The 46,937-nt window shown below is 41.6% G+C and carries 41 protein-coding genes and 2 riboswitches (1 of these 43 only partly in view); of the genes, 35 read left to right on the plus strand and 6 right to left on the minus strand.

Going from position 1 to position 46,937, the window contains the following annotated elements; translation table 11 throughout:
* The 8 genes from D4T97_RS16045 to glsA form a co-directional block, all read left to right on the plus strand.
* Positions 1-742 carry the 3' portion of a 6-hydroxymethylpterin diphosphokinase MptE-like protein gene (locus D4T97_RS16045; protein WP_126051776.1) on the plus strand. 116 nt of this gene lie to the left of the window's left edge, so the window shows 742 of its 858 coding nt (coding positions 117-858); its start codon lies beyond the left edge, outside the window; it ends in the stop codon at positions 740-742.
* A gap of 232 nt (positions 743-974) precedes the next feature.
* Entirely contained in the window at positions 975-1,640 is a 666-nt protein-coding gene (locus D4T97_RS16050) for an acylneuraminate cytidylyltransferase family protein (protein ID WP_126051777.1), read from the plus strand.
* 23 nt (positions 1,641-1,663) lie between these two features.
* Complete coding sequence (gene kdsA / locus D4T97_RS16055) at positions 1,664-2,509, plus strand: 3-deoxy-8-phosphooctulonate synthase (RefSeq protein ID WP_126051778.1); 846 nt, start codon at positions 1,664-1,666, stop codon at positions 2,507-2,509.
* Positions 2,510-2,512: 3 nt separating this feature from the next.
* Positions 2,513-3,493 (plus strand): KpsF/GutQ family sugar-phosphate isomerase, encoded by a 981-nt coding sequence (locus D4T97_RS16060; protein WP_235872283.1) that lies wholly within the window; start codon positions 2,513-2,515, stop codon positions 3,491-3,493.
* 3 nt (positions 3,494-3,496) lie between these two features.
* On the plus strand, positions 3,497-4,027 hold the full coding sequence (locus tag D4T97_RS16065) for a KdsC family phosphatase (protein WP_126051779.1): 531 nt from the start codon (positions 3,497-3,499) through the stop codon (positions 4,025-4,027).
* A gap of 1 nt (position 4,028) precedes the next feature.
* Positions 4,029-6,197, plus strand: coding sequence for a right-handed parallel beta-helix repeat-containing protein (locus D4T97_RS16070; RefSeq protein WP_126051780.1), 2,169 nt, complete (start codon positions 4,029-4,031; stop codon positions 6,195-6,197).
* A gap of 47 nt (positions 6,198-6,244) precedes the next feature.
* Complete coding sequence (locus tag D4T97_RS16075; protein WP_126051818.1) at positions 6,245-6,706, plus strand: VanZ family protein; 462 nt, start codon at positions 6,245-6,247, stop codon at positions 6,704-6,706.
* Between the two features lie 56 nt (positions 6,707-6,762).
* The gene (glsA, locus tag D4T97_RS16080; RefSeq protein WP_126051819.1) at positions 6,763-7,692 is read left to right on the plus strand and encodes a glutaminase A; all 930 of its coding nucleotides are present in this window, start codon (positions 6,763-6,765) and stop codon (positions 7,690-7,692) included.
* 18 nt (positions 7,693-7,710) lie between these two features.
* Here the strand turns inward: glsA and D4T97_RS16085 are convergent, their stop codons facing one another.
* Positions 7,711-8,685, minus strand: coding sequence for an MBL fold metallo-hydrolase (locus D4T97_RS16085; protein ID WP_126051781.1), 975 nt, complete (start codon positions 8,683-8,685; stop codon positions 7,711-7,713).
* Between the two features lie 553 nt (positions 8,686-9,238).
* Between D4T97_RS16085 and D4T97_RS16095 the strand changes: the two genes are divergently transcribed.
* The 3 genes from D4T97_RS16095 (at position 9,239) to D4T97_RS16105 (ending at position 12,938) form a co-directional block, all read left to right on the plus strand.
* Positions 9,239-11,122 carry a glycosyltransferase gene (locus D4T97_RS16095; protein WP_126051782.1) on the plus strand — a complete coding sequence of 628 codons (1,884 nt, stop codon included), beginning with the start codon at positions 9,239-9,241 and terminating at the stop codon, positions 11,120-11,122.
* Between the two features lie 93 nt (positions 11,123-11,215).
* Positions 11,216-11,590, plus strand: coding sequence for a cytochrome-c oxidase (locus D4T97_RS16100; protein WP_126051783.1), 375 nt, complete (start codon positions 11,216-11,218; stop codon positions 11,588-11,590).
* A gap of 307 nt (positions 11,591-11,897) precedes the next feature.
* Complete coding sequence (locus D4T97_RS16105) at positions 11,898-12,938, plus strand: NAD-dependent epimerase/dehydratase family protein (RefSeq protein ID WP_126051784.1); 1,041 nt, start codon at positions 11,898-11,900, stop codon at positions 12,936-12,938.
* A 290-nt stretch (positions 12,939-13,228) separates the two neighbouring features.
* Here D4T97_RS16105 and D4T97_RS16110 read toward each other — a convergent pair whose 3' ends face one another.
* Positions 13,229-13,933 (minus strand): YjjG family noncanonical pyrimidine nucleotidase, encoded by a 705-nt coding sequence (locus D4T97_RS16110; RefSeq protein WP_126051785.1) that lies wholly within the window; start codon positions 13,931-13,933, stop codon positions 13,229-13,231.
* Between the two features lie 259 nt (positions 13,934-14,192).
* Between D4T97_RS16110 and D4T97_RS16115 the strand changes: the two genes are divergently transcribed.
* From D4T97_RS16115 to D4T97_RS16130, 4 genes are all read left to right on the plus strand, one after another.
* Complete coding sequence (locus D4T97_RS16115) at positions 14,193-15,251, plus strand: YeeE/YedE family protein (RefSeq protein WP_126051821.1); 1,059 nt, start codon at positions 14,193-14,195, stop codon at positions 15,249-15,251.
* 12 nt (positions 15,252-15,263) lie between these two features.
* Positions 15,264-15,488 (plus strand): sulfurtransferase TusA family protein, encoded by a 225-nt coding sequence (locus D4T97_RS16120; protein WP_126051786.1) that lies wholly within the window; start codon positions 15,264-15,266, stop codon positions 15,486-15,488.
* A 568-nt stretch (positions 15,489-16,056) separates the two neighbouring features.
* Positions 16,057-18,009 carry an LTA synthase family protein gene (locus D4T97_RS16125; RefSeq protein ID WP_126051787.1) on the plus strand — a complete coding sequence of 651 codons (1,953 nt, stop codon included), beginning with the start codon at positions 16,057-16,059 and terminating at the stop codon, positions 18,007-18,009.
* Between the two features lie 96 nt (positions 18,010-18,105).
* Positions 18,106-18,519, plus strand: a complete 414-nt coding sequence (locus D4T97_RS16130; RefSeq protein WP_126051788.1) for a VOC family protein — start codon at positions 18,106-18,108, stop codon at positions 18,517-18,519.
* A gap of 387 nt (positions 18,520-18,906) precedes the next feature.
* Here D4T97_RS16130 and D4T97_RS16135 read toward each other — a convergent pair whose 3' ends face one another.
* Positions 18,907-20,988, minus strand: coding sequence for a molybdopterin-containing oxidoreductase family protein (locus D4T97_RS16135; protein WP_126051789.1), 2,082 nt, complete (start codon positions 20,986-20,988; stop codon positions 18,907-18,909).
* Between the two features lie 174 nt (positions 20,989-21,162).
* Between D4T97_RS16135 and efeO the strand changes: the two genes are divergently transcribed.
* From efeO to D4T97_RS16190, 11 genes are all read left to right on the plus strand, one after another.
* Positions 21,163-22,017 carry an iron uptake system protein EfeO gene (gene efeO, locus D4T97_RS16140; RefSeq protein WP_126051790.1) on the plus strand — a complete coding sequence of 285 codons (855 nt, stop codon included), beginning with the start codon at positions 21,163-21,165 and terminating at the stop codon, positions 22,015-22,017.
* A 5-nt stretch (positions 22,018-22,022) separates the two neighbouring features.
* The gene (gene efeB / locus D4T97_RS16145) at positions 22,023-23,294 is read left to right on the plus strand and encodes an iron uptake transporter deferrochelatase/peroxidase subunit (protein WP_126051791.1); all 1,272 of its coding nucleotides are present in this window, start codon (positions 22,023-22,025) and stop codon (positions 23,292-23,294) included.
* Positions 23,291-25,024, plus strand: coding sequence for an FTR1 family iron permease (locus tag D4T97_RS16150; RefSeq protein WP_126051792.1), 1,734 nt, complete (start codon positions 23,291-23,293; stop codon positions 25,022-25,024). The genes efeB and D4T97_RS16150 overlap by 4 nt, the downstream gene beginning before the upstream one ends.
* 466 nt (positions 25,025-25,490) lie before the next feature.
* Positions 25,491-25,877: a DUF4870 domain-containing protein gene (locus tag D4T97_RS16155; RefSeq protein ID WP_235872285.1), complete on the plus strand. Its 387-nt coding sequence runs from the start codon at positions 25,491-25,493 to the stop codon at positions 25,875-25,877.
* Positions 25,878-25,988: 111 nt separating this feature from the next.
* Positions 25,989-26,103, plus strand: a riboswitch (SAM riboswitch).
* Positions 26,104-26,204: 101 nt separating this feature from the next.
* On the plus strand, positions 26,205-26,354 hold the full coding sequence (locus D4T97_RS16160; protein ID WP_126051793.1) for a YezD family protein: 150 nt from the start codon (positions 26,205-26,207) through the stop codon (positions 26,352-26,354).
* A gap of 486 nt (positions 26,355-26,840) precedes the next feature.
* Positions 26,841-27,671 carry a MetQ/NlpA family ABC transporter substrate-binding protein gene (locus D4T97_RS16165; RefSeq protein ID WP_126051794.1) on the plus strand — a complete coding sequence of 277 codons (831 nt, stop codon included), beginning with the start codon at positions 26,841-26,843 and terminating at the stop codon, positions 27,669-27,671.
* A complete protein-coding gene (locus D4T97_RS16170; RefSeq protein WP_126051795.1) occupies positions 27,668-28,669 on the plus strand; it encodes a methionine ABC transporter ATP-binding protein in 1,002 nt (333 codons plus the stop codon). Before D4T97_RS16165 ends, D4T97_RS16170 begins: the two co-directional genes overlap by 4 nt.
* 1 nt (position 28,670) lies before the next feature.
* Positions 28,671-29,312 (plus strand): methionine ABC transporter permease, encoded by a 642-nt coding sequence (locus D4T97_RS16175; RefSeq protein ID WP_126051823.1) that lies wholly within the window; start codon positions 28,671-28,673, stop codon positions 29,310-29,312.
* 204 nt (positions 29,313-29,516) lie between these two features.
* Positions 29,517-29,972, plus strand: coding sequence for an OsmC family protein (locus tag D4T97_RS16180; RefSeq protein ID WP_126051796.1), 456 nt, complete (start codon positions 29,517-29,519; stop codon positions 29,970-29,972).
* Positions 29,973-30,422: 450 nt separating this feature from the next.
* Positions 30,423-30,794 carry a DsrE family protein gene (locus D4T97_RS16185; protein WP_126051797.1) on the plus strand — a complete coding sequence of 124 codons (372 nt, stop codon included), beginning with the start codon at positions 30,423-30,425 and terminating at the stop codon, positions 30,792-30,794.
* Positions 30,795-30,821: 27 nt separating this feature from the next.
* Positions 30,822-32,171, plus strand: coding sequence for a flavin monoamine oxidase family protein (locus tag D4T97_RS16190; RefSeq protein ID WP_126051798.1), 1,350 nt, complete (start codon positions 30,822-30,824; stop codon positions 32,169-32,171).
* A gap of 348 nt (positions 32,172-32,519) precedes the next feature.
* On the opposite strand, the gene D4T97_RS16195 is transcribed toward D4T97_RS16190, so the two are convergent.
* The gene (locus tag D4T97_RS16195) at positions 32,520-33,911 is read right to left on the minus strand and encodes an NAD-dependent succinate-semialdehyde dehydrogenase (RefSeq protein WP_126051799.1); all 1,392 of its coding nucleotides are present in this window, start codon (positions 33,909-33,911) and stop codon (positions 32,520-32,522) included.
* 235 nt (positions 33,912-34,146) lie between these two features.
* Here D4T97_RS16195 and D4T97_RS16200 point away from each other — a divergent pair, with 235 nt between their 5' ends.
* From D4T97_RS16200 to D4T97_RS16230, 7 genes are all read left to right on the plus strand, one after another.
* On the plus strand, positions 34,147-35,016 hold the full coding sequence (locus tag D4T97_RS16200) for a M23 family metallopeptidase (protein WP_126051800.1): 870 nt from the start codon (positions 34,147-34,149) through the stop codon (positions 35,014-35,016).
* Positions 35,017-35,075: 59 nt separating this feature from the next.
* Positions 35,076-35,678: a GGDEF domain-containing protein gene (locus D4T97_RS16205; RefSeq protein ID WP_126051801.1), complete on the plus strand. Its 603-nt coding sequence runs from the start codon at positions 35,076-35,078 to the stop codon at positions 35,676-35,678.
* 128 nt (positions 35,679-35,806) lie between these two features.
* The gene (locus D4T97_RS16210) at positions 35,807-37,135 is read left to right on the plus strand and encodes a flavin monoamine oxidase family protein (protein WP_126051802.1); all 1,329 of its coding nucleotides are present in this window, start codon (positions 35,807-35,809) and stop codon (positions 37,133-37,135) included.
* A gap of 714 nt (positions 37,136-37,849) precedes the next feature.
* Positions 37,850-38,308 (plus strand): DUF2935 domain-containing protein, encoded by a 459-nt coding sequence (locus D4T97_RS16215; RefSeq protein WP_126051803.1) that lies wholly within the window; start codon positions 37,850-37,852, stop codon positions 38,306-38,308.
* 86 nt (positions 38,309-38,394) lie between these two features.
* Positions 38,395-39,312, plus strand: a complete 918-nt coding sequence (locus D4T97_RS16220; protein ID WP_126051804.1) for a DMT family transporter — start codon at positions 38,395-38,397, stop codon at positions 39,310-39,312.
* Between the two features lie 871 nt (positions 39,313-40,183).
* Positions 40,184-41,710 carry a solute carrier family 23 protein gene (locus D4T97_RS16225; RefSeq protein ID WP_408021620.1) on the plus strand — a complete coding sequence of 509 codons (1,527 nt, stop codon included), beginning with the start codon at positions 40,184-40,186 and terminating at the stop codon, positions 41,708-41,710.
* Positions 41,711-42,105: 395 nt separating this feature from the next.
* Complete coding sequence (locus D4T97_RS16230) at positions 42,106-43,068, plus strand: 2-hydroxyacid dehydrogenase (protein ID WP_126051805.1); 963 nt, start codon at positions 42,106-42,108, stop codon at positions 43,066-43,068.
* Positions 43,069-43,130: 62 nt separating this feature from the next.
* Here the strand turns inward: D4T97_RS16230 and D4T97_RS21145 are convergent, their stop codons facing one another.
* Positions 43,131-43,640 carry a TM2 domain-containing protein gene (locus D4T97_RS21145; RefSeq protein ID WP_235872286.1) on the minus strand — a complete coding sequence of 170 codons (510 nt, stop codon included), beginning with the start codon at positions 43,638-43,640 and terminating at the stop codon, positions 43,131-43,133.
* Between the two features lie 285 nt (positions 43,641-43,925).
* Here D4T97_RS21145 and D4T97_RS16240 point away from each other — a divergent pair, with 285 nt between their 5' ends.
* Both D4T97_RS16240 and D4T97_RS16245 read left to right on the plus strand, forming a co-directional pair.
* Positions 43,926-44,891: an asparaginase gene (locus D4T97_RS16240; protein ID WP_164525607.1), complete on the plus strand. Its 966-nt coding sequence runs from the start codon at positions 43,926-43,928 to the stop codon at positions 44,889-44,891.
* A gap of 186 nt (positions 44,892-45,077) precedes the next feature.
* Positions 45,078-45,902 (plus strand): STAS domain-containing protein, encoded by an 825-nt coding sequence (locus D4T97_RS16245; RefSeq protein ID WP_126051807.1) that lies wholly within the window; start codon positions 45,078-45,080, stop codon positions 45,900-45,902.
* A 102-nt stretch (positions 45,903-46,004) separates the two neighbouring features.
* Here D4T97_RS16245 and D4T97_RS16250 read toward each other — a convergent pair whose 3' ends face one another.
* Positions 46,005-46,493 carry a QueT transporter family protein gene (locus D4T97_RS16250; protein ID WP_126051808.1) on the minus strand — a complete coding sequence of 163 codons (489 nt, stop codon included), beginning with the start codon at positions 46,491-46,493 and terminating at the stop codon, positions 46,005-46,007.
* A 7-nt stretch (positions 46,494-46,500) separates the two neighbouring features.
* A riboswitch (PreQ1 riboswitch) is annotated at positions 46,501-46,545 on the minus strand.
* Between the last annotated feature and the right edge of the window lie 392 nt (positions 46,546-46,937).

Below are 46,937 nucleotides of genomic sequence, written 5' to 3' on the forward strand. Positions count from 1 at the left end.
AAAAAAAATCCTAAGAGTTACCCGTATTGATAAAAAAAGTCGTTACGAAAAGTTAAGAGAAATTAAAAATAAGCATAAAGGAGAAAGGTGTTTTATTGTAGCTACGGGCCCAAGTTTAACAATTGAAGATCTGGAAAAGCTAAAAAATGAAATAACCTTTAGTATGAATTCAATTTGTTTGGCTTTCGATGAAACTGATTGGAGACCAACTTATTTTGGTATTCAGGGGGTATATGTATTTAATAAACTTCAAAAATATATAGAAAAATTAGATGTCCAATGTAAATTCATAGGTGATACAATTCCAAAACAAAAAGTTTATTCGGATGATTATTATGTTTATCCAATTAATATGCTTAAACATAATATGGTACACCATAGGTATAAGACTAAATTTAGTGATGATGCCTTTGCAGTAGTATATGATGGATATTCCATCACCTATTCTCTCATTCAAATAGCTGTATATATGGGATTTAATGAAATTTATTTACTTGGGGCGGATTGTAACTACTCAAGTAATATGAACCATCACTTTAAAGAATACGATTACGTAGATCCAACATTTTTATTAGCAGGTGATAAAATGATTAGCGCCTACAAAGTAGCGAAGAAATATGCCGACCGTAATAATATAAAAATTTATAATGCAACTAGAGGAGGAATGCTTGAAGTATTTGAAAGGGTAGATCTCGATGCGGTATTATCAGAAAGAAATAAGGGGAAATTTAGTGCTTCGTGAGTATTAAATTAAGTGATTGACATTGTTGCATAAAGATGTTATTTTTTTAGTGTTAATTGTTCTTTATAAAGTGTCTCTGTTACCATGGAAGTTTCTTTAACCTATAAGAATTGTGTATTAATGGATTTGTGGAAATCTATTTATTTTTTGAGGCACATGTTCTTTATAATGAACAAGGCTCATTTTTTTATTTTGGATAGCATTAAAAATTTAATGATGAGGGATGTAAAAGATGAGAAAAAAAGTAGTCGCATTTGTCCCAATTAAGTTAAATAGTCAGAGATTACCAAATAAAAATATCCTACCATTAGGTGACCAGCCATTAAGCTGGTATATATTCAATACTTTATTGGAGATCGAATCAATTGATGAAGTATGTGTTTTTTGTAGTGATGAAAAAATTATGAACTATTTACCAACGGGCGTGAAATTTGTACAACGAGATCGTTATCTTGATGGGGACCTGGTTAAAGGCAACGATATATATAGATCTTTTATCAGTCGAGTTGACAGCGATATTTATCTACTTGCGCACACTACATCTCCTTTTATGACTCCTAAATCGGTAGAAGTTGCATTATATAACGTTTTAAGTGAAAACTATGATTCTGCATTAAGTGTTCAGAAAAGGCAGACTTTTGTTTGGCATAAAGGGCAGACACTAAATTATGAAATCAATGATATTCCACGGACTCAGGATATCGAACCTATATATATAGAAACTAGTGGATTTTATATCTTTAAGAAGGAGCACTTTTTAACCCATAGGAGAAGGATCGGCTTTAAGCCGTATTTCCAAGAACTAGATGATATTGAAGCAATTGATATTGATACGAAAGAGGATTATGAATTTGCCCTAAAAATCATGAACAACAATAAAGTTCCAATAAAAATCTAAAGAAAACATTGGAGATGAACTTTATGGTAAAGGAAATTAAATTACGGGATCACATAATTTTTGGTGGCAGCCATCCCTTCGTTTTAATTGCAGGCCCTTGCATGATTGAAAGTGAACAACTTGTTATGGAAACAGCTGTAGTTATTAAAAAAATAACAGAAACACTTAATATTCCATTCGTTTTTAAAGCATCATTTGATAAAGCCAATCGTTCATCCATTTATTCGGAAAGAGGACCTGGAATTTATAAAGGGTTAGAGATCTTGGAAAAAGTGAAAAACGCTTTAAACATTCCCGTAACGACTGATATACATGAGGCAGGTCAAGCGGAGATTGTAGCTGAGGTAGTTGATATTATTCAAATTCCAGCATTTTTATGTAGACAGACTGATCTGTTAGCAAATGCCGCTAAAACAAACAGAATCATTAACATAAAAAAGGGTCAATTTCTATCTCCTTGGGATATGAAGAATGTCATAGTAAAGATAAAAGAATCAGGAAACGATAAAATTTTATTAACCGAGCGAGGTTCTACGTTTGGGTATAACAACTTGGTTGTTGATATGCGTTCGCTGCCTACAATGAGAGGATTTAACGTCCCTGTTGTTTTCGATGCCACGCACAGTGTGCAGATACCAGGTGGTTTAGGAACAAGTACCGATGGAAAAAGAGAGTTTGTACCGTATCTCTCCCGAGCAGCAGCGGCAATAGGTATTGATGCATTATTTTTAGAAGTCCATCCGAATCCTGATCATGCATTATCGGATGGACCAAACATGATAAAACTTGATGAACTTGAGGAATATCTTAAACCTATAGTGGAAATCGATCGACTTATTAAGGAAGGTGAAAAAGAAAGGAGGGTCTAAACAGTGGAAAACTTATTAACAGCTAATGAGCATATCTTGACCATTAAAGAAGTGTTAGGCAAAGAAGCCCGGGCGATCATGAACTTAATTGATGATGTCAATCAAGAAATGGCTGAAACAATAGAAATGATCCTTGCTTGCAGGGGGAGAGTAATTGTTACTGGTGTCGGGAAATCCGGAATTATTGGTCGCAAAATAACTGCTACTTTAGCGAGCACTGGGACCCCTTCTTTATTTTTACATCCCGCCGAAGGGCTCCACGGCGATTTAGGTATGGTTACTAATTCTGATATTGTAATGGCATTGTCTAATAGCGGAGAGACTGGTGAAGTTATCAATATGATACCGTCGATTAAAAGAATAGGTGCAAAACTTATCGCTTTTGTAGGAAATGAATATTCCACTTTAGCGAAAAAAGCAGATAGTATGCTTTGTATAGGTAGGGTAAAGGAAGCCTGTCCCTTAGGATTGGCACCCACTACAAGTACCACTTTGATGCTTACTTTAGGTGACGCTATTGCCGTCGCCTTATTAAAAGCTCGTAATTTTTCGTCTGAAGATTTTGCTGTTTATCATCCAGGAGGTTCGTTAGGAAAGAGATTACTACTCACTGTTAACACTATTATTGAGATTACTAAAAAAAATCCAAAATTAAACATGGCGAATACAGTTAAAGATGCGATTTTTAGTATGACTGAATCTGGATTAGGAGCAACAAGTATTATAGATGACAATGGTAAATTAGTAGGGATTATAACAGATGGAGACATACGAAGATCATTAGGAAAAATCAAAAACTTTATGGATCTTTGTGTTAAAGATTTATTTAACCAAAATCCCATCATAATTAAACAAAATGCTTTAGCTGTAGAGGCATTAAATATTATGGAAAATCAAAAAATCAATGTATTGCCAGTAGTAAATGATAAGAATGAACCAATAGCTATGATTCATTTACATGATATTACTAGATTGGGTTTTTAAATGATGGAAAAAAATGAAATTAAATTAATCGTATTAGACGTTGACGGTGTATTAACAGATGGGAAACTATTGATTGGTTCTGATGGTGTCGAATATAAAAGTTTTCATGTGAAGGATGGAATGGGGATTAGTCTAGCTCGTTTTCACGGAATAAAGATTGCCATGATTACTGGTAGAAAATCTGAATCTGTACACATTCGAGCAAAAGAGTTACGTGTTGATTTTTTATACGAAGGGATTACGAATAAAGAAGAAGTATTAGATGAAATTGTAACAACACTTAATATAAGTCTACAAAATGTATTTTATATGGGTGATGATATCAATGACTTACCAGTCATTAAATTAGTTGGATTTTCAGCTGCTCCCAAAGATGCTGCAGATATTGTTAAAAGATCCGTAAGCTTTGTAAGTCATTTTAATGGTGGGAACGGAGCTGTCCGGGAAGCTATTGAAATAGTTTTGTCCTACCAAGTGGATTACGATGTTCTGGTCGAGAAATACCTAAATGAAACAATAAGGATGACTCAATAATATGAGGAAATGGATGATATTATCCGTAGTTGTATTGGCTTTAATAATAAGTTCCATTGTTTTAGTCGATAGGGGTATTAAACCGTCTTCAGAATCCGCAGGTCAAAACAAAAGTACGCTTAAAAATCCAGTCTATGAACTTGAATTGGACCGATGGGGCGTTCATAAAGATGGGACTCATCCGCGGGAGACTACTAAAGGGATCAATGCTGCACTTAAATGGGCAAAGGAAAACGATTATAAAACCTTTAAAATTCCGGATGGAACGTATCTCATTTCCAAAGGTACAGAACAAGATGATTCCGAAGCGAGTATCAAAATGGTTAGCGACATGGATCTGCTGTTAAGTGAAAAAACAATCCTGCAAAAAGAGGCAAATGAATATGAAGGCTATGCAGTTCTTTCCCTCGGAAAAGAAGTGAGAAATGTGACTGTGAAAGGCGGCACTTTCCTAGGGGATCGTGATCATCATGATTACTCAAAAAAGGGTCCTGAATCAGCGGGAACTCATGAATGGGGATACGGAATTGAAATAGTTGGTGCGGAAAATATAGTTATCGACGGAGTAAAAGCAGAACAGTTTACTGGAGACGGAATTTTTGTGGGCGGAACCACTATTACGGGGTCTCCAATTTTGGAAGAAGATTTAGAGTTGGGAAGTATTGATGATAAGGGAAATCCTGTTGAAGAAAAAGGGATGGTAAGAACCAATAACCGGACGGTTACTAATTTCGATGATCCGGAGTATGAATCATACAAAAATATATATTTTTGGCTTCCTGAGGGAATCGACGAAGGCAGTAAAGTAGATGTGTATTTTTATCGAAAAGACGGTAGTTTTATTAAAGCGGATAAACAAATAGACTTCATTTCAGGTGAGTCATTAATCCCGGAGGGCGCTGATTATTTCCGTGCGGTATTTGAAGCGCCTTCAACAAAAGGAGTCAAGGTAGATCGGATGACCGTCGCCATTTCGAAGAATATCACTATTAAGAATTCCGACATCGGCTACAACAGAAGACAGGGGATCAGCTTGGTCGGGTCAGATGGTGTGCAAATCTTTAATAACCATATTCATCATACGAATGGGACTGCCCCAGAAAGTGGCATTGATATCGAACCGGGATTTTATCCTGGAAGGAACACCATCATTAAAGGGAATAGATTCACCGACAACATCATACAGGTTGTCCTCGCTTACGGTGAGAATGTCCGGGTTGAAGATAACCATTTTGAACAAGATCTAAAAGAAAGCGTCGGATTGGCTGCAGATCAAGGGTTTAAGGGAGATGTTGTCATAAAGGATAACAACTTTATTGGTTCAGGTTTAACCTTGAATTCAGAGAGTGCCATGGCTGACAACAACCAATTCAAAAACGGCGCCATTACACTTTTAGGGAAGAATATTACTTTTAGCAATTCTACCCTCGTCGATGCCAGCCTTAGCGTCGGAAGTGAAGAGGGCCAGAAGATATCAAATGTAACAATGGAGCATAATGGAAATCAACCTTGGATTCTCTATATTGCAGACAAATCGGCTCATTTGAGAGATGTTGCTATTAATGCCAAAACGCAAAAGCAAGGTCTAATATTAGGGCCAGGGAACAGCCAAAATGTCTATGATCGATTGAAAGTGGAAGATAGTGATGGATCAGGGACCGTCCTTCCTGCTGGTACATATAATCAATGTTCCTTCAAGGCAGGGAGCCTTGCAATTAATAATGCTGGGAAGTATGTTTTGGACGAATGTCTTATAAAAGGTAAAGAAAATTTGTTGATTGTAGATAGTACGTATGGAAATCCGGACGTTACTATTAAGAACTCAGTACTAGAAGTAAAAGAAGATATCGAAAATGAGGCTGCCATCTACGTTTTAGGTGCCAAGAACTTCGAACTTTTGGACAACAAGGTGTTAGCTAAAAATAACAGTAACAATGCGCCACTCATTAAGATAGGACCGTACGGGAATCCGATACATACAAATGTATTTGGTGTAACTATTAAGGGGAACATACTTCAAACGAATAAGGAAAATTCAGCAATAGACACATCTAATGCAGGTACTGATGCTCCACCATACATGGTGGAAAATAATACGATCTATAATGGTAAATTGGAAATGTCAGAAAAAGACTTGAATCGAAACAATAAATTAGTTAAACAGGAATGAAGCCACTACCCAGATGCAGCCGTAATTTTTTAACTGGTGGTGCTGCTATGTTTATTGGCAAGTATGTTTTAAGAATACTGCCGTATCTTTACATCTTATTCATTTGGGTACAATCCAGTTGGTTTAATCCTGAATCAGTGTACCGACTCTCTAATTATCTAAGCTTTCGATTGATTGTACTAATAGGCTTTTGTTTGGAACTTGCTCACTTGATTGAGTTTGGGATTTTATATTTACTGATAATTATAGCCTTCTTGACTTATGGAAATCTTACAAAGAAAAAAGAAATACTAGCCATGGGAGCGGCCATTTTATATGGGATTGTTGATGAAATCCATCAATTATTCACTCCGTATCGGTCATTTTCTACAGTGGATATCATCAAGGATGTCATTGGCGTTGTTGTCATGTGGTGGATTGTTCGAAGAGCTTACTATAAGGAAAAGCCGCCCACAATCGGAGGATTATTAAAAAAGGTTACTCAAACTTCAGCTAGAGTGAAAAGATGAATTCAATTTCTTATATAAATAATCCTCTTAGTACATACTACCAAATGGTGATGAATATGGCGTGTCGCTCCAATCAAGAATTAAAGGCTTTTGTTAATGAAGCGAGAAATTGTACAACATTCGGTCATATAGCTGATTATATTCCGGTACTTGGAAAAGCCCGTCCGGATGATTTATCCATTGCTATTTATTATCCCGATGGAGAATGTGTTTCCGCGGGAGAAATTGAGAAAAAGTTTACACTGCAAAGTATTTCAAAAGTGATTAGCCTTGCACTTGTTTTAATGGACAGAGGAAAAGAACAAGTTTTTCAGCGAGTTGGAATGGAGCCTACAGGCGACCCCTTCAATTCAATAGCAAAGCTGGAAACTACGGCTCCTGCTAAACCTCTGAATCCCATGATTAATGCGGGTGCTCTTGTTGTAACGCATATGATCGAAGGAGAAGAGGTCGAGAACAGGCTTCAGCGCCTTTTATCATTAATCAGACAAATGGCAAATAATCCTTCTATTCAAGTTAATGAAGAAGTGGCTCGTTCAGAGTTTGAAACATCCCAATTGAACAGGGCACTTTGCTACTTTTTAAGGCAACATAAAGTCCTGGACGAAGATGTTGAGGATTTAATGGATTTATATACGAAGCAGTGTGCAATCGAAATGAATTGTCTAGAATTGGGAAGAATTGGAATGGTTTTTGCGATGAACGGCTATGATCCTGACAGCAAAAAACAGCTTATCCCTGAAGATATTGCGCGTATATGCAAAACATTCATGGTGACTTGCGGTATGTATAACGCCTCCGGGGAATTTGCAATTAAAATCGGGATTCCTGCCAAAAGCGGTGTTTCTGGCGGAATTATGGGGGCCGTTCCTGAAAGATTTGGGATCGGGATTTTCGGACCAGCCCTAGATGAAAAGGGAAACAGTATTGCTGGAATTAAGTTGCTGGAATTACTGTCGGAGAATTATCAATTAAGTATGTTTTAAAACCGGGGCTCGGCTGACTCACAGCCGAGCAACTTGCTTGGAAACATACCGCCAAATTCCGTTCACTAACTCTTTCCCAACCCTCCCCCTCTCCTCCAAATAATCCAAATGCCCAATCACTTCCGACATGACAAGTGAGAATTGCTTCTCGTATATATCCTTATAATATGCCCGCGCAATGTCGCCCGCTGTTGCATATCCAGCCTCTACCAAACCCAGGAATTTCTCGGCCTTCCTCCCAATCCCTGCCATTCTTTTTTCAATCAATTCACGAGGATTTTCAATCAAGACCCCATGCCCAGAAAAGACTGTATCCATTGGAGTAGACAGGACTTTTTTCAATGAATCGTTATGGGCAGAAAGCGAACGGATTCTCTCTCCGGTTGCGTCCGGCTCAACCAAGGCATTGCTGGAAATATGGCTGATCAACAGATCACCTGCAAAAAGCCAATCCTCGTCCGCGGCATATAGAGCAATTTGGTCTGGTGCGTGTCCGGGAACTTCAATAATCTCAAAATTTTCAAAGCGGCCCGGACTCAACTCATAAAGATCACATTCAATTTTTTGTGACTCATTTGCCTCTGCTGCTTTCCTTAGGTGCTCAATCTGCTTCTTCCCGGATTCGCCGCAGCCCATTTCCTTGTAAAGTTTGCTAAAAAACTCGATTCTCCCATAGATAAATTTCTCATCTCTTCTCAAGCGCGGAAAGGCAAGAGGGTGGGCGTACACCGGAACGGGATTTGTAGATGCGATTCTGTTTACGAGTCCGACGTGGTCGATATGATGATGGGTCAGAATGATGTGGGAAATATCCTTAATCTCCAGCCCATTTTTGTTCAAAGTATCGTTCAAAGCATTCCAGCACTCATTGTTATTTAAACCCGCATCAATCAATATGAGGGACTCGTCTGTCTTAAGTAAATAAAAATTGATGCTTTTTAAGGAAGATCTGACTGGGACAATAATCGGGAATACTTCTGTCAAAGTGGTCACTCCTCTTACCTGAATGGGGTCATTTTAAAATTGCATGAATTCAAATAGATATTTCCAGCTAAAGTTAAAGTGGAGGCTAAATAGTAGGCTACAGCTGATCACTCCTAAGATTACCTGATATTTTATCATGGGACTACAAGTAAATTAATTTATTACTTTTTTCAAATTTCATTAGAGAGGTGCAGCCATCAGACTGACTGTGGAAGTGGGTTCTATATAATCACCAATTTAACTCAGGCTAAAAACTTTATAAAAAGAGGTGGTGTTGACCCATAAGTACAGATTTAGATGGGTTAAAAACTATACACATGATAAGGGTTATTTACCAATAAAGAAGCGAAAAGCTTTTTAAACAAACAGCCCAGCCTTTCATGCATTATTCTCAGGAGTACTGAGTAAAACAAATGAATACAAACTTTAATCCAGCCGTATTTATTAGAACCTCGCTAATCACATACCGTAATTATGCGGTGTTTTTTATTTTAGGGCAGTTTATATTCTAAAATCTTTGTCCATCCCTATAAGAAGATAGAATACAAAAGGATGAACTGCTTTGAACGATTACGCCGTGTATTTCATGCTGCATTCAATTGAAAAGGTTAGGGGTGGGATGACCCGGGCAGCCATTCAGCGTGCAAAAATGTTGAGTCGGTTCTATGAAGAAGTTGGTTTGATCACCTTCGACTTTAATCCGGATTATGAGGACGTGATCCAACATTACAATGAGATTGGTCTTTGGAATGACAAGATCAAGCATCATAATGTGTATGAATTTTTGAAGAGTCTGCCGGATATAGTTCCGCAGGCTCCTATTCAAGGTTCGAATAACAGTGCCGAAGAGATTTCTTTGGTTCATCCCTTAAAAAAGCATGTCCTATACGACCGCAAAGGTCGGCCGAGAAAAGTGACGCATTATGATGATAAGAACGGAAAAGCAACAAAAGAGCTATTGATTGCAGAAGACGGACGGTGTTTTTTAAAAAGAAATTTCCAACCCGTTAGTTACGTATGGCTGGATAGGAATGGAACTATCAGAAAATCATTTAAAACGGTAAAAGATTATCGGCATCATTTTATTCAATCTCTTATTAATAACAGGGAAGCGATTCTGCTGTCAGATAGCCGTTTTACAGATAAGATTCTCATGGGGGTCAAAAATAATAAGATGGCTAAGGTGGCTGTTTTACACAGCAATCATCTACAATCACCATATCAATATGGGAGTACGCTTGTAAAAAGGAATGAATTGCTATTTGGTCGCATGAACCATTTCGACGCTGTTGTTACTCTAACTGAGAGGCAGGCTGAAGATATCGGCAACAGGTTTGGCCGCCGGTCCACCATCCATACTGTCGGACATCCTGCACTTGTACCAAATGAAAGCGGAGAAGCGCATGATCCATACTTAGCAGTCATGCTTGCACGATATTCAGGAATCAAGCAGATTCCTCATGCGATTAAGGCCTTTAAAAGAGTGGTCAAAAAAGTGCCTGAAGCCAAACTTGAGATTTGGGGATTTGGCAAGGAAGAGTATCGGTACAAAAGGCTAATTAAAAGGTTAGGATTGGACAGGAATGTCTTTATCAAGGGATTTACCAATGATATTGAAGGGGCTTACCGAAGGGCTGCCTTTTCATTGATTACTTCAAAGTCCGAAGCGTTCGGCATGTCGATCATCGAAAGTATGAGTATCGGAACGCCAGTCATTTGTTATGCCTGTAAATATGGTCCAGTTGACATTATCACTGACGGAAAAAATGGTCTTCTGGTTGAACCTGGTGATATAAAAGGCTTGGCAGATACAATGATTGATCTGTTTATAAATATGGAAAAGCGGCTTGCTTTAAGCAAGGAAGCAATGAAGGTCACAGAAGTATTTGCGGAAAAAAGGTTGGCTGATAGATGGAATTTAATTTTAGAAGAGGCAAGAAAGCAGAAGGACCAAAGGGTTCATATAAAAGAAGTTGAAGCGGAGTTTACGAATGTTGCTTTTAACAAAATGGGTATTGAAATAAAAGGCAAGATCCGTTTCAACGGACTTGAGGCGGCTTTCCGGCATAAAACAATTCTTTTCCTGCAGCTGCGAAAACGAAAAGACATGGAGGATATTTATGCCCCTTTGAAGGTCAACTGGGAAAATCCAAACTTATTGATATTCAAAGGTGAATTTACTGAGCTTCAAAAACTGCACAAAGGCCAATGGGATATAAATATTAGTATTTCCTGTTTGAACTTCCATCAATTTTTACAGCCAAAGTTGTCCACCCCGGTTTTCGGGTTTGGAGAAGCAAATTCGGATGTGAAACTGTTGACCGAAGGACAGCATGTTTGTCTAAAGGTTTATCGGCCGAAGAAAAAGCGGGCTTTTAATGCTTATTTTTTTCTTGAAAAATATAAGGCGAAAATTAGAGATAGGATTCGTAATGCGAAAAATTAGCTTTAAAAAGCCGCAAAAATTTTTCGGCCAACGTATACATGATATGCCCTACTCATATATTTATTAACGAAAAAGGTATGAGGGGGGTTTTTTATGGGTGTTAAGCTGATAAAAATTGCTGTGGTGTATTTTCTGATTGGCATTTCCCTCGGGCTTTACATGTCTTTCACGCATGTATTCGCCTTGTCCACAGTCCATGTTCACATTAATCTGCTCGGTTGGATGTCACTTGCGCTTGCTGGTATTTTATATTTGTTATTTCCTCATTTAACACTGACATCCGCTGCAAAAGCGCATTTCTGGCTTCACAACCTTGGTCTGCCTGTCATGATGGTCAGCATTGCGCTTGCCATAATGAAGGTAAGTCCCGTCTTTTTCCTTATCGCAACACTTGGAGGAGTCGTTACAGTTCTCGGTGTTTTCTGTTTCGGATATAATGTTTTGAAAAACTTAAAGACAAAAGCATAGTACTTTTCAGGAGGGCCGATTTTTTTCGGCCCTCTTATATCTAGAGAGAAAGCATAAATTTTTTATAAATATTCGTATAAAAATATTGTTTCTCTGTCCAGCTCCAGCACCTATCGACTAGCAGACTTCGCGCCTCCGCCTACGATAAGTCAACATTGGCTCCTACGTCGCCGTGTTTCCTTTATCTCGTTGGAGTCACTCCAGTCTGTACGTCGATGAACAGGCGCTTGCGCTTTTGTTCTGGAATGCCAAAGGAATAACCGAACAAAAAATGAATAAATAAGGATAAAAGGAGGGAGGTATGGAGATGAACATTTTAATTTTGGGAGGGACCCGGTTTCTGGGACGTCATCTGGTGGAATCCGCACTGGAAAGGGGCCATAAAGTAACGCTGTTTAACAGAGGGAGCGACCAAGATGTTTTTCCGGAAGTAGAACGGCTCATAGGGGATAGAGACGGAAGCCTGAAAGCACTCCGGGAACGGGAATGGGATGCAGCTATTGATACGTGCGGGTTCGTTCCCAGGACAGTGAGGAAATCGTGCATAATGTTGGGCAGTGTCAAGCATTATACATACATTTCTAGCATCTCCGTTTATAAGGATCCTGTTGTTCCCGGGATTGATGAAAGCGGAACTGTCCAATCGATGGATGAGGATAAGGCCGAGGAAGTGACGAGAGATACTGCCGGGCCGGTCTACGATTATTACGGGCCACTGAAGGCCTTGAGTGAGCAAGCTGCGGAAAAAGAACTTCCCGGCAAGGTTTTGACGGTTCGCCCAGGGCTGATTGTCGGTCCGTACGATTATTCAGATCGCTTTTCCTATTGGGTGGACAGAGTTGCTAAAGGCGGGGAAGTTTTAGCGCCAGGCTGCCCAGAGCGTCCCATTCAGTTCATTGATGTGAGGGATTTGGCTGAATGGGTCGTCCAAATGGCGGAAAAGAATATAACCGGAACCTATAATGCAGTCGGTCCCCAAGATGTGTTAACAATGGGAGCTTTGCTTGAAAAATGTAAGGAAGTAAGCGGCAGCGATGCTGAATTCACTTGGGTTTCTGAAAGATATCTTATGGAAAATAAAGTCGGTCCGTGGGTGGAGATGCCACTTTGGATTCCAGAGGAATTTCCGTTGCAGGGCGAAGAAAAGCCATGGAACGGGTTTATGGCTATTAATAACCGGAATGCTGCGCAAATGGGGTTAACCTTTCGTCCATTATCCCAGACAATCGAGGATACGTTAATTTGGGAAAGGCAGTGCAGGGTAAATGATCAGAGGAAGGCTGGGATGGACTCCGTACGTGAAAAGGAACTTCTTCAGGGGTGGCATGCCGTTTTGCAGGGAAAATAATCTGTATTTATTTTCCAGGAAGCTACTTCACACTCGTTAGTTAGAGGACAAAGGAACGAGTGCAGAGAATCTCACTGCACTCGTTTTTAAAAATTATTTACTTTTTTTAGTTATTGGGACAGTTGGAGGCTTGTTCGTCTTCATGCGTTCAGCGTCTCGTTCAAATGCTTCTCTTGCTTTTACGAAAATAATACTCATTTTTTCTGCCTCCTTCAAACTGGTTACTATTCCTTTTTCCTTTTTTCGCTCAGTAAAACTTAAAATTGTTATTACCGTGAAAATGCTGCAGCTTAAACGTTCAGACTAACTTCACGGGACACAATTTTTAAAAGGTCTGTCAATTCCTTAATTTCATAGGTCGGCAAAACGCCTGTATGATTTTCCTGCTGATCCGGATTGAACCAACATGTATCGATGCCGTAATTTATTCCTCCACGAATGTCAGAAGTCAAGGAATCCCCTACGATTAAAACTCTAGTCTTGTCATTAATCCCGAGTTTGGAAAATGCATAATCAAAAATTCTAGTATCAGGTTTCTGAAATCCAGCTTTTTCGGAGGTAATTACTTCTTCAAATCTATTTTGAAGTGAAGATCTTTGAACCCGGGAAATTTGGACATCCTGAAATCCGTTTGTTAATATAGCGAGCCGACAATCAGTTAGGTTGGTGCATAAATCGGCCGCACCCTGTTTAAGATGGGATTCCATACCTAAATATTCGAGATATTTGTTGCCGAATTCTTTGGCATTGACCTCAAGCTCATGTTTAAGAAACAGCCTTCTGAACCTCTCCACTTTCAAATCGGATAACAATATTATTCCCTGCTCCAGCTCTGCCCATAATACGGAGCTGATCTCTTTATAGCTTGGACGATAATCCATCACCTCGCCAGGAAGCCCAAATTCCAGAAAAACTTTTTCCAGTGCTTCTTTTTCCGAAAGTCTGAAATCAAACAGGGTGTCGTCCATATCGAATAGTATCGTCTCGTATTTCATATTTACCTCCATGGTTGCATGTATTGTGAATACCAGCAGAATTAAATAAGTATGATCATAATTTTCAGGAAAGTCTGCTGACGATTTCAACGGCAGCTCTTGAATAACCTTAATCTATTTTATCACATTTATTTCCAGCTTTATTTTATTAACTTCACATTTTCCCCTTGACGAATTTAACGGAAAGCTCTAAAATAACTTAATAAATCCTATGAGTTTACTTTGTTTTAAAAGGGGAGGAAAAAACAAGATGTTTCAAATGATTGTTACGGGCCTTTTGTGCGGGGCGCTTCTTGGTTTTGTCATGCAAAGAGGGCGCTTTTGTCTGACAGGTGGATTCCGTGATATGTATATAGCAAAAGACAACCGCATGTTTTATGCATTATTGATAGCAGTTGCCGTTCAAAGTGTAGGAGTATATACGCTAATTGAACTGGGTATCGTTCAATTTGATGCCGGTGGTTTTTCATGGATGGCCACAATTATCGGCTCCTTTATCTTCGGAATCGGCATTGTGCTCGCGGGTGGATGTGCAACGGGCACATGGTATCGGGCAGGTGAAGGACTGCTTGGTAGCTGGATTGCATTGTTCGGGTACATGTTTATGAGCGCAGTTATGAGAACGGGAATTTTGGGTCCTGTCGATCAATCGATGAAATCTGTACAGACATCGTCAAATTCCATTGCAGAAACTACAGGAATATCCGTTTGGGTTTTTATTGCCATTTTCATTGCAATTGTTCTTTGGGTAGTCATAAAAGAATTGAAGAAGCCTAAAATTGCCATTCCTACAATGAAGCCTAAGCGGACAGGATTAAGTCATTTGCTATTTGAAAAACGCTGGCATCCATTCTTTACCGCTGTCCTAGTTGGAGTGATTGCTTTGCTTGCGTGGCCTCTCAGTGAGGCAACAGGCAGGATGTTCGGCTTGGGAATTACAGCACCGTCTGCTAATATCCTCCAATTTTTAGTGACTGGAGATAATCAATTTATTAACTGGGGAGTATTTTTAGTTCTTGGAATCTTCCTCGGATCTTTCATCGCAGCTAAAGCCAGCCGCGAATTCCGCTTTAGAATGCCTGATGTGAAAACAGGGATTTCCAGTTTTCTCGGAGGGAATTTGATGGGGTTTGGAGCAAGCCTTGCGGGTGGTTGTTCTATTGGGAACGGTTTGGTGATGACCGCAATGATGACATGGCAAGGGTGGATTTCACTATTGTTTATCATCTTGGGAACGTGGACTGCGTCCTATTTTGTCTTCATTCGTCCACAGGTTAAAAAGAAAACAGTTGTTTCAGACACAACTATTACTGCATAGGAGGATCATAAAATGGCAAAAACATTAGATGCAATGGGGAAGGTTTGTCCATTTCCATTGGTTGAAGCAAAAGAAGCGATAGAAGAAATTTCTGCAGGCGATGAACTGGTGATCAATTTCGACTGCACGCAAGCGACAGAAAGCATTCCGCGCTGGGCGGCTGAATCTGGATATGAAGTCACAAACTATGAGCAGCTTGGAGAGGCTGCGTGGACAATTACGGTAAAAAAGAACTAAGTTTTTTAATGGGTATGAGCGAAGCAGTGCTGCTTTGATCATACCTTTTTTATTTTGAGCGTTAGGACACGTAGAAGCAAAACGGTACACGGCAGGTGATGGGCTTAGTACCTTCCGAAGATGCCCCCGAAACGAAAACACGGTAGGCATCGCAGCAGAATGCAGCAGAGTGAAGTAGCCAGGTCGGCAAACGAGATATATTGCTATAAATACCGGCATTTGCACCCCCGCAACCTTCCGCGCTGTGTTCATTTTGTATCAATTGTCATAATATGGCCTTTTTTGTAAAACGAATTTTATTTACCCCATCACATTCCATATCGTGCCTTTGTGCACCTGGAATTTCCACATTTTTATTATTGATGATAAGGGTTCCAGTATATCTTATGGGTTTACTGATTGCAGAACATGTGGTTTAATTATTAAGTATCAATTTTAAGTGAACTCAAATTTAAAGAATGAGTTTCCTATACATGTAGACTTAACTAACGATGAACTCCAAGACAGGATGCTGTTTTGGGTTATTTTTTGTTAATGAGACAGCCCTAGATTATTTGAGGTGAATATAATGAAGAAATTCTTAAGTACAAAAACGGGCTTTTTTACAGTGATGGTGTTTTTCTTTTGGATTAAAACGTACATTATTTATCAAACGGAATTCAACCTGGGGATCAAGAACGGGATGCAACAATTCCTTTTGTTCTTCAATCCACTGAATTCTGCTCTGATTTTTCTTGGTCTAGCCCTGTTTGCGAAGGGTAGGAGGATCGGCGTATGGTTGATTTCTATTTATACAGCTTTGAGCTTCTTATTATACGCTAATGTAGTTTTCTATCGCTTTAACAGTGATTTTATTACCATTCCGACATTGACCCAGACAAGCAACTTCGGCAGTCTTGGGGGAAGTATCGCAAACCTGGTTGCATGGCACGATATTTTTTATGCGCTGGATATCATTATCATGATCGTCTTTTTCATCATGGCTAAGGGGAACTGGTCCACCGAAAGGATCAAGATTCGCAAGCCTTTGATGGTATTGACATCTGGCGTTGTATTGTTCGTTGTCAACTTGGGCTTAGCTGAGATCGATCGTCCTCAGCTTTTGAAACGGACGTTTGACCGGAATTACATTGTAAAATATCTAGGTGCTTACAACTTTACAATTTATGATGCTATTCAAAGTATTAATTCGTCCAAACAGAGGGTCATGGCTTCCAGTGACGATATTACAGAAGTAGAGAATTATACGAAGAGCAAATTTGCACAGCCTAACCCGGAGTATTTTGGAAAAGCCAAAGGGAAAAATATTATTAAGATTCACTTGGAGTCTTTCCAAACATTTTTGATTGATTATAAGCTTCATGGGGAAGAGGTCACTCCTTTCTTGAATTCCTTGGTCCGTGATTCTGATTACACGTATTTTGATAACTTTTTCCATCAAACGGAGCAGGGGAAAACAGCGGATGCTGAATTGATTATGGACAATTCGTTGTATGGATTGCCTCAAGGCTCGGCGTTTGTTACAAAAGGCAACAATACGTATCAGGCATTGCCGGCCATTTTGCATCAGCAAGGATATACAAGCGCGGTGCTTCACGGCGACTACAAGTCTTTCTGGAACCGGGATGAAATATATAAAGAGTTTGGTGTGGATGAATTCTTTGATGCCAGCTACTACAACATGTCCGATGAGAACGTGATTGGTTATGGGTTGAAGGATAAACCGTTTTTTGAAGAATCGATTCCTATGCTCAAATCGTTGAAACAGCCATTCTATGCCCACCTCATGTCGGTGACGCATCACCATCCTTATTTGATTGATGAAGAGGATGCCACGATTGCGCCGGCTGAAACGGGAGACCCGTCAGTGGACAGATATTTCCAGACTGCCCGCTATTTAGATGAGGCTTTGGAACAGTTCATTAACGATTTGAAGGCTGAAGGATTATACGAGGATTCAGTCATCTTGTTATACGGAGACCACTACGGTATTTCTGATAACCATAATCGGGCGATGCAGGAACTGCTCGGAGAAGAAATTACTTCGTTGAAACATGCTGAGTTGCAGCGTGTTCCATTGATGATCAGAGTGCCTGGCGTAAAGGGCCAAGGTGTGAACCATGAGTATGCGGGTCAAATTGATGTTGTACCGACATTGCTGCATTTGCAAGGCATTAAAGCCCAAGACTATATCCTGATGGGGACTGACCTGTTCTCAAAGGATCATAAAGCATATGTTCCGTTTAGAAACGGCGACTTCATGACTGAGAAGTTCAGCAAAGTCGATGGAGTGTATTATGATAACGCCACGAAAGAAAAGATTGAAGAACCGACGGAAGAGATGAAAAAGGTCAATGACTCTGTCATGCGTGACCTGCAGCTGTCTGACAAGGTAATGTATGGAGATTTATTGAGATTCTATACACCAAATGACAGCTGGACCCCAGTAGATCCGAAACAATATGTATATGGAAAACAGGAGCGGGAAAGACTTCAAGAGCAGGAAGCTCAAAACAAATAAGCTACCAAAAAAACACAGGCGATCTGCCTGTGTTTTTTGGTGTGAAGGAAGTTCGGTGATATAATCAACCTATCGTTATGAAAAGGAGTGGTTGACATGTCAGTCGATGCTTACCTTATGTTTGATGGAAATTGCAGGGAAGCTGTGGAATTTTATGCACAAGCTTTTAAAACGGAGAATCCCCAGTTCATGACCTTTGGAGAAGCTCCGCCCAATCCAGAATATCCTCTTCCTGAAGAAGCTAAGGACAGAATTATGCATACTCGCTTAACAATCGAGGGCAGTAATGTGATGTTCTCAGATACTTTCCCTGGGAATGAAGTGGTTTATGGAAATGGTATCACCCTTGCATTTGTAAGTGATGATATGGAAAAATTAAAAACTGCTTTCGATAAGCTGAGTGAAGGTGGCACGGTTGAGATGGAACTGCAGGAAACGTTCTTTAGCAAAAACTACGGAAAAGTGACAGATAAGTTTGGCATCGGCTGGCAGATCAGCCACGAGGGGTAAGTAACAAAAGCGCAAGCAGCCTGTTCATCGACGTACAGACTGAATAGAAAATCGGAAGCCGGCTGCTTAGGGGCGACAAGTGCTGGAGGGAAAGACAGTGAAGTCGTTCTTTGACTTCATTGACTTGACCGAAGCGACCTCGAGCCCCTGCCGGCCGCAGCTAGACAGTCGAAAATCGGAAGCCGGCTGCTTAGGGGTGACAAGCGCTGGCAGGATCAGAACGCGACATCCTGCCGCTTCGCTTGCACTAGCACATCCTGTCCGTCGGAACTGGATGAAGCATATTACGTTTAACAAATTATCCACTAGCATAAAATTTTATAATTGGCTAAACGATGGAAAAAACACGGAGGCTCATGGCAACATGAGTCTCCGCATTTATTTTTATTATTCGATTCCTACAGCTTCCTTTTTAACCTCACCTACAGTTTTCTCCGCCCGTTCAACGCTTACCTTTCCGGAGAAGAATACTGCTCCACCGCCCATATCAGCTACTCTGTCAGGTGTTAGTGAGTTGACGAGATGTTTATCGCCGAATTCGTCGGACCATAGACCTTGGCTGACAACTACACCTGGAAGAACCTGATCGCCGACTGAGGCTGCCATTTCGCATTCGCCGCGATGATTCCAAATGCGCACAGTCTCATCGTTCTTGATTCCAAGCTTTTCGGCGTCCTGTGTGTTCATGAACAATTGCGGGGCTTTTTCAAGCTTTGCGTGCTTCTCATTATTAGAGAATGTAGAGTTCAAGAAATTATGGTTTGGACCTGGAACGAATAGAAAAGGATGATCTTCATCTTCCACTAGCGGTATATGAGTCGGAAGTGGAGGGTGGCCGTCCACTTCCATTCGTTTTGAATATAATTCGATTTTGCCGCTTGGTGTATTTAAGTTTTTCCAATGATTTTCCGTATTCTTTGCTTTTACAAACCGTTTTTCCTTCAATTGATCAAGATTGATCTCAGGGAAATAGGGGTTTGTTACATTGCTTATTGCCTGCTCAATCAGCTCTTCATCGCTATCCTTAAATTCTGGTTCATCAAATCCCATTGCTTCCGCAAGGAGCCTGAAAACATCTGCATTTGATTTGCTTTCTCCGTATGGCGGAATAACCGGTTCTTGCAGGTGCAGATAATGGTGCCAGTAGGATGTGTAAATATCGGTATTTTCATAAGATGAAGTAGCCGGTAAGACAATGTCCGCATACTTTGCGGTTTCAGTAAGGAACAGGTCATGCACTACAGTAAATAGATCCTCGCGTAACAGTCCCTCGCGGACCTTCCCGGCATTAGGTGCCACGACCGCAGGGTTGCTTCCGTAGACGAAAAGTGAACGCACAGGAGGATCTGCTTCATGAAGTGCTTCCGCCAATTGGATCATATTAATTGTTCGGGCCGAATTTTTTCTGAGTTCCGGACGCTGCAAGGCACTGGTGTTGTATGCCAAATAGGCTCCATTGGATTTTACAGCTCCGCCGCCTTTTAACTGCCATTGGCCAGTCAGTGCAGGGAGGCATGAAATCGTACGTACGATCATTCCGCCGTTATCATGATGCTGTGGTCCATTTCCAATCCTGATTAGGGAAGGCGAGAAATCGGCATACATGCGCGCGAGTTTATAAATATCATCAGCAGGCACTCCTGTAATTGTGGAAACCGTTTGAGGGTCATATTTTTTCACATGGACCTCTAGCTCTTCATAGCCGACTGTGTATTTTTCCAAAAAATCACGGTCCACCAGGTTTTCTTCATATAAAACATTCATGATTCCGAGTGCAAGAGCACTGTCTGTTCCAGGGAGGATGGGAATGAACCAGTCAGCCATGCGCCCGGTCTGATTTTTATGGACATCAATGACTACGAGCTTGGCACCGTTCTTCCGTGCTTTTTGTGCAATCATCACCTGGTGCATGTTTGTGCTTGCGGCATTGATCCCCCAGAAAATGAACAGTTTTGTATCTGTCATCTCCTCCGGGTCCGTTCCAAAACCTCCGCCCATTGTATATCCGTAGCCGACATTCCCGGCAGAAGAGCAGATTGTCTGGTCGAGCTGGCTTGCCCCTAAACGGTGAAAGAAGCGCCGGTCCATACCTTCTGAATGGATTTTTCCCATGTTTCCATAAAAGCTGTATGGCAGAATGGACTGGGCGCCTTCCTCGGAAATGAGTTGTCTCCAATGTCTGGCAATGGTTGCAATTGCCTCGTCCCAGCTGATGGGCTCAAATTTCCCTTCACCTTTTTCACCGACACGCTTCAATGGTGTCTGAAGCCGTTTCGGGTCATATAAACGTTCACCCATATTCCGGACTTTATTGCAAATGCTCCCTTTCGTTACGGGGTGATCAGGATCACCATTGACTTTTACAATTTTTCCGTCTTTTTTATGGATCAACAACCCGCACTGATCCGGACAGTCGAGAGAACATACTGATGGGACTACACCATCCTGTACATTGATTAATGACTCCATTTCCAGCAACCCCTTATGATTAAATAATTTCATAGATTATATCACGAATTGGCGTTTCCGTTTGTGTTGCTAACAATTTTTTCCGTAAAAAAATGTAATTGACAATATAAATGAGAATGATTATCATTATAAAAGTAAAAAGTATATAAATCTATGAGTGCGAGGAGTTCTAATATGAATAAAACAGTCAAGACAGCTCTTTATGCTATTTTTTCTATGACCCTGATCTCGGGGTGTGGGGCGGCAGATGAGAAGAAGGATGCTGATGCCGGTCAGGAAGTGCAGCAGGAAAACACTCTGAGTGAAGAAACGCAAAGCTATAAACAGTTTGCGATGGATCAGTTGGATCAATTTGTGATTGAAACTGAGAAATTTGTAGAAGCGGTGAAAGCCGGAGACGTTGAAAAAGCAAAAGAGTTGTACGCTCCTGCGAGAATGTATTTTGAACGGTCTGAACCGATTGCCGAAAGTTTCGGTGACCTTGACCCAAGGATCGATGCGCGGCTTGCAGACATTGAAGGTGAAGGACAGGGAAAAGAAGAATGGTCCGGTTACCATAAAATTGAATACGGCCTTTGGGAGGAAGGGACAACTAAAGGGTACGAAGAAACTGCCGACCAATTGTTAAGTGACGTGAAGGAACTTCGAGCCAAGGTGGAGACGGTTGATGTAACGCCGGATTTAATGATTACAGGGGCAGTGGATTTATTGAATGAAGTGTCCACATCCAAAATCACTGGTGAAGAAGAAATATATTCCCATACGGACTTATATGATTTTAAGGCAAATGTTGAAGGTGCAGAGAAAATTTTTGATATTTTCAAAGTGAAGCTTCAGGAAAAGGATCCAGAGCTTGTAAAAACACTTGAAGGAAACTTTTCGAAATTAAATAGTTTGCTTGATGAATATAAAGCTGGAGATGGATTTGTCTCCTATGAAACATTAACCGCAGAAGATACGAAAGCATTGTCCGAGGCTGTGGATCATCTTGGGGAACCTTTAAGCCAAATGGCAATCGTAGTGGAGTGAGAAAAATGAGCGAGCAGGAAGAGCAATCTTTTTTTAAAAAAGAAATATCCCGACGTGAAATGTTGAAAATCGCAGGGATCGGCGGAGCAGGCATCATTATCGGTGCATCCGCTCTTCCCGGGGTTTTGAATGCCTTGGGGGCTAATCCATTCGTTGATGACGATCCTTCTGCTGAAAATAAGGTCAATTTTTACGGCAAACATCAATCGGGTATTGCAACGAAAGATCCCGAGCATGTCTATTTTGTCTCTCTAAATTGCACAGCCAGGTCGAAGGCGGAATTGAAGGAGATGTTCAAGGTTTGGACAAACCAAAGTGCGGAGCTGATGAACGGCCGGCTTGTAGAACCGTATAGCTCCAATACACTCATGCCACCGGCTGATACGGGTGAAGCGACCGGACTTGATGCTTCCCACCTTACTTTGACGTTCGGGGTGGGCCCAAGCCTATTTGAGAAAAAAGAGCTTGGTCTGCAGCATATGAAACCGAAAGAATTGAAAGACTTGCCGCATTTTCCGAAAGATCAACTGGACCCCGATTACGTTGGAGGAGATATTAGTATTCAGGCTTGTGCGGATGATCCGCAGGTTGCCTTCCATGCTGTCAGAAACCTAGTCCGCTCCGCACGAGGAAAAGTGACCATGCGCTGGTCGCAGACCGGCTTTAATTCTTATGAGATGAAAGGCAAGAGGAAGCAGACCCCACGGAATCTATTCGCCTTTAAAGATGGTACTGGCAATCCGGATGTGGATAATGTAAAAGAGATGAACAAGCACGTCTGGGTTCAGGCAGGTGACTCTAAAAGCTGGCTGTCAGGCGGCACTTACATGGCTGTCAGGCGGATTCAAATGCATCTGGAGACATGGGACAGGACGGCTTTAAGTGCTCAGGAGGCGACTTTTGGCCGCCATCGCGACAGTGGTGCTCCGCTTGGGAAAAAAGGTGAGATGGACGATATGGGACTGGACAGGGTGGAAAACGGCAGTCCGGTGATCCCGGTCAATTCCCATGTCTACTTGGCAAAACAGGTAAAAGACCGTATTTTAAGGCGCTCTTTCTCCTATTCGGACGGTGTCGATCGAAAGACTGGAACATTTGATGCTGGACTGTTATTCATTTCCTTTCAGAAGCATCCGAAGCAGTTCATTAATATCCAAAACAGTTTCGGCAGGGTTGATAAATTAAACGAATATATCACTCACCGTGGCAGTGCACTGTTCGCCTGTTTTCCGGGTGTGAAAAAAGGAAGCTATCTTGGAGCTGAGTTGTTCGTATGAAAAAAGCAATTATGATTTTTTGTCTAATATTTATAATGCTGGCCCCCATGAATCTCGTTCATGCCCAGGATAGCTACAGCGGGATATTCAGTATTGTCGGGGATGCCATGATGAAAACGAAAGCAGGCGAATGGGCGAGTGTGCAAGACCTCGCTGAACAGCTGACTGCCGAATGGAAACAGACAGCTCCTAAAAGCAAAGCGGCAACGGAAGTAGATAAAGCCATGCTAGAAATGAATGCCGCCGTGATAAAGGAGAATAAGGAAGAGACACTGGCAGCTTTATCTGACATATCTCATGCACTCGTTGCATTGGAAAAAGAACAGAATCCTGTCGATGAAGCGGCACATCGGGAAGAAATCAAAACAATATTTTTCCCGATGCTGGACAACCTTAAGGCTTCAATTGGAGAAAAGGATGCTTTAAAAGCTGATGCTGAATACAAGAAGATTTTATCCGCATGGAGTAAAAAAGAAGGCATCATCCGTGAGCAAAGCATCGCCCATTACGGTAAAATTGAAACGCAGCTGGGGTTGCTGCGGATTGCGTTAACACAGGAAGAGAAAGACTTCGGACAAATGCAGATGATTGCGGAAACAATGTCTGATGCGTTTACTGAATTTGTGGCTGGAAAAGAAGTGAAGGCGGCAAATGAAGGGCATTCGCTCCAAACGCTCATTAATTTGCTCGAAAAAGCGGATCAGGCGATTGACGAGGAAAAACCAGAACAGGCTGTGGCTTCCTTGCAAGATTTTTTGACTATCTGGCCGTCCGTTGAAGGGGAAGTCCGTACGAGGAACGGGGGACTTTATACAAAGCTGGAAAGTGGTATTCCAGTCATTGCCGGAAAGCTTTCTTCTTCGGGGACCGATCTGAAGGAGCAGCAAAAAAAAATCAATGCATACAAAATGGATATCCTTCAACTGCAGGAAAAAACAAGCTACACCATCTGGGATGCGGCATTGATCCTGCTACGTGAAGGGCTGGAAGCACTCCTGATCATCGCTGCCTTGATTGCTTTTTTAAGAAAAGCAAATGCGCGCCAATATCAAAAGTGGATTTGGATTGGTGCACTTCTTGGAGTTGCCATGAGTGCCTGTGCGGCGCTTTTGATCAACGTCCTGTTTACAGCTGCGTCACAAGGTGCGAACAGGGAAGTGATAGAAGGGATTACTGGAATCATAGCAGTGATTATGATGATAGGTGTCGGTATCTGGCTCCATCAAAAGTCCAATATTCAAGCATGGAATCATTTTATTGAAAAACAAATGGGGGCCGCTTTATCTACGGGCAGTATCGTATCTATGGCCTTTATCAGTTTCCTGGCCATTTTTCGTGAAGGGGCGGAAACGATCATCTTCTATATGGGAATGGCCCCGTCAATCGGGACAGGGGAGTTGGCCGCAGGAATTGGTATTGCAACTGCGATTCTAGTTGTCTTAGCATTTTTACTGATCAGGTACAGCTCCAAAATAGCAGTGGGACTATTTTTTAAATCAGCTACCGTTTTAATTTACTTTTTGGCGTTTAAAATCCTGGGTGTAAGCATACATGCACTTCAATTGACCGACCATATCCGAGCAACACAGCTTCACTCGTTGCCGACAATCAACCTTATTGGATTTTATCCTTCATTGGAAGTCATTATCCCGCAGATTCTTCTGTTGGCTGTTATTATGATCGCTTCCTTTATTATTCATAAACCGGGCAAACATGTGCAGCCCTCGTAAATGAAGAAAACACACCGAAGCAGCTGTTGGCTCGGTGTGTTTTTTATGCTTTATAGGTTGAATTTTATTATTTACTTTGAGCCAATGTTGATGTGGACCAATTAATCTTGCCCAATGTTCTTCTGGTGTCTGTTTTTATGAAGCTCGCCTTTTTCGGACATGCTCTTTGGCCAAGATACCCGTTTTTAACAAAGCCAGCTTTTTTTCAGTCATGTTCTTCGGCCAAGATACCCGTTTTTTACGAAGATGTTGCCCGTGTTTGCCATTTTTCCATTGCCACAGGAGTAAAATTTAAGGTGATTATTTCCATGTCTCAAGGTAGCCACAGTGAAAAATTTAAATTAATTTAGATAATTGGTTAATTACAGATTTTTTTGTATTTTTTTCTAGATTCAATAGTATTCAAATGATGAATTTGATACACTCAAATCAACAAAATTTCGTAGTAAGAAAGGAGGAGGAACAATTGGACGAAAAAAAACAAGAAATTGAATCTAGCAGTAACGAGGTACCGGAGAAATCATCCACCGGTCTGGATGAGAATATTGCAGGACTGCTGTGCTATTTGGGTACGTTTGTGACAGGCATTATTTTCTTTTTCCTTGAAAAGAAAAGTTCATTTGTGAAATTCCATGCCATGCAGTCCATTGTGCTTTATCTTATGCTTGGGATTTTAAGAGTGGGCGTTGGATACGTACCATTTGTCGGATGGATTCTGAAGGCCGTTATTTCCTTGATTGGTCTCGTATTATGGATTTTGCTCATGATCAAAGCTTATCAGCACGAACGGACCAGATTACCGATTGTGGGTGAAATTGCTGAAAATCTTTTGGAGAAGAATAGCCGAAATTAAAATAGGTTATATGCCAAATGGCCTGATTTGAAGAAATACAAAAACAAGGTTGACAATTGATTTCATTCCGAATAGAATATGATTTACATTCACAAATTCATATTTTCATAACTCTTATGAAGAGAGGTGGAGGGACTGGCCCTGCGAAGCCTCGGCAACCATTGAATAATATTTTATTCAAACGGTGCCAATTCCAGCAGATTTTTATAAATCTGATATATAAGAGGCAAAGCTTGGTTAATATTGTCATAAGCGGAGACCTCTTATTATTAAGGGGTCTTTTTTTCTTGTATATCAGGGCACTTACAATCAAAGGAGATGAGGGGAATGGGGGAAAAAGCAACGGTAGAAAAAGAGAAACTGGAAGTGATTGTAGAAGCGCTCGGCAATTTGCGTTTTGGCGAATTACAGATAACTGTCCACGAAGGGAAAATCGTCCAGATTAACAAAATTGAAAAGCGGCGATTCCCTGCATAGTAATAGAAAAGCGGAAGCTCCCGGTTAGTGACATACGGACTGGACTTCTCCGACTGAGTACAATGAAGTGGAGAAATGTTGACACATAGTCGAATGAGGGTGGGATTCCACTATAGCTGATTAGTCAATCAGCCCAAAAAACATGTTTAGTTTTGTTAATAAAGTATCTGAAGCTCACCGGACAACCGGAGGCCTCTTGAATTCAACACAGCTTACTGTGTGAATCAAGGGGTCTTTTTTTGAAAAAAAGTACGAAAAGGAGTTGAGCTTTCCGACGGACGATAGGAATCTACTGGTAATGATTGTAATGGTTTTATTTAATTCCTGAGTATTTTTATATGTAAAGTTTACTTTCAGTGGCTTCTTTTTCGCTGAAGAGTAGGAGCACCGGACTTAAAAAAATCCGGATCCTTCAAAAAGAAGTCGGGCAGGGCACCATTTATGCATGTAATAAAAAATTCATAGTTTACATGAGGAGATAACCAAATGAGAAAAACTTTGCTTTACATTACGTTAATTTTGAGTTTGTTTGTTTTGGGAGCATGTGGGACGACTTCAGCCAGTGAGGAAAAGAAAGTAATAACCATCGGTGCGACAGCGGGGCCTTACAGTGATCAATTGAGGGAGGGGATCATTCCTATCCTTGAAAAAGACGGATACAAGGTAAGTATCGTTGAGTTCAATGACTATATCCAACCGAACATCGCTTTGGATGAAGGAGAAATAGACGCTAACCTATTCCAAAACCGGATTTATCTAGGGCAGTTCAATAAAGATCACAACATGGATTTGGTTGCGTCTTATGCTGTACCGACTGCTCCAATTGCACTTTATTCGGAAAAACATCATACTTTGGACGATTTAAAAGAAGGCATGACGGTGGCCACACCGAATGATCCTACCAATCTTGCAAGATCTCTGAATATGCTTGCAGATTTCGGTTTGATTAAAGTCAATGAAGACGCAGATCCAACGGTCGTTTCTGAAAAAGATATTGTGGAAAATAAGCTGAACTTAAAAATCAAGCCGATTGATCCGGCGCAAACCCCGCGTTCACTGGGGGATACGGACTTTGCTTTCATTAACGGGAACTTTGCACTCGCTTCAGGATTGAAGTTGGAGGAAGCTGTTGAAATCGAAAAAACCTCTGAAGACTATTTGATATATGTCACGCTCAGAAAAGAAGACGTGGATGAGCCTTTTGCAAAGGCCTTGGAGAAAGCCTATCATTCTGACGAGTTTTTAGATTACACGAATAAGAGCGCCAAAGGGTATGTGAAGCCGCAGTATCAAGTGGAGAAGGAGGCAAATAAATGATTGAAATTGAAAGTGTCACAAAACAGTATAACAATGTGACGGCTGTCGATCATGTCAACCTGGTTATTCGCCAGGGAGAGATTTTCGGCATCATCGGATACAGCGGTGCTGGAAAGAGTACTTTGCTAAGATGCTTGAATCTTTTGGAAAGACCGACAGAAGGCAAGATTTTAATCGATGGCAAGGATCTTACATCATTATCCGATCGTGAGGTAAGAAAAGAACGCCAAAAGATTGGCATGATTTTTCAGCACTTTCATCTGATAAGTTCAAAGACAGTCTTTGAAAATGTCGCTTTTTCTTTAAAAGCCGCGGGAAAAACGAAAGAGGAAATTAAAAAACGAGTGCCGGAGCTGTTGGAAATGGTGGGACTGTCAGACCGCAGCAGCCATTACCCTGCACAACTATCGGGAGGACAAAAGCAACGCGTGGGAATCGCACGGGCCCTCGCCAATGATCCAAAAGTTCTACTTTGTGACGAAGCGACATCAGCACTGGATCCTACGACAACAAAGTCGATTTTACAGCTGTTGAAAAAAATCAATGAAACGCTTGGTATTACGATTGTGTTAATTACTCATGAAATGGAAGTGGTACAGGACATTTGCCATCGGGTGGCCGTTATGGAAAATGGCAAAGTTGTCGAGGTTGCCGATGTTTATGATATTTTTGCCAATCCGAAAACAGCCCTGTCGAAACAATTTGTTCAAACTGTCCATTCATTGGCCTTGCCTGAAAGACTGCTTGAAGGAAGAAAAGGGCCGATTGTTCAGATCACTTTCCAGGGAGAATCGGCAGAGGAGGCTGTCATATCTGAAACTTTGAGACAGTTCAATGTAAACGCAAATATTCTACATGGTCAGATTTCTTATATCCAGGACCGCCCGCTCGGGACGCTCATCATTGAAATGATTGGCTCGAGCTCGGATGTGCAGCAGGCGATAGATTATATAACAAAACGGACGAATCAATTGGAGGTGCTCGCCGGTGTTGCCTGAGATGGTGAATGAATTCGGAAAAGCGTTTGTTGAAACTTCATGGATGATGGGGATTGCTGTCGCGTTCGCAGTAGTCATTGGTATTCCTCTTGGTGTAGCACTATTTGTAACAAGTGAGGGCATGTTTTGGCAAAACCGCTTCATGCAAAATGTAGCGGGAAGCATCATCAATATCATTCGTTCCATACCGTTCATTATATTACTTGTCGTTCTGATTCCATTTACAAAATTGATTCTAGGTACAACGATGGGGCCAGCGGCTGCAAGTGTATCATTGACCGTAGCGGCCATCCCTTTTTATGCCAGACTTGTGGAAACATCCTTGCGTGAAATTGACAAAGGTGTCATTGAGGCGGCGGAATCATGCGGTGCCTCCCCATGGCTGATCATCAAAGATGTACTTCTTCCGGAAGCAAAGTCAGGCATGATTGCGGGTCTTACCGTAACGGTAATCAGCTTATTAAGCTACTCGGCCATGGCTGGAATTGTCGGCGGTGGTGGGATCGGAGACCTGGCCATTCGCTTCGGCTATTACCGTTTCCAAAACGATGTCATGATTGCAACGGTTATCATATTGGTTATACTCGTCCAGTTGATTCAGTTTGGCGGAGACCGTGCAGCCAGGGCAGTGGATAAAAGATAAAATATACCGTGAGCAGCGTGGTTGAGTCTACCTTGAAAGGGGGCGATACCAAAGGAGAAGAAAGAAGTCATGTTTTAGGATCATATAAAAACGTAGTAGGTACGATATTTATATGATTTACGAGTCAGTAGTAACGGACTACAAGTTATCATGAATTTATATCCCAGGAAAAAATTAAAATAATGAAAATTGGAGTGGTGGAAAATGGCAACAATAAGTCAACTAATTAAGGTAGCTACAGATGGCAAATGGGAAAGCGGATTGCAGACTTCTATTAATATCAGGGATTTTTCACCTATCATCGTTGATGAGCCAGTAAATCTTGGCGGAGCGGACGAAGGTCCGAATCCCGTTGAATTGGTTTTGGCAGGGCTCTCCAGCTGTGCATCAGTCATGATTGCATTAATTGCCAAAGAGCAGAATTTTTCATACAGCGGTGTTGAATTTAAGAATGAAGGGGAGTTGGATTTGCGTGGACTTCAGGGGGTTGAAGGCGTGTCCCCGCACTTTCAATCAGTGACGTTCGATGTGTTTTTTACGACAGACGAAAGCCAGGAAAAAATTAATATACTCAAGGATGAAGTAGAAAAAAGATGCCCGGTCCTTAACCTTTTGGCAGATGCAGGGGTCAAGGTTGAGGGTAACTGGGTGAAAGCTTAATATGTTGGAAAAAGCCGCTGTTTAGCGGTTTTTTTTATGTTGAGGAAATTATAAAATTCTATGCTTGTGGATAACTTGTTAATTGGAATATGCTACATCCAGCTCCAGCGCCACAGTTAATACGAGGAAGCCTTGTTCAGCTCGTCGCAAAGCACAGGAAGTTTCTCGAAGAAGCAGCTTGCCTACGATAAGTCAACATCGGCTCCGACGGACAGGACGTCCTAGTGCCACCGTAAGCCACAGGATGTGGCGATCTGAGGCGGCCTTCGTNTAAGCCACAGGATGTGGCGATCTGAGGCGGCCTTCGTCGCCGTGTTTCCTTTATCTCGTTGGAGTCACCCCAGTCTGTACGTCGATGAACAGGCGCTTGCGCTTTTGTTTCTTGTGCAAGCTTTATGATCCTCCTTCGATATGGTACAATGTTTAAAATTTCAATGAGGAGGAATCGTTATGGAATATCCGGACCTGCTGATTACTCTGACTGCACATGATAATAATCCCAACAATGTGACGATCGCTTTTACGATGGGGGTCAAGGCGCTGGAAAAGGGCCATGATGTGGAAATTCTGCTGTTGTCGGATGGCGTCCATTTGGCTGAAAATGGGTTTGCAGCTAAAATTGATATTGGAGAGCCATTCAAAGGGATTAGGGAATTGCTGCCTGCATTTTTAGAAAGCCGCGGAAAATTAAAAGTTTGTTCAGCATGCATGGAACATAATGGTGTCAAAGAAGAAGACATCATTGATGGGGCCGAAATCATCAATGCGGATTATGTCGTTGATGCATTAATGAATTCAAAGAAAGCGCTTCAATTAAATTAATTCATAGATAAAAGAGGGATGCGGGGCATGGGGGAAATTTTTTCAAAAGATATATATGATGCCATTATAATAGGAGCTGGATTTGCCGGGCTGGCAGCTGCACGGGAGCTTGAGATGCTTGGACGTCGAGTTCTAATCTTGGAAGCGCGCGATCGTGCAGGAGGCCGGACATGGACGGACAGTCGGCTTGGATGTGATCTGGAATTGGGCGGTACGTATGTCCATTGGTATCAGCCACATGTCTGGAGTGAGCTTACTCGCTATAATCTTGAGCTCGACGAGGCGCCGGCTCCTGAAAAAGCTTTCTGGATAACTGATGGAAAGCTGAAAATGGGTACGGTAGAAGAACTTGGTTCTATTTTAATAGAAAGCTATGAATGCATCATGAAAGAAGCAGTGGAGTGTTTTCTAAATCCATTCGATCCTTTTGGAGCGAGAAATATCAAAGAGATCGACAGCCTTTCGGTTACTGATTTTATTGAAAGGATAAATCTTACTAAGGAACAGCGCGACCTGATCAACAGTTCCTTAGGGATCAATTTTAGCGGGCCGCCAGAAGAAGGGGCGGTCACTCAAATGTTCCGTTGGTGGGCATTTTCACAGGGCAGCCGGGCGATTTTTACCGACACTGTCGGGCGCTTTAAAATTAAGGGTGGCACTAAAGCTCTTGTCGAGGCACTGGCATCTGATGTCAAGGCGGACATTAAATATTCTTCGGATGTTTCGTCTGTGGAAAATATTGATGGGCTAGTGGCTGTTCAAACGATTGATGGAGAGCTTTTCTACACCAAAACAGCGGTTGTAACTGTACCGTTAAGTGTCTTGGACAGAATTAACTTTAAATCTGGTCTTTCAAAGTTGAAGCAGGCTTTTATAGAGGAAAAGCAAGTGTCCAGAGGCGTAAAAGTTTGGGCAAGAATAAAGGGGGAGCTGGACCCCTTCGTTACGTATGCACCGGCGGATTATCCACTCCAATCAGTTCATTTCGAAGGGGCGGTCGATGGAGACACTATTGTAGTCGGATTTGGTTCGGATGCAGGCAGATTAGATCCTGCTGACTGCGACGCTGTGGAACGGGCTATTAGGTTGTGGCTGCCTGAAGTTGAGATTGTAGAAGCAACTGGGCATGACTGGACCAACGACAAGTTTTCCATGGAGACGTGGCCCATGTTGAAACCAAGCCAACTGACAACATATATAGAAGAAATGCGTCGTCCGGAAAATGGAATATTTTTAGCGGGGACTACATATGCAAACGGGTGGGCTGGTTTTATAGACGGGGCAATTGAAAATGGCGTCGGAACAGGAAGAAATGTACATGAATATTTGCAATCGAAGGACTCTTGTTTAGTTATTCAAAGACGCCCAACGTGTTGAAATGGAACATGGTGGATTATTGCCAGAGGTTAAACCTTATACTGGTACACGCTCGTAAAGGTGAGAAAAAACAAGAGAGAGCCAAAACGTATGGTTGTTGGAAAGGGAATGAGCTAAAGGGCGCCTTGAATTCAATGAATTCTGAGGGCCCTTTTATTTTTCTCGGGAGTGCCGAAATTCCGAGAAAAATACCCACGGATAAACGAACATCCCTTTTACCAATCAAAAACCCGGACCGACCTTAAAATAGGTCGCCCGGGTTTTTCGTTAAACAAAAATTATTTTTACTATATTAGCGTTTAGCTCCAGCGCCTATCGACTAGCAGACTTCGCGCCTCCGCTTTCGTATTATAGCCCACCAATAGAAACATATTTTGTTTCCAAGTATGGCTCGATTCCTTCGATACCGCCTTCGCGTCCAAGTCCGCTCTCTTTCATGCCGCCGAATGGCACGTGAGCTGCAGATGGTGCGCCGTCGTTCCAGCCGATGATGCCGAAATCAAGGTTTTCATGAAGGTATGTTCCAGTTTTATAGTTATTTGTGAAGAAGTAGGCAGCAAGTCCATATGGAGTGTTGTTTGCAATTTCCACTGCTTCTTCCAACGTTTTAAATGTAACGATTGGAGCAACAGGTCCGAATGTTTCTTCCTGCATGATGTCCATGTCGTGTGTAACGTTTTTAAGGACAGTTGGGTAAACGAAATAAGATCCTTTTTCTTCATCAACATCAAATTGGTTTCCTGCAAGTACTTCCGCGCCTTTTTCGACTGCGTCGTTGATTTGGAAAGCAATTTTTTCATAACCTTTTTTGTTGATGACTGGTCCTACATCAGTGTCGGCATCCAAGCCGTTTCCAACTTTAAGCTGTTTTGCTTTCTCAGCAAATTTTTCAGCGAATTGATCTGCGACGCTTTCATGAACAAGCAGGCGGTTCGCACATACGCATGTTTGACCGGCGTTTCTGAATTTCGTCAACATTGTTTGTTCTACAGCCAAGTCGATGTCAGCATCCTCCGCTACGATCAATGGAGCGTGTCCGCCAAGTTCCATTGTTACGTGCTGAATATTGTTGGCAGTGTCTCTAATGAGTGCTTTTCCTACTGGAGTTGATCCAGTGAAAGTGATTTTTCTGACGTGCTTGCTACTCGTGAAAAGTTCACCCATCATGCGTCCGCTTCCGTTGACTACTTGAACAGCGTCTTCAGGAATTCCTGCTTCGTGTGCAAGCTCAATCAAGCGGATAGTTGTCAATGGTGTTTCAACCGCAGGCTTCACGATGAAAGTACAGCCGGCTGCAAGAGCAGGAGCTGCTTTTCTTGTCATCATTGCTGCTGGGAAGTTCCAAGGAGTGATGGCTGCAACAAGACCGATTGGTTGTCTTGTAACCATGATTCTCTTGGATTCAGCAGATGCAGGTACTGTGCGGCCATATATGCGTTTCGCTTCTTCTGCATACCAAAGTACATAGCTTACTGCATAGTCCACTTCACCTAAAGATTCACGGAGAGGTTTCCCGTTTTCTTTAGTCATGACTTCTGCAATGCTTTCTTTATGTTCTTTGATTTTATCAGCCCATTTAAAAAGCAACTCAGATCTCTTGTGAGCATTTACTTGAGACCATTTTTTAAAAGCTTCGTGGCCTTTTTCAAGCTTCTGATTTACTTCCTCGGCTGTATCCACTTTTACGTCTTGGATGACGTCGCCTGTAGCCGGGTTTTTTACCTGGAATGTTTCTGCCATGATCAAAACTCCTTTATGTATAAATTATTTTCATCCACCTGGCAGTTCGTGTTGCCTAATGTCGAAAATGAAAATTAGGTAAATCATCTACTATTTTAACACAAAGTATCGAAACTACCACTTATTAATTTATGATATTTATTGGTAACTTCAACAAATCGGATAGGGTTACTGATTTTAAAAGAAAAATATATAAAGAAGTTGAGGTTTTATATTACGGAGAGAGGGTGAGAAATTGAATTTTGTAGGCTATCGAATAACATCTCCATATGGTTGGAGGACGGATCCGATTAGAGGAGGAAGGGAATTCCACGCAGGAATTGACCTTGTGAAGGCAGATCGGGCTCCCATTCATGCATTCACGGAAGGTCATGTTTTGTTTGCTGGCATGGGGAGTGCCGGCTCCGGATTGGGCGGATATGGGAATGTCGTTGTGATTAAAGGTAAGGACGGCTGCGCACATCTATATGCGCATCTTGTAAAAACTGAAGTAAAGGCAGGGATGTTTGTAAAAAAAGGTCAGGTTATCGGACGCCAGGGTGCAACAGGAAGAGTCACAGGCTCCCATTTGCATTACGAGGTCAGAAGAAAGTCATCACCAAAATATGGTTGGACGGTTAATCTTGAGCAATCCACTTTTTCTCCCATCGAGTACTTAACGTCATATTATCGCCAAGACCAACTCATATTTAAATTGGAAAAAGCTACGAATGGCTACGTTTCAGCAGCAGATGCGAGCCGACGGGTTAATAAAAAAACAACTGTTAGAGCAGGTACCTACTTCGTATTCAATGTGTCAGGTGAAATGGTCAATGTAACAAGCAGGGAAGGCGTCCCAGGCAACTGGATCAATCCCGGAGCAAATACGGAAAAGCATTACAAAAAAATCATTTTGCCCAAATCATCTTCTTCGTGGCGAGTATACCCAATCAATAAAAAGCCCGTAAAAGGAAACGAAATTGGCTTCCTAAACCCAAAGAAATTCGGGGGATTATCGTATGACATCATAGGAAATCCCCGCAATGATGTTTATACCATTCAAACAGCCAATTTTGGTAAGGTAAATATTTATGCGGCTCCAGGAACCGGAGCGAAAGTCCAATGAAAATCACCGGCTTCTGTGGTAAAATCATTGATGGAAAATGAGCGGAAGAGGGAATGTAGATGGGATTTCGCGGGAGATTTTTTTCGGTTTTTGTAGTGGCGCTATTCAATATCCTCCGTTACTTTTATTATCATTATTATTTAGGGCTTCCTTTTAAAGCCGATTTCTTTATTTTAACCGCAATATTCATGTCTATTGCTTGGTGGTGCGGCAAACAGTATGACCGAGCTAAGTATTACTCAGAAAAGGACGCTTTGACAAATACATTCAACAGACGCACTGTGGAAAAAAAGTTTAATGCTTTTTATAAAAAGCATGGTCGCAAAGTCGGTGTGGTCATGATTGATCTTAATGACTTTAAAAAAATCAATGACTGTTATGGTCATAATAAGGGGGACGAAGTACTTAGAATTGTAGGAACCCGATTGAATGAAATTGTTAAGGAAGAAGATTGTGCTGCCCGCTGGGGTGGAGATGAATTCCTACTGCTTATTAATAACCCGAAAGCTGACTTTAAAGCAGATAGGATAAAGATGGAATTGGAAGCGCTGGAGCTGGTTTCGGTTTCCATTGGCACCGCTGTTTTCCCTGACCATGGAAACACGCTCGAGATGTTGATTCAGTATGCTGATGCAAAATTGTATGAAATGAAGGAGCCTTAATGAACCCCAAGTGATATTAGCGCTTGGGGCTTTTCGTTCTTATAGAATTGTTATAAAATATTTATATAGTTTCGACAGCTTTCCGCAAAAATGAAAAGGCTTTCTATATGGAGTTTGGGGGTATATTGATGAAAGATCAAAAGCAAACAACAAGTTATGATGTCATTATTGTGGGGGGAGGTTTTGCCGGGCTGACGGCAGCTCGGGAGCTCAACATGTTGGGCTATGATGTTTTGTTGCTTGAGGGGAAAGATCGATTAGGCGGACGGACCTGGACGGGTCACAGACTGGGCTGTGACCTTGAGTTGGGCGGGACCTATGTCCATTGGTATCAACCGCATACATGGGCGGAAATTACTCGGTACGGACTGCAATTATGTGAAGCTCCGGCAGCTAAAAAAGCTTATTGGATCACAGGTGGTAACCTGAGGACAGGAACTCCGGGCGAACTGAATTCTATTGTAAAGGAGAGTTTTGAACAGCTGCTTAATAAAGCTTATGAACACCTTCCGCAGCCGTTTAACCCGCTTGCATCTTCTTCATTCACAGAGATGGACGAAACGACAGTTTACGAATACTTAGATCGTTTTTCTTTTACAAGTGAGCAGAAGGACTTTTTAAATAGTTTGCTGACGATCGATTTTAATGGGGATCCAATGGAAGGAGCCATCACTCAAATGTTCCGCTGGTGGGCTTTTTCCGGCGGCAGCCGTTATGTTTTTGCCGATACGGTTTCAAGGTACAAAATTAAGACTGGAACCAAGTCCCTGATTGAAGCCATTGCAGGGGATGTGAAGGCGGAAATCAAATTATCCGCAGTTGTGGAATCCATTGAAAGTAATGAAAACTTCGTTCAGGTTAAAATCCGGGATGGAGAGAGCTTCAGAGCGAAAGCAGCGATTGTTACGGCTCCGCTCTCTACTTTGGATAAAATTCGCTTCCAACCTGCATTGTCAGATTTGAAACAAGCTTTTATAGAAGAAAAACAGGTCGCTAAAGGCATCAAAGTATGGGCACGTGTTAAAGGGAGAATTGAGCCCTTCGTTACATATGCACCTGCGGGTTACCCGTTAAATTCCGTTCACTTGGATAGCTATATAGAAGGCGATAGTATCATTGTAGGGTTTGGTTCTGACGCCAGCCGCTTAGACAGTGACGATCCAAAAGCGGTGGAAGCTGCTATCAGTCATTGGCGCACTGATTTGGACATTATCGAGAGTACTGCACATGATTGGGCTGGCGATGATCTGGCTCAAGAAACATGGCCAATGTTGAAGCCGAATCAGTTTACGAAATACATCGAGGAAATGAAGCGGCCTGAGCAGGGTGTGTTTTTGGCAGGAACAACTTATGCGAACGGCTGGGGCGGCTTCATTGACGGCGCAATTGAAAATGCGATTGAAACGAGCCGGAAAGTACATCAGTATTTAAGTGTTTCTATGGAAACCGTAAGGTAGGTCATTTTGTATGTCGTTTTAGAATAAAAATCGTGCAAAGCTTCTTATTTTCCAAGTGAGGCGCTCCCTTTGGTGGCTGAAAACGCCCCCGGGGAAGTGTCTCTTCTTTCTTGTATAGCGGACTATAAAATTCTTCAGCAGCGGATAATTTTTCCCAGTCTAGCTTCAGCGCTCAGCGACTAGCAGCTTTGCGCGCAATGTGCTCCAAGGGATGGATTATTCGAGGAAGGGATGTTACCTTGTCGGAAAGCTGCATGAAGCAGCCTCAGAGAAGCTTTGCATGATTTAATTGAAACCAGTAGCTTTCCTACGATAAGTCAACAAAACCCTGCTCCTGCGCCATAGCTTACTCAAGAAGCATTATTCAGCTCGTCGCAAAGCCGCACGTAACTTTTACAAAGAAGTAAACTCATGATGCATAGAAGTAAGATGCTTGGCTCCGACGGACAGGACGTCCTAGTGCTACAGACATACAGGAGGTACTAGTGCAAGCGACAGGATGTCTTGTCCTGAGCCTGCCCGAAGCCACTGGACAAGAAAAGCTTCAGCTTTTTCAAGGATGTGGTGCTTTGAGGCGCCCAGCGCTTGCCGCCCCTAAACGGCCGTCTTCCGCATTTCGGTTTGTAGGTCGCTAAACGAGCGCTTTCTTTTTTCTCGCATATCCTTGTCCCACTCCCCATATATTGGAATAGATTGAATTTGGGGAGGATGGGCATGCAATTTTATTACGGACAGCAAATGCCGCTGCGTATTTTGGATGAAGCGGAATTTTGGAAGCATCAAGAAGAGGAACATACCGTTGTAATCCGGGAATTGGTCACTGGGTTGGAAAAGGAGTATGTGGACGCCCTGCATGAATGGGAAAAAGCATTATCAAGGACCCATCAGCAGGTTGTCAGTTTTATAGAAACAGTGATTAGATCCAACTTACAAATTTCTGCACAGCTGTATCAACAGGTGTTGCAGCTTGTATCTTTTTGTCTGGAGGAGAGCCAAAGATTTATAGAATTGTGCAGGCAAATTAAAGACGAAAGCACGGTTGTCAGCAATAATCAAACGGCCAAGGTAGTTATTAATCATATCATTCGGGAATCTGAATATTTTATTGGGATTGCAAGGGCCCTTTTATCCCAGAACTATGGAAACATAGCAGTACCTCCACAGCAAAGCTGAGAGTCTCTTTTATCGGAGGCTCTTTTATCTTTTGGACATATGATAAAGTGGTAGATAAGGAGATTGTCATTAAAGGAGAACCTCATATGTATGCATACATAATCATGATTTTTGTGGTCATTTTTTATGCTGGAAATATTCTTGTCGGTAAGGCAATCAATGAATTGCCACCCTTAACCATGTCATTTTTTCGGCTTTTGGTGGCGTTTTTATTATTGCTGCCCATCGGCTTGCGGAGTGCCTGGACACAACGCACAATATTTTGGGAACATAAAAAACCGCTTTTGGTAATGGCTTTTACAGGTATTTGTTTTTTCAATGTCTTTTTATATGGGGCCCTACAATTTACTTCAGCAACAAAGGTATCCATATTTGAAGCGGTCATTCCCGTTGCTACAGTTTTATTGAGCTTTTTTTTATTAAAAGAAAGACTGGGCGGCATTCAGTGGGCAGGTATTTTGATATCATTAGCCGGCGCCGTTTGGGTTGTCATGGACGGAAAGGTTTTGCAATTAGCCAGCAGCGGATGGAATCTTGGTGATGTAATCATGTTGGGGGCAATCATTATGTGGGCAGTCTATTCGATTGCCGTTAAGCAGCATATGTATCTCTTTCCGCACTATGGAGCTATTTTGGTAATGTCGGGAATTTCAGTCATCGTACTGTTTCCGGCTGCATTGATTGAGTGGTATTTCGTCGGAGTGCCTTCATTAAATTTGCTTAACGTTATAGGGCTTTTATATTTGGGGGCTTTCCCATCTGTGGTTGCACTGGTTTTATTTAATCGGGGAGTAGAATTGCTCGGACCGTCCCGTGCATCTGTGTTTTTGAATTTCCTTCCAGTTGCAACGATGGTAGGGGCTTACTTTTGGCTTGATGAATCAATATCAGTGATGCAGATGCTGGGCGCGTTAATCGTGATCTCCGGTGTGATTTTAACCACCCGTCCATCCCGTTTAAAGCTCAGGGGGAAAGTTGACTTGAATAAACAGAAGTGTTCGTAGGCTCTGCGAATCATGATTTGGGCAATTCTATTGCATAATGCCTAAAATATTCAAAAATTCAAACTAATATATTGACGAATCAATTGATTAGGATTAACATATTAACCAACAAAATAATTTTTACATGTAAGCATTTAACTTATGGTGAAATCGGAACATGCTCGACCAGTCGAGCATGTTTTCCAACTGCCCATAGCCGGCCGCTTAATATCCATTTATTGGAATTTGAGAAGCCGCGGATTTAGAGGCTTGTTTTTGCATGCCCTAAATCTGCGGCTTTTTTATATGAAGAAAGTGGAAGCTCTTTTGGCATTTGATCAAAATATATTTGCTTTGTCTAGCTTCAACGCCCAGAGACTAGCAAACTTCTCACTCCTTTCCCTAAAAAGCCTCGCTGGAATTTGGCTCTGAGCACTATGTTAAGTCAACAAAATCTGCTCCTGCGCCATCGATTATTCGTGGAAGTTTTGTTTAGCTCGTCGTAAAGCTGCACGAAGATTATACAAGAAGCATATTCACGCTGCAGAGAAGTAGGCTGCTTGGCTCCGGCGGACAGGAAGTACTAGTGCAAGCGAAGCGAGAGGACAAGGATAGCTTCGGCAGCGTTCCATCGCATGAAAGAAAAGTGTCAGCTTTTTCGAGGATGTCGCGTTTTGAGGTGGACAAGTAGCGTGTTTCCATGATACTCATTGCGGATTGCACCAGTTTGGACGTCGCTTTACGGGCGTTCCTGCTTTTCTCATATGGTCTTGAATTTATTTAGATCAAGCAGCGTACAATGTCCTAAGGGGGTGTTTGGACTTAGTTAAAAAGAAATAAATGGGTGTCTGATGTTGATAAAATAAATAAATGAAGCTGGAGGTGCATTTTATTGAACAGGTCAACTGTGCATTATCCCTGGTTTAAAAGAGAGGATATGGACGGATTCTTTGCCTTGTTTCAAAACAACCTCGCGGATTTTGTCATCATTGCAGTCAGTATGCTGGGAATGGGTTTTCCAAAGGAAATTGTCTTTGGAAAGGTGATACCGGGTGCGGCCATTGCGGTTGTTGTAGGAAATTTGTATTATGCATATACTGCGAACCGGCTGGCAAAAAAAGAAGGACGTTCGGATGTAACAGCTTTGGCATACGGAATAAGTACTCCCGTAATGTTTGTTTTCCTTTTTGGTGTTCTTCTTCCTGCAAAAACTATTGTAGGTGATCCTGACCTCGCATGGAAAATTGCAGTCGGTGCCTGTTTTGTCAGTGGAATGATAGAGATTCTAGTGAGTTTCATTGGAAGGTGGATTCATAAACATATCCCAAGGGCTGCGATGCTCGGGGCTTTGGCGGGAATCGCATTGTCATTCATTGCAGGGGAGATGTTATTTAAAACTTTAGAGATCCCAGTGGTCGGATTGGTCGTCTTAGCAATTGTAATTGTCGGAATTATCGGTAAGATAGCCATGCCATTTAACATTCCCGCATCCCTGTTTGCTATCATTATCGGGACGATTATTGCCTATTCGATGGGACAGTCAAGTTTTGCTCAAATTTCGGAAGGTCTGGGGGATTTGGGCTTTTATCCATTCATTCCCACGCTTGCAGCTTTTGACGGTACGGTGCAGTTATTTACTACGATGACGGCAGTGTTGGCTGTAGTCATTCCTATTACAATCTATAATGCTGTGGAAACAATGAATAATGTTGAAGCCGTCTCAACATTGGGGGACAAATATGATGTAAAAGAGTGTATGGCTGTTGATGGTGTTGGTACAGTGCTGGGGACATTTTTTGGCGGAGCGTTCCCGACAACTGTATATATGGCTTCAGTCGGATCAAAATGGATGGGCGCAGGCCGCGGTTACAGTATATTAAATGGAGTTGTCTATGTTTTTGCGGCAATGTTCGGATTGATTGCTGCCATCTCCAGTATTATTCCAGTTGCTGCGATTGCTCCGATTATGGTATTTGTCGGAATTTCCATGATTGCAACAGCCTTCCAGTCTAATCAGGTGAAATATTTCATGGCTGTCTCGATTGCCATGCTTCCGTACTTCGCAAACTATATTATGACCCGCTTTAACAATAATGCGGGGGAAGTCGTTGATGGAATATCGTCAGCTATTGTTCCGTTGGGCCAAGGGGCCATGTTCTCGGGAATCATTTTGGGAGCGATTACCGTTTATGTCATCGACCATAATTTCAAAGGGGCTGCTATGTTCTCAATTGTAGGGTTCCTATTCTCTTTCTTGGGAATCATGCACGCGCCAAAACTCGCTTTCAATGCGGCTCCGGCATTTGAAATCGGATATTTGCTCATGGCTGTCTACTTCATTTACTACGCCTATAAAGGAGTCAGGGTACTGTCTGAACCAAAGGTGGAGGACCCAATTATTGAGGAGAAGAGCGGATAAAATGATAAAATAACATCTCTTCTTGGCTATTTTGCCGAAAAGAGGTGTTTTTTACTTGAATTGATGTTTCCACTACTTATCGGTCCAAGATGATTAAATAATTTTAGAGATTGATAGAGTAATCATGAAAAGGATCATTCAATTTTTAATGTTGGTCTATATTTAGACCGTAAGTTGGAATCATCCTGTGTTCCCCTCAATTTTTTTGCTTTTTTTTGCAAAAAATTAAACATAGGCGAAACTGGTTGTTTTTAAGAAAAGTGTCAAGTTGGTCTCCCCCTTTTTACATTCATCTGTTGCAGTAATTCGTCTCTGTTGTCAATCACTTATTGAAAGCGATACAATAATAAGCGTGTGAACAATCAGAAAAAAGGGCAGCAGAGGAGGAGCCAACATTGAAACCAAAAGTGTACGTATCCCAGCCAATTGCAAAAGAGGTAAAAGAATACTTGGCACAGTATTGCGATTTTAAAGTTTGGGAGAATGAAGAGCCGATTAAAAGGGAGGATTTATTAAAAGAGATTGCGGATGTGGATGGATTGATCACATCTGGGCGTAGAATTACCGAAAACTTGCTGAATCACGCACCCAATTTGAAAGTGGTTAGCAATTTATCTGTTGGGTATAACAATTTTGACCTGGAATTGATGAAAAGTCGGAATGTCATCGGGACCAATACACCCGGAGTATTGGATGAAACCGTAGCAGACTTGGCTTTTGGCTTGATTTTAGCATCGGCTAGACGGATTGCGGAATTGGATCAGCTCGTTAAAGCTGGAAAGTGGGAGCCGACTTCAGGTGATGATCCGTTTGTTGGTGTGGATGTCTATGGGGCAACACTAGGAATTATCGGTATGGGCAGAATTGGTGAATCCATTGCTAGAAGAGCGAAACTAGGATTTAACATGGATGTCCTGTATTATAACCGGAGTCGTAAGCCGAATGTAGAAGATGAGCTCGGGGTTAAGTACAGTGACAAGGAATCCCTTTTACAACAATCTGATTTTGTGTTATTAATGACACCGCTAACACCAGAAACACAAGGGATGATCGGTGAAAAAGAATTTAAGTTAATGAAAAAATCAGCAATTTTTATTAATGTATCACGCGGCCAGACGATTGACGAGCAGGCACTGATAAAGGCGCTTGAGAACAAAGAAATTCATGCGGCTGCTTTGGATGTTTTCGAGCAGGAGCCGGTGAACAAAGATAACCCGCTTTTGAAAATGCCAAATGTGGTCACAACTCCTCATATTGGGTCGGCCAGCAGGAAAACAACCGACGCTATGGCAATGAAGGCGGCAAAAAATATGGTTGCGGCATTGACAGGTGAAGAGCCTGAGAACCGAGTGGTGTAACTGAAAAAAATAGCAGGGCCTCACACTAAGGTGCCTGCTATTTTCTATTTAACAGAACGTATTCAACTCGCGCGCATATATCCCTTGTCATGCTTACGGGCAAAATCCTCATCGTTGGAAATTAAATAAATGATACCTTCAATGAAGCCGATGATTGAGGGAATATATGTCCAGCAGAATATCAGATAGATGATTCCCTGTAGCCATTTTCCCAAATAGAACTTATGTATACCAAAACCGCCAAGGATTATTCCAAGAATTCCAGCTGCAACTTTGCTTTTTGTATAGCGGGGAGCGTATCCATGACCGCCACCTGAGCTGGATGAGCTGCTTGACGAGCTGGAAGCACCCCCGCCTCCGCCGGCATTCATAAATACCATTGGCTGTTGGGCACGGTTGGTATCTTCAAGTTTCTCTATTTTTTTCTTGTTTTCGTCAAAAATCTCCTCAATGCAGCTTTTGCAATAATTCTTATTTTTTATTTCTGTATTGCAATTTTTGCAAATGAATTTTCCACATCCGACACAAACCCCGACAGAGCTTACATCATCATGTATGTAGCAATTAGACATTGTCCTGCCCCTTTCACAATATGAATCTATCCTTCTAAAAACAGCGTCAATATGTTACTAATAATCTTACTATTTTACACAATTAATGTAAATACGAGGAAAGAAAAGCCTTGGCGAATATTAGGTGAAAGATGCAGACGAAGATGTCTAATATGCTATAATTGCTGTCAGATATTATTGAAAACTTTTTTGTCGAATGAATTTCCAGTGAAACTACTGAATATAACGGGTGTAAAAAGCTTAGCGTTGAATACTAGAGCAAAATCACACCAAGAGGTGAAGAGCTTGAAGAAGATAAAAATTTTTACCACTGGCGGAACTATTGTCAGTACCGGTGAGCAGGGAGCAACTCCTACGCTGTCAGGAAAAGACTTAATAGCTTGTATTCCAGGCATAAACGATATAGCGGACATTGTTATTGAAGATTTTTCAAAAGTGCCAAGTACTGAAATGACACCAGACCTGATGCTCCAGCTTGCAAGAAAAGTTGAGAAATCATTGCAAGATGATAGTTTTGATGGAGTCGTTATAACACATGGAACTGATACAATGGAGGAGACTGCCTATTTACACGAATTGGTAATAGACAATAAAAAGCCGATAGTGTTCACAGGTGCGATGAGACCGGCCTCAGCTCTCAGTGCTGATGGTCCCGCGAATTTGCTGAATGCCATTATTGTTGCCAGTGAGCCGAAGAGTATGGGATATCCACCGCTCATTGTATTAAACGAAGAAATCCATATAGCGAGATTTGCAACAAAATACCACACATCGGCATTAGAATCCTTCACTTCTATGGAGTGTGGTCCTGCAGGGGTAGTCAAAGAAAACAATGTTTTTTATTTTTATGAGGTTCCTAGAAAATCTGTTTGCCAACCGGAAAACATAAAAGCAAACGTAGAAATCATTAAGGTATCTGCCGGATCAAGTGATTTATTATTAAAAGCGGCTATCCAAAACGGATGTGAAGGTATTGTTATTGAAGGAACAGGCGCAGGCCATGTACCATCTGCGTGGACAAAATCAATAAGAAAAGCCATCCAAGCCGGGGTTATTATTATAGTAGTATCGCGTTCACCCGGTGGTTATACTCTAAAAAATACATATGGAATGCCAGGAGGAGAAATACATTTAAGGGAGCTCGGAGTAATCTTTGGACATTCTAACGCTCCCAAAACAAGGCTATTCTTGAGTTTGGCAATTAGCGCCGGGTGGAATAAGGGTAGAATTGAAGAGTTTTACAAATACTAGGAAAGATGTTGAACTTGCGTCTATGGGGGCCCGGTTCAACATCTTTTTATTTTTTATGAAAGGATTTCTATCGAGCGAAGGGAGCAGTTAAGTTTACTGAAGGTTAGGAATTTGTTACGATAGAAACCGAGATACTGATGCACCTTACATTTTCAATTCAAATGCTTTCTAAATGGGGGATGCTTTTTGGATATAGTATATAGCTCAGAAATGGACATGAGGACCTTTTTTAAACAAAATAAGGATTCATTTGAAGAAAGGCTGCTAAGGGAAGCGGTAAATGTACGCAATAAAATTGAAGATATCAGGGTGATCGGAAATATCAATCTCTTGGATAATGCGCATTTGCTTGTTATGTATGTTATCGAAGGGAGAGAGCAGGAGCTTGTAGACTTTGCCGTCCAGGAAGGAAAGGCATGGGCCAGATTCTCACTGACTTTGGCATTTAAACTGGAGTGGGTCCAGGCAATCCGCAGGACACTTTGGACTTACCTGCATCATTATGACATTAAGAGCAGTCAGCCCGAGCAGATGGAAAGGTTCTATTCTTTGGAAAAAGCCATTAACCAAAGGGTCGATCAGTTCTTGAATACCTTCTTTCTCAGTTATTCCAAATATAAAGATGAACTGCTTGATGCCCAAAGGGAAATTGTTGAAAATTTGTCTGTTCCCATCATACCGCTTAATTCAACGATTTGTGTCCTTCCATTGATCGGTGAAATAGATGAGGCTCGAGCCTTAATCATTGAAGAGAAAATATTGATGGAAATTTCGAAGTTCGGAATTCAGACATTGATGATTGACTTGTCGGGAGTTGCAAAAATGGAGCCGGAAGTCATTGACCGTTTCATGAAGATTATTGACGGTATTGAATTGATGGGATGTGAAGCGATTCTGACCGGGCTTCATCCTATCATCGTTAGAAAAATGATCAATCTTGGTGTTTCTTTCGGCGACAAAGCTGTTATGAAAGGGACTTTACAACAAGCGGTTAAAGATTATTTGACATGATAAAACGCATGGATTTCCGATTTCCGACTGAGACATCCTGTCCGTTGAAGCTAGACATATCCATAAAAAAGCTGCCGTTAATTGCAACGGCAGCTTTTTTCTTTATGAAATAATCCGATCAAAGCCGATTCGCTTGTTAAGATAATAAACTACCGGGGCTCCAACGGCCATTACAACAAATTCCCCGACAGCTACCGTAAACCATGTGAGGAAAAACGGAAAGCCTAGAGCCAATTTTAACTCGAAGGCAATGATGAACATCGTAAAAGTGAAGACGACAGTATTAAAAAACATCCTTAGCCAAATGTTTTTAATAAATTTGGCTGAAGCGATTGTAATTAATAGTGCAATCACAGATTGGGAAACCCCGAAAACAAGGTCATATACACCCAACGGTGAAAATAATAGATTTGTTAGAAAAACTCCAATGACGATTCCGAAGATGTATTTTTTGTTAAAAATAACCAAGTGATTGAACATTTCCGAAACCCTGAACTGGATATTTGTAAAGCCGAATGGCTGTACAAAAAAAGAAACGGCAATGTACAATGCCGCCAAAATACCGTTGACTGCAAGCGTCTTAATATTCATTATTTATCTCTCCCTAGTTTTTTTTCGTGGGATGGTTTCGAACCACGTAATACCTAGCTCATAATACCAGTGTTCGCATTCGTTTGTAAACATCAATGTGTAAAGCATGTGTAAAATGTTTTCCATTCCTTGAAAGCCATTTATCGTTTTTTCTTCATCTAGTTTTCGCACATCTTTAATCATATGAGCGTACCTTCGTTGTAACGATATCAGTATGACCTAAGCGTTGTGATATAAAATTGTTTCAATGTACTAACCAGCAGAAACAAGTTTATACAAGTAGGGGGAACAGTTTTTCGGACGGAATCCAGTCCACTGGCGTTACGTTCAACCTCGCTACCGTTAGCATAAGACCAAATGGAAAAAGGTCAACCAGTAAATAAAATGTACCCTTTGTAAAGGACATTTTTGAAAAAGGTCATGCCGCATGGAGAAGATGATTTC

Origin of the sequence: Siminovitchia acidinfaciens, from assembly GCF_003605385.1 — a bacterium.
Taxonomy (GTDB): Bacteria; Bacillota; Bacilli; order Bacillales; family Bacillaceae_C; genus Siminovitchia; species Siminovitchia acidinfaciens.

Excerpts from the sequence above, each read along its gene's own strand:
- D4T97_RS16130 (WP_126051788.1), top strand. The coding sequence starts at position 18,106 with ATGTCAGTCGATGCTTACCTTATGTTTGATGGAAATTGCAGGGAAGCT.
- D4T97_RS16050 (WP_126051777.1), top strand. The coding sequence starts at position 975 with ATGAGAAAAAAAGTAGTCGCATTTGTCCCAATTAAGTTAAATAGTCAG.
- efeB (WP_126051791.1), top strand. The coding sequence starts at position 22,023 with ATGAGCGAGCAGGAAGAGCAATCTTTTTTTAAAAAAGAAATATCCCGA.
- D4T97_RS16160 (WP_126051793.1), top strand. The coding sequence starts at position 26,205 with ATGGGGGAAAAAGCAACGGTAGAAAAAGAGAAACTGGAAGTGATTGTA.
- D4T97_RS16250 (WP_126051808.1), bottom strand. The coding sequence starts at position 46,493 with ATGAATATTAAGACGCTTGCAGTCAACGGTATTTTGGCGGCATTGTAC.
- D4T97_RS16175 (WP_126051823.1), top strand. The coding sequence starts at position 28,671 with ATGGTGAATGAATTCGGAAAAGCGTTTGTTGAAACTTCATGGATGATG.
- kdsA (WP_126051778.1), top strand. The coding sequence starts at position 1,664 with ATGGTAAAGGAAATTAAATTACGGGATCACATAATTTTTGGTGGCAGC.
- D4T97_RS16180 (WP_126051796.1), top strand. The coding sequence starts at position 29,517 with ATGGCAACAATAAGTCAACTAATTAAGGTAGCTACAGATGGCAAATGG.
- D4T97_RS16195 (WP_126051799.1), bottom strand. The coding sequence starts at position 33,911 with ATGGCAGAAACATTCCAGGTAAAAAACCCGGCTACAGGCGACGTCATC.
- D4T97_RS16110 (WP_126051785.1), bottom strand. The coding sequence starts at position 13,933 with ATGAAATACGAGACGATACTATTCGATATGGACGACACCCTGTTTGAT.
- D4T97_RS16190 (WP_126051798.1), top strand. The coding sequence starts at position 30,822 with ATGGGGGAAATTTTTTCAAAAGATATATATGATGCCATTATAATAGGA.
- D4T97_RS16105 (WP_126051784.1), top strand. The coding sequence starts at position 11,898 with ATGAACATTTTAATTTTGGGAGGGACCCGGTTTCTGGGACGTCATCTG.
- D4T97_RS16150 (WP_126051792.1), top strand. The coding sequence starts at position 23,291 with ATGAAAAAAGCAATTATGATTTTTTGTCTAATATTTATAATGCTGGCC.
- D4T97_RS16170 (WP_126051795.1), top strand. The coding sequence starts at position 27,668 with ATGATTGAAATTGAAAGTGTCACAAAACAGTATAACAATGTGACGGCT.
- D4T97_RS16210 (WP_126051802.1), top strand. The coding sequence starts at position 35,807 with ATGAAAGATCAAAAGCAAACAACAAGTTATGATGTCATTATTGTGGGG.
- D4T97_RS16075 (WP_126051818.1), top strand. The coding sequence starts at position 6,245 with ATGTTTATTGGCAAGTATGTTTTAAGAATACTGCCGTATCTTTACATC.
- D4T97_RS16125 (WP_126051787.1), top strand. The coding sequence starts at position 16,057 with ATGAAGAAATTCTTAAGTACAAAAACGGGCTTTTTTACAGTGATGGTG.
- D4T97_RS16115 (WP_126051821.1), top strand. The coding sequence starts at position 14,193 with ATGATTGTTACGGGCCTTTTGTGCGGGGCGCTTCTTGGTTTTGTCATG.
- D4T97_RS16065 (WP_126051779.1), top strand. The coding sequence starts at position 3,497 with ATGGAAAAAAATGAAATTAAATTAATCGTATTAGACGTTGACGGTGTA.
- D4T97_RS16100 (WP_126051783.1), top strand. The coding sequence starts at position 11,216 with ATGGGTGTTAAGCTGATAAAAATTGCTGTGGTGTATTTTCTGATTGGC.
- glsA (WP_126051819.1), top strand. The coding sequence starts at position 6,763 with ATGGCGTGTCGCTCCAATCAAGAATTAAAGGCTTTTGTTAATGAAGCG.
- D4T97_RS16185 (WP_126051797.1), top strand. The coding sequence starts at position 30,423 with ATGGAATATCCGGACCTGCTGATTACTCTGACTGCACATGATAATAAT.
- D4T97_RS16220 (WP_126051804.1), top strand. The coding sequence starts at position 38,395 with ATGTATGCATACATAATCATGATTTTTGTGGTCATTTTTTATGCTGGA.
- D4T97_RS16205 (WP_126051801.1), top strand. The coding sequence starts at position 35,076 with ATGGGATTTCGCGGGAGATTTTTTTCGGTTTTTGTAGTGGCGCTATTC.
- D4T97_RS16120 (WP_126051786.1), top strand. The coding sequence starts at position 15,264 with ATGGCAAAAACATTAGATGCAATGGGGAAGGTTTGTCCATTTCCATTG.
- D4T97_RS16165 (WP_126051794.1), top strand. The coding sequence starts at position 26,841 with ATGAGAAAAACTTTGCTTTACATTACGTTAATTTTGAGTTTGTTTGTT.
- D4T97_RS16135 (WP_126051789.1), bottom strand. The coding sequence starts at position 20,988 with ATGGAGTCATTAATCAATGTACAGGATGGTGTAGTCCCATCAGTATGT.
- D4T97_RS16070 (WP_126051780.1), top strand. The coding sequence starts at position 4,029 with ATGAGGAAATGGATGATATTATCCGTAGTTGTATTGGCTTTAATAATA.
- D4T97_RS21145 (WP_235872286.1), bottom strand. The coding sequence starts at position 43,640 with ATGTCTAATTGCTACATACATGATGATGTAAGCTCTGTCGGGGTTTGT.
- efeO (WP_126051790.1), top strand. The coding sequence starts at position 21,163 with ATGAATAAAACAGTCAAGACAGCTCTTTATGCTATTTTTTCTATGACC.
- D4T97_RS16215 (WP_126051803.1), top strand. The coding sequence starts at position 37,850 with ATGCAATTTTATTACGGACAGCAAATGCCGCTGCGTATTTTGGATGAA.